The organism is Thalassotalea euphylliae (assembly GCF_003390375.1).
GTDB lineage: Bacteria > Pseudomonadota > Gammaproteobacteria > Enterobacterales > Alteromonadaceae > Thalassotalea_F > Thalassotalea_F euphylliae_A.
In genome coordinates, this window is the sequence record NZ_QUOT01000001.1 from 1,787,815 (window position 1) to 1,845,485 (window position 57,671).

Below are 57,671 nucleotides of genomic sequence, written 5' to 3' on the forward strand. Positions count from 1 at the left end.
AGCACCGGTGATTTGATCCGCCGCGATAATGTCAAAGTTGAATTCACGACCAGCACTGTCGGTCGCGATTTGACGACCATTAACAAGCACGGTATTGAACTGAGGGCCAAAACCACGAACCGTCACTTGCTGGCCTTCACCACCACTGCGATCAATCGATACACCTGTAATACGTTGCAAAGACTCGGCAACGTTTAAATCTGGGAATTTACCCAAATCTTCCGCGGCAATACCGTCTGAAACAACATCAGATTCTTTTTTATCTAACATTGATGATTTTAAGCTACTGAGCATGCCGGTAACTGTAATCACCTCAACGTCACTTTCGGCGCTATCTTGAGCGACAGCTACTTGCGAGTAGCCCCCCAAAGCACCTGAAATTGCAACCGCTAATGCAGTGCGTTTTCCTAGAGTAAACATATATCTCCCCTTTTGTACTTACTTGTTGTTTTCTCTACTTTTTAAGTAGATTTTTACACTTTTTATAAAGCTTATATGTAAAATTTTTACTGGGTTTGTTTTCACTTAGTGCTTACCTTGAAGCTTCAATTGAAAACAAACACGGGCTACTAGGTAGTTTTTACCTAATAGCCGGATTATTAGCTTGCCATCACTCAATCTAAGCTGAGTTTGGCCTTCCTAAACTTTTATCGCTAAGCTATTTGCGACATATACTGATGTATTCTTTGTTTTTGTTGTTCATCAAGTAATAGGCCTAACTTAGTGCGTCGCCAAATCACATCGTTTAATGTTGTTGCCCATTCATTGGCCACCAAATAATCGAGTTCTCTTTGATACAGACCAGCACCAAAATCTTCTCCCATATCGGCCAAAGTCTCACAGCCAGTGAGCAACTGCTTGGCAATTGTGCCGTAAGTTCTAACGTAACGAGCCGTTAGCGCCGCTGGTAGCCAAGCAAAGTCCTTAGCGTACTGCGCCATCAATGTTTCGCGATCAGTAAAATCGCCACCTGGCAGCGCAGCTTGTTTGGTCCATGCAGGTTTCATGGTGGCGAACACTTGGGTGAGCTTATCAACTGCTGCTTCGGCTAAAGTTCGATATGTGGTGATCTTGCCGCCGTAGATATTCACTAGCGGTGCATGACCTTCGGTCACTAATTCGATGGTGTAATCACGTGTTACTGCTTTGGCATCTTCCGCTTCATCATGCAGTAGTGGGCGAATGCCTGAGAAGGTGTGAACTATGCTGTCACGGGTGATTTGACGTTTAAAATAGTTGTTGGTGATGCTAATGATGTAATCAATTTCAGCCGTTTCAATGGCTACATCTTGTGGATCACCTTGGTAATCAACATCTGTGGTACCCACTAGCGAGTAGTCTTGCTCAAATGGTAAAACAAAGACAATACGCTGATCTTCATTCTGTAAAATGTATGCATGTTCGTCGTCATGAATACGCGGCACGACAATGTGGCTGCCCTTCACCAAACGCAAACCGTGAGTGCGCTCTTTCACCACTTTACCGGTGATGTTTTCAACCCAAGGCCCCGCCGCATTCACTAGGCTTTTACTACGCACAGTTAGGGTTTCACCACTGGCTTTATCTAATAACGATAAATGCCAAATGCCATCAACCGTTTCTGCTGCCACTAGTTGCGTGCGAGTTAATATTGTCGCTCCATGCGCTTTGGCGGATAGTGCATTGAGCACAGTTAGACGCGAGTCATCAACCCAAGCGTCTGCGTATTCGAAGCCTTTCTTGATATCTGACTTTAGCGGTGATTGCTGATCAAATTTAAATGAACGAGATTTTGGCAGTGTAATGCGCTTGCTTAAATTGTCATAAAGAAACAAACCTGCTCGGATCATCCAAGCAGGTCGCAAGTGAGGTTGATGAGGTAATCTGAACACTAAGGGCGAAATAATATGAGGTGCATTTTTTAGCAATACTTCTCGCTCTGCTAATGCTTTTTTAACAAGCCCAAACTCGTAGTATTCGAGGTAGCGTAAGCCGCCATGAATTAGCTTACTGCTGGCGCTGGAGGTCGCAGATGCAAGATCATTCATTTCACAAAGCAGGACATTCAATCCACGACCCGCAGCGTCATTGGCTATTCCAACACCGTTAATGCCGCCGCCAACAACCAATACATCGTAAATTGTATCTGTTACATCCATCTAACTTGCCACTCAATTGTTCAAAATAGTTTCAGAACTGTGCAATAAATATAATTTATATGATAAATATAATCAATATGACAAAGCAGCTAGTTTGCGCTAATTTTTGTTTTTATAAAGCCAGCTGATTGCGGTAGCTCTAATACCTTTTAGTTTTCCACTTGTAACTGTTCAACTTGGTACAATTCCTTGATTACAGCCCCTTAATTACTGGCACTTCATTACTGGGTGCTTGGCACACTATCCTTGTTTGATGATTTTAGGTTTTTAAGCCTTAACTGCTCTAGCTGAGCAGTTGCACGCTCTACATTTGGTACTTCAATAAATTCAGCGAATATTGCTAAACTCGCCCCCACCATGCTTTGACTTACGCCACGATCAAAATATTGATCTAAGCCGTCTGCACTAGTTAACACTGGCCTATTCAAACGAGCAAAATGCCCTTTCTCTTTACTTGCTTTAAGATGAGGAGAACTTTGACCAATTGCATTGGCAATTTTGGACTGAATTTCAGGCTGGGCAATAAAGCTTAAAAATTTCATGGCAAGGGACGCGTGTTTGGTTTTACGCGCCACCATAACAACGTCCATCGGCACATTCTCAAACTGCGCGATCTTAGAATTTATAGTTGGGAACGGCATAAAACCAAGATCATTAGCTAGGTTTGTAGGAATGTGGTTATCAAAAAAATTCCCTAGCAATGTCATTGCAGTCATCTGCCGATAAAGTGGTGGCAGCATATCTCGCCATGTCACCAATTGATGATCGCTGTTAAAGCAATTTGCTTCTATTAACTGTTGCCAGTGTGTAAAAACCGATTTGACTCGTGAGTCTGTGTAAGCAATTTCACCCGCTAAAAGCGCTTGATGAAACGCTAAGCCATTAAGTCGCAAGTCTATATAATCAAACCAAGCTGCCGGTAACCAAGGGTCACCACTACCGATCATAATGGGCACTTTGCCAGCCTTACTAATTTTTTCACACATCCCTAGCAATTCCACCCAATTTTTAGGTGGAGCTATTGCTAATTTCTCCAACAAAGGTTTGTTATAAAATAGTCCCCAGGTGTAAAACGAGTATGGTATGGCATAAACGTCTTGGTTAACACTCACCAAATTTTTAACCGTCTCAGGGAAAGCTTGGTCGAATTGTTGGCTTTGCCAAAGCTCGGTAAGTGGTAACAACAAGTCTTGTAGCACTAGGTTTTTTAAACGTTCGCCCGCCTGCCAATACAGAACATCCATCTCACCGCTTTCAAGCCATGGCACAAGCGCTTGCTTGTAACTAGCGTCCACCAAGCCAGTAAAATTCAAGGTAATATCGGGGTGGTGCTGCTCAAATTCTTCCCGTACTCCTTCAAACAAACTACGATGACCAGGAGTGCTGTATAACACTGCAACATTAAGCGTGGCAGGTGCTTTTTCTTTGGATAGAACTTCTTTAGGAAGAGAGCTTTTATCACGAAAACCTTGTTCAACTGCACCACTAGGCTCGTCGCCTGACTTAGCAGGTTGTTTCGACTCGCTTATTACATCACGCGTAGCGTTATTAGAAACAACTGAAGCGTCTGCCGTTATCGGCGATAGGAAAGCCGTTAAGGTAATGATAAATAGCCAAGCGACAAGCCAAATAGTATTGGCAATAGGATGTTGATTATGGGAGTCTGCCACATACTTCACAGCAGTTTGTACATTTTCTTCGTGATGCGTTTTCAAAGTCAAACTTAACTATTTGATTATTATTATATATTAGCAAACTTTTAACAGAACATAGTGATAAATTTCAAGTACATTAATAATCAATAAAATGGAAAAACCTTATCATTTTCAAACAAATACTATGCAATTTGGCGTCATGTATCGCGCTTAACCAAACCACATAGTTACACCGCAAAGTAAAACCATATAGTCAAACCGCTTAACCAAACCCAAACCAGACAATGTATAGTTGACTTAACAAGTGCTAGGCTTAAGATAAATAATCATATTTATCATCTTATACAAGAGGCGGCTATGGAAAAGTACCTACTCTCTATCGACCAAGGTACCACCAGCTCACGAGCGATTTTATTCAACTTACAAGGTGAATTAGTCGACAGTATTCAACAGGAGTTTACTCAACATTATCCAGAAAATGGCTGGGTCGAGCACAATCCTGACGATATTTTATCAACGGTTATTAGCACGACAAAAACCCTGCTCGCCCAAACAAAAATTTCGCCAGAGCAAGTTGCTAGTATTGGTATTTGTAACCAAAGAGAAACCACATTAGTTTGGCACCGAGAAACTGGCAAGCCGATTTACAATGCCATTGTTTGGCAGGATAGACGCACCGCAGACTATTGCACTGAGCTAGTCAACGCAGGTCATGGTGAGTTGATCACCGAAAAAACCGGATTGTTAATCGATCCTTATTTTTCTGCGACAAAAATTAAATGGATTTTAGACAATGTCGAGGGTGCTCGTGACCTAGCGGAGCAAGGACAACTGGCATTTGGGACGGTTGATACCTTTATCCTTTGGCATTTGACACAAGGGAGATCACACCTTACCGATGCCACCAATGCGTCACGTACGATGCTTTACAATATCCACCAAGGCTGTTGGGATGAAGCACTTCTAGCCTTGATGGATATTCCAGTGTCATTATTACCTGAGGTATGTGATAGCGCTTTTGATTTTGGCGAAACGAATGTGTTTGGTGGCTCTATTGCTATTCAAGGCATTGCTGGCGATCAGCAAGCTGCACTTTTTGGTCAAACCTGTTTTAGCCCAGGCACCGCCAAAAGCACTTATGGCACAGGTTGTTTTTTAATGGTGAATACTGGCGAAGAAGCACTTAAATCAAACAATCGCCTACTAACCACCATTGGCTATCAAATTAATGGGCAAGTTCATTATGCGCTCGAAGGCAGCATTTTTGTCGCAGGGGCGGCTATTCAGTGGTTACGTGATGGCGTTAACATGGTTGGTTCAGCCAAAGAAACCGAAGCAATTGCCACAAATACTTCAGTTGATAGCGGTATTTATTTTGTTCCAGCCTTTACCGGCCTTGGTGCACCCTACTGGGATCCAGAGGCACGAGGCGCTATATTTGGCTTAACCCGCGCCACTGGTATTAACGAAATTGTCTCCGCAGGTCTGCAATCGGTGTGCTATCAAACTGACGACTTAACCCAAGCTATTGCCAAAGATGGCATTCAAATTCAGCAAATGCGGGTTGATGGCGGTATGGCAGCAAATAATTGGTTTATTCAGTTCCTTGCCGATATTTTGAATGTACAAATCGACAGACCGAAAACTGTAGAAACCTCAGCGCTAGGAGCCGCTTATTTAGCCGGCTTGCAAGCAGGTGTTTACGACTCACTTGAACATATTCAATCACTGTGGCAATCCGATACTCAGTTAACACCACAAATGTCGCAATCGCAGCGAGAAAAACTGCTCCATGGCTGGCAAGATGCGGTTGCTCGAGTATTAAAGAAATAGTCTTTTAAGAGCTGTTGAGAGCGGTAATTTCAACACCCCCTTAATTTTTTCTATCTGCAGTAGTCAGGGTCAATTAACCACTCTGACTACTATTTCTCAATGCCTTCTTATGCAATTTCAACAAGTTAATACCAATATTAACTTCACTAGAGTCTCATTGGCTTTGGCCTGCCTATCTGCGCCCTATTTTTCTGACTAAAAAATGGCTTGCTAGCGAACTTTCGCAATAGTAGTATTTATACTATAAATACTTTTTGGTCATGATGTTGCGACACTTGCTGCCTCATGAACTCAATCTATTAGCATCAGGAAGATATTGTGAAGGTTCTTGTTACCGGAGGTATGGGCTATATTGGCAGCCATACCTGTATTGCGCTGCACAATGCAGGCTACATTCCTGTTATATACGATAATTTATCGAATGCCAGTATTAAGGTTATCGACCAGTTAGCACAAATTACCGGCCATCACTTTGACTATATTGTTGCCGACATCGGTGATAAAACGGCCTTTGCTAGCGCGATTAAAGAACACGATATTCAAGCGGTTTTCCATTTTGCCGCATTGAAAGCTGTTGGTGAGTCGACTGAGCAACCTGTTCGTTACTACCAAAACAATGTCGCCAATACGTTATCCATGATTGAAGTGATGACGGCGCTTAATGTCAAAAAGTTGATCTTTAGTTCATCCGCCACCGTTTACGGTGATCCGCAATATTTACCGATTGATGAGCAACATCCGATTTCATCCACCAACCCCTATGGCTGGAGCAAGGTCATGGTTGAACAAGTGCTGGCCGATTTAGCACAAAGTGATGATGAATGGCTCACCATTGCGCTGCGCTATTTTAATCCAGTAGGTGCCGATCAAAGCGGCTTAATTGGCGAATCTCCCAAAGGTATTCCAAATAATTTAATGCCGTTTATTGCCCAAACTGCGGTTGGGCGTCGTGAATATATTAGTGTTTTTGGTGATGACTACGACACCTCAGATGGCACAGGCGTGCGTGATTATATTCACATTAGTGACTTGGCTGATGGCCATGTTGATGCATTTACTTATCATCTTAATCATCAGCACGCTATGACAGGTTGTCACGCATACAATTTGGGGACAGGTGAAGGCTATTCAGTACTGGATATGATCAAGGCATTTTCAACTGCTTCGGGAGTTGATATCCCTTACCAAGTCGCACCGCGCCGCAGTGGTGATATTGCCTGTAATTATGCTGATGCTAACCTTGCAAAAGAAACATTTGGCTGGCAAGCAAAACGCGACATTAATGCCATGACCGCAGATACTTGGCGCTGGCAAACAAGCTACCCGAATGGTTTGGAAGATTAGGGCCTTGACCATTATTAACACATCGTTATCTGAACACATTAACAGCAAGGCTAGTGCCACGCTGAAATAGCGCAGGACTAGAGTAGACATGAGTCAATTTGAATACACACACCGCAGAAAAAACCCATTAACTGGCGATTGGGTGTTGGTGTCGCCACATCGAAATAATCGCCCTTGGTTAGGTGCAACCGAGCAAGCTAGCACCGAGAGTCTGCCTAGCTATGTGGATGATTGCCCGCTTTGTCCGGGCAACAACAGAGCCAACGATACGAAAAACCCCGACTATCAAGACACTTTCGTGTTTGTGAATGACTTTGGCGCGCTTAACCAGCAACAACAAACGTCTGATACTAATGTCACTAGCGATGATGAGCTCTTTACTTTTGAAGCGGCAAATGGCGAATGTCGCGTGGTTTGCTTCTCACCAGATCACAGTAAAACCATGCCAGAGTTATCCGTTGATGAACTCACTAAGGTCGTCACCACTTGGCGCGAAAATTACCAAGAACTGGCGAGCAAGTTTGCCAATATTCATATTTTCGAAAATAAAGGCGAGATCATGGGCTGCTCCCAGCCACACCCGCATGGACAAATTTGGGCGCACCAGCATGCGTCTAGTGAAATAGCCAAAGAAAATAGCCAACAAGCGGATTATTACGCTCGCCATCAAACACCCTTGTTAGCCAATTACATCGACAAAGAAGTTGCCGATGGCAGTCGAGTTATTTGCAGCAACGAACATTGGATAGCGGTGGTACCTTTTTGGGCGGCTTGGCCATTTGAAACGCTTGTCGTCGCAAGAGAAGATATTCGCCAGTTTGGTCAAATTAATGATCAACAGGCTCAAACCCTTGCCAGCCTGCTTAAAGAGCTAACCACACGTTACGACAACGTTTTTAATTGCAGTTTTCCGTATTCAATGGGCTGGCATAGTGCGCCAACCAATTTAGCTGACGACAGCCATTGGCGATTACACGCCCACTTTTACCCGCCACTGTTGCGCTCAGCAACGGTGAAAAAGCATATGGTTGGCTATGAGATGATGGCAGAAAGCCAACGAGATTTAAGTGCTGAAACCGCTGCCGCTATTTTGCAAAAAGCCAGCACGACTCACTATAAGCAAGCTCAACAAGGTAATGACTAAGTGCCAAGTAAACAGCCTGCTCAACAGCATCCACAAAGAACATGTAAGGTATTTATTCAAGGTCTTAATTTCAAGAGCTTTATTTTAGGTAAAAACGATGAATAACAATCAATTTACAGCCGATTTTCAGCAACTTTTTGGTCACCCTGCGCAAGGCCTAGCTATAGCGCCCGGCCGTGTTAATTTGATTGGTGAATTCACCGACTACAACTTAGGCTATGTCCTGCCTTGTGCATTGAATTTTAGCACCCAAGTACTGTTTAAAAAACGCGATGACAACCAAGTCATTGTTTACTCGAACAACTATCCCGGTGAGCAAGACAGCTTCGCTGTAGACGACACCATTAGCCAAGGTGATTCACAATGGGGCAACTATATTCGCGCCGTTGTCTACGTGTTGAAAAAGCGTGGCTACCCACTTGGTGGCATTGAGCTGTTAATTAGCAGTGATGTGCCACAAGGGGCTGGTTTATCCTCATCAGCAGCACTTGAAGTTTCGATTGCTGGCGCACTTAACCAAGCATTCGACTTAGGTATCGACACCAAAAGCATTGCCCTAATTGGCCAGCAAGCCGAAAATGAATTTATGCACTGTCAATGTGGCATTATGGACCAGCTAATTTCCGCGCAAGCGGCCCCTGGCCATGCATTGAAAATAGACTGTGACAATCTCAGCACAGAAAAAGTCAGCATTCCAAGCGATTTAAACTTAGTCATTGTGAATTCTAACTATCCACGTAAATTGGTAGAAAGCGAATACAACCAGCGCCGTTTAGACTGTGAAGGAGCAGCTGCAAAAATGCAGGTAAGCTCGTTGCGCCAAGCAGATTTAACAATGCTTGAAAGCACTAAGCCGGTATTAACCGAAAATGAATACAAACGTGCTTTTCATGTCCTCAGTGAAAATCAACGGGTTATTGATACCGTTAATGCGTTAGCAAATAACGATATGAGTGCATTGCGCGATTTACTAGCCGCCTCTCACCAATCGCTCCGTGATAATTTCGAAGTGACAGTCCCAGCAACCGATGGTCTTGTCGATATTATCAGTCGAGCACTCGATGGCAGAGGTGCAGTGCGAATGACTGGCGGTGGCTTTGGCGGTGCGGTTATCTGCTTGTGTCGCGATGAAGAAATCAACACAGTGAAATCCGCAGTTGAACGTGAATATCAGGCTAAGTTTGACTTAACTGCCGATATTTTTGTCTGTCAGGCAGGAACTGGCTTACAAGTGACTGAGATTGCTTAGGCGTAACATAAAGTTAATTTCAGTTTAAAGCGGAGTAAGCTTCACTCCTGTTTGCTTACTTCGCGCCTTTCACATTTCTATCTTTCTGCACCTTTATAAAGAATGCAAATCATGTTGCCTTTAAGCTAGCTAGTTTAGTGAACACCATCAAGTGCAATCCAACTTAATAGGGTATCAACAATTTCCTGAGTTGATGGCAATACATGATAAGCGGCGCTCCCCAATGGAATAAAGCTATCTTGTGCGCAAATGCGCTTGAGCTCAGTATCGCTTGCCTGCTCATTGAGCAAGGTCACTAAGGCTTCACTAATCGAGCCAGTTTCACGGCATTCATCGACAATCAGCACCTTTTTAACATCTCTTACTTGCTCAATAATACCCACTTCATCTAATGGCGCTAGAAAACGCAAATCAACAACACAAATCCTGATACCTTGCTCAGCCAGTAATGCCTGCGCTTGGCGTGACAAATAACAACCATTGCCATAGGTGAGAATACAGACTTGTGCTTTGCTTGCGCTGTCAGTTGCACCATCACTAGAAATATTGCTAGTAATATCCCTAGTTTTAGCTGCTTTTGGATAGACTTTAATTCCCATATCAATAACGTGTTCAGCAAGCGTTTGATATTGATAAGGTGAAGTCCATAAGCCATCAGCTTGAGCTTTTTGACCACGTTTATCACTTTGAGCATTGCTACTAGGAAACAAGTCTTTAGTCATATAAAGCGCTATTGGCTCTAAAAAAACTACCACGCGCTGCTGCTCATAAGCCAACTTAATGCAGGTGCGTAGCATTTCAACACCATCAAAACCGTTAGACGGACAAGCTAAAATCACCCCCGGAATATCGCGAAACACAGCAATCGAATTATCGTTATGAAAATGACCGCCAAAGCCTTTTTGATAAGCAAGCCCAGCAATTCTAATCACCATAGGATTAGTAAACTGCTGATTAGAGAAAAATGACAAGGTTGCTGCTTCACCGCGAATTTGATCCTCTGCGTTATGCACATAGGCTAAAAACTGAATTTCAGGGATAGGTAAAAAGCCGTTGTGCGCTAAACCAATTGCTCCGCCTAATATCGATTGCTCATCCAATAAGGTATTCATCACACGATTGCTACCAAAGCGTTCATTGAGCTTGCTGGTAACGTTATAAACACCGCCTTTTTTTGCGATATCTTCACCTAGCATGACGATATTGGGAAGCTCAGCCAGTGCGTCCATTAGCGTCCAATTAAGCAATTTAGCCAAGTGTTGTGGTTTATCTAAATTATGCCGCTCATGGGCAAATAAGGCATCCCGCTGAGCCTGACTAACGGCTTGATAATTTTCAGCATTCCCAGGTATTGCTTTCGGAATTAGGCTTGCCATCACCTCTTTTGCATTTTCAAGCCTTGGCTGCTCAGCCACTTGCTCTGCTAGTTCGGCGATATGTGCTGCCGTAGCCTGATAAAGCGCAATCATCTTGTCCGCAGTCATTATATTGTGGGTAAGTAACAGCTGGGCAGAATGCAGTAAAGGATCTTGTCGCTCAATGGCTTCAATTTCGCTTAGATCACGATAAGCAAATTCACTATCAGAGCCTGCATGGCCTAACAAACGCACCATTTTGACATGCAAAAACACAGGCTTTTGCTGGGTTCTTGCAATTTTCTCGGCTTTACAAGCAGCCTGGTAAGTGTCTAGTAAATTTAGGCCGTCACAATAAAGGTAAGTGATACCTGCTCGATTGCTAAAATTGGCAGCAATCCAGCCTTGCGGAGTTGAAGTTGAAATACCGATGCCATTGTCTTCACAGATAAAGACAATGGGCATAGGAATCGACTGGTAAGCACACCAAGCGGCACTATTAATCGCCCCGAGCGCTGTTGAGTGATTGGCGGAAGCATCGCCAAAGCTACACAAAATAACGCCGTCTTTGCTCAGCTTTCCGGTGAAATTTAATCGCTGTGCTAAGCCTATCGAAAATGCAGCTCCCATTGCTTTGGGCAAATGCGAGGCAATCGTACTAGTTTGCGGTGGAATATGATGAGCTTTAGAGCCCAACACCTTGTGGCGACCGCCTGAGACAGGATCTTCACTACTGGCAGCAAACGAAAGTAGCATTTCATAAAGCGGTGCATGGCCTGTTGCCTCTTTTGCTCTTTGCAAACAAAAAGCACCACTGCGGTAATGTAAAAACGCCATATCATCAATGCGAAATGCTCTGGCATAGGCTGCATTGCCCTCATGGCCTGCACTGCCTATGGTGTAAAAGCTTTGCCCTTGTTTTTGCATCACGCGCGATTGCAGGTCTAAATGTCGGCTCATCATCTGCGTCGTTAACATATCAATCAAGTCTGACGCATTAAGGCCAACCGTATCAGGGGTATACGATACACTTAGTTCCGGTAAACTGCCGACGCTGATAAACTTAGCAAAATTATCTTTGACTAGCTTATTTCTATCACTCATATTTCAAGTACTTAGTCCATTATTTCCCCTTCTAACGCTAGTAACCAAAAGCCCAGAGCGCAAACTCATTTGTGATAAAAACGTGATTCTTTTGTGACCACTTTGCAATGGCGACGCAATATCTATCAATCATGCTGTAATGGTCCAAGGTGCTAGCTAGGTGCTTGCTGTTTGAGCAAACGTAACTGCCTGGCCGCTAATTCGTTTGTTTCATTTAGCTTTATTTAATCGACTAGCTAGGCCTTGTTTTAACCTTTAAATTGTAGAAATACAGAAGTGCTCGCGCTGTGGTGATCGGTATGGCGATCACACATTGCAATTAGTGCGCTTTTGCCTATCTTTTAATTTATTTAAAAACAATTAAATAAGACTGAATAAAAATGTGATGTTATCCGGTCATGAATTATTAGCTCTATCATCGATAGTGACAGAAAGCTTTGTTTTTGGTCTTTTCCGTCACTGCCACTTAGGTGTTGTAAGTGCTGATGATAGTTAAAAAAATTGACGCTAATTCAGGTTATTTATGAAGTTTTCTGAGCTTTTTCTGAATTAGGGTCGAATGTTAGTTTTCTTATAACACAAACAGAATAGGCAGTTGGCAATAGCCAACTGGTGGCCAGGGATTATGACTGACAAAATTTTGATCATTGAAGACGAACAAGATATTGCTGAGCTAGTTGCTGTTCATATGCATGAACTTGGTTTAACACCTGACAAATGTCACACCGGAAAACTAGGTTTAGCAGAAGCACTAAGTCAGGACTATCAATTAGTTATTGTTGACGTGATGTTGCCCGATATGAGCGGTTTGGATATTTGCCGACAACTACGCGAAGCCAAGCCATTGCAGGCCATCATGATGCTTACGTCGCGCAGTTCGGAAACAGATCGGGTGCTGGGCTTAGAGCTTGGTGCTGACGACTATATGGCAAAGCCTTTTAGCGTACGAGAACTGCAAGCGCGAGTCAGAGCACAATTAAGGCGTGTGCATAGCCTGCAGAGTATAGCCATTCCAACTCAAGCCAAGGCAGTCACATGTATTGGCAATCTAACGGTAGATCACCAGTGTCACAAAGTGACTTACCAAGACACAGCTATCGACTTAACTTCCACTGAATTCGAATTGTTGAGCTTTCTAGGCAAGCATCCTGATCAAGTGTTTTCACGTAGCCAATTACTTGATTCAGTGTGGGGTTATCACCACAGTGGCTACGAGCATACCGTGAATTCCCACATTAACCGCTTACGCAACAAGCTGGAAAAAGATGTTACCCAGCCACAAATTATTCAAACCGTTTGGGGCGTAGGCTATAAACTCAACTCAGCAGGAGTGCATTGATGAAGGTTATCGCCAACTCTCTTTACCAACGGCTGGCGATTTCTGTCACCTTAACGTTTGCTTTATTGGGGTATTTGTTTTTTTGGTGGAGTAGTTCACTTGCCCAGCAATCTCAATTTCAAGCTGAGCAGAAGCTTCACATTGAGCTCGCGGAGCACTTAGCGCAAGACAACCCTCTGCTACAAGACGGCGTTTACGACAAACCAGCCCTGGAAAACCTGTTTCACACCTTAATGCTGCTTGGCCCAGCATTTGAATTTTATTTTCTCGATCCGAGCGGTAAAATTCTAACCTACTCGGCTAAGCCCGACAAAATTAAACGCAAATCAGTTGACCTAACACCAATCTCGCAGCTTATTGATGCCCCTCACCAAGTACCGATTTTTGGCGATGATCCACGGCACTTGTCGAGGAAAAAAATATTCTCGGCAGCGCCAGTATACAAGGGGGAAAAGCTTCAAGGCTATTTATACGTGATCATTGGCGGCGAAATTTATGATTCAACCTATGCGAAAGTAAAGTCTGATCAGCAATTGTTAGAGCACTTGTCGCTACTCGGCGGCAGTTTACTGCTGTTGTTGATTTTATTACTTATGCTTTTTCGCAGTTTCACTAGCCCTATTCGCCGGTTGGTACGCGATATCAATAACATTCGTGATGCCAACTTTGATCAGGAAAAAATTAGTTTAAATCACTGGCGTGCAAACTCGGCGATAACAGTTGACCAAGCCGTAACTGAAGCTGCTTACGACGAGTTCAAAGAGAGCACTAAGCAAAATGAAGTTGAGCAGCTCGGTGCTAATTTCGTCGCTATGGTGGAACAAATCAATAGCCAATTTCAACAGCTCAAGCACAATGACAAAATTCGTCGCGAACTGCTGGCGCATCTGTCTCACGACTTACGCACACCATTGGCGGCGATGAAAGGTTATGTAGAAACCTTATCGCTTAAAAATGAAGAGCTGAACAGTGAGCAACGTCAGCAGTATATCAATACAGCACTGCGAAATGTTGAACAGCTCAAACTGCTCATCGACCAAATATTTGAGCTAGCTCACTTAGAAGATGGGCAAGTATCAGTAAACAACGAAGCTTTCGCTGTTGGCGAGTTACTGCATGACATCATTGCGAAATTTGCACTAAAAGCACAGCAAAAGCATATCAATTTATCGCTATTGCCTGATCACTGCGAGCGTGTTGTTTATTCTGACATAGCTAAACTTGAGCGTATTTTAACTAACCTTATTGAAAATGCGCTGCGTCATACGCCAGAAAACGGCAACATCAATGTTCAAATCACACCAGTGAACGATAAGTTGAGAATTAGTGTGGTGGATACTGGCACAGGTATTCATCAAAAAGATTTAGCTTACATATTTGATGCACGCTATCGCGCCAGTAACGCACAAGGTGAAAAAAACCGACATGCTGGTCTAGGCTTAGCCATTAGTAAACGATTGAGTCAGCTACTTAATAGTGACTTAAGCGTGACCAGTGAATTAGGTAAAGGCAGTGCTTTCTCACTGACGCTTGCACAAGCTAGTTAGCATTAATATGGGTAAGCGCGATATATAATTTTTGTAACAGTAAGCCTGTATCAACTAGATACAGGCTTATCGCGCAAGCTTTAATATTTGTATCAGCCTGTTACCGAGTCTCTTTGGAGAGCAACGCGATACACTCATCAATTGGCACCGCAGGGCTAAAATAGTAGCCTTGAATTTGATTACAGCCGTAGTCTCGCAGGCAATTGAGTTGCTCTATGGTTTCCACGCCTTCGGCAATAACTTGCATATCTAATTTACCTGCAAGATCAATCAAGGTTTGTGTCAGTAAACTTTGATTGCGCTCTATCAAAATGTTGTCCACGAACGACTTATCAATTTTCAAAATATCGACTGGATATTCAATCAAGTTACTAATGGATGAAAAGCCAGTACAGAAGTCATCAAGCGCAATTTTAACACCTGTATCTTTAAGCTTAGCCAATGCGTCATTAACGTAATGATTCGATGACATTGCCACTGACTCGGTAATTTCAATAACAACTTTGTCAGCCGGAATAGCATACTTGGCTATGGCTTGCGTCACTAACGCCACTTGGTCATTGTCGGTACGAAATTCATTGATTGAGCGGTTAATGCTAAAACTAATGTGCTCATAACCGAGTTGGTGTAAGCGGCCTAAATCTTGGCAAGCACGCTCAAGTACAAATTGGCCCAACTTTGAAATTAGCCCAAACTCTTCTGCGATGGGAATAAACTCTGCCGGGGAAACAAAACCAAATTGATCATCATGCCATCGCACTAAGGCTTCAAACTTTTCTATTTGCTGGGTTTTAGCGCAAATAATGGGTTGGTAATTAACCGTTAAAGCATGTGCTGATAGCGCAAGTTTTAGTTTATCTCTTAATGCCAAGCGACGCAGGTACTGTTGCTGTAATTGCTGATCGTGAACGCCTATCGCGTGTTCATTTGAGCTTTCACCGCTACTGTTCGCTTTTGCCCGCTGCATTGCATGACTGGCATTTTTTAAAAGCTCAGTTGCGGTGGCATTGTTTTCACAACAAAGGCCTTGAGAAAACTCAGCTAAGCCAATGCTCACGTGTATCGAAAGAGCAAGTTGTTCAAACTCAAAAGGCGCTGACAATAGCTGTTGTATTTGCTCAGCTTTCATCTTTGCTTGTTTGAGATCACTATTGGGCAACAACAAGGTAAATTCATCGCCACTATAACGACAAATGAGGTCGTTATTGTCGTAGGCCTCTTGCAATCGCTTACCAACAGCGACCAACAAAAAGTCCCCCATGACATGGCCGTAAATATCATTGATCTCTTTAAAGCGATTGATATCAAGGTACATGACAACAAACGGTTGGTGGGATGCTTTACTGCGTTTGACCTGCAAATCGACATTTTCAATAAAAGCTCGACGATTAGCTAGTCCAGTTAATGGCTCTTTATCAGCATAAAAACGCAAACGGCGCTCAGTTTCTTTCCATTCGCTAATATCACTAAATATGGCGACGTAGTTAGTAATCTCTCCGTGCTCGTCTTTTACAGCATTGAGCAATAATTCTTCTGGAAAAATTTCACCATTTTTTCGTTGGTTATAAATTTCTCCGCGCCAAACTCCCTTTTCAACCAAGGTTTCCCACATATCTCGGTAAAAATCTGCGTCTTGTTTACCTGAGCTAAAAATAGCGGGATCTTGGCCTATTAACTCAGCTTCATCATAGCCAGTTAAATTTTCTAACGCTTTATTAACCCATACAATTTTGTTTTTACTATCCGAAATCATTACCGCTTCAGAAGCATTTTCTAGCACGGTATCAGCCAAACCCAGTCGCTTAATCAGTTGCTGCTGTTCAGTAATATCCTGAATACTCAATTGCACAACGAGTTCATCGGTAAGGCTATCAGTTTTGGTTTCACCCAATACTTTCAGATGTTTACTCTCGCCAGCAGGTGTCGTAATTTCAACTTCAATAGCAAAGCATTCAACAGTACCTTGTTCGATAGCCGCTAACTGTTCAGTTATTTTTTGATGATCTCGCGGCACAATTAATGCTGCTAATTGTTTACGTGTAAGTTGCTGCTTCTCTGACAAACCAAAAAGTTGGTAAGCATAATCACTAGCAAATACGGTATCAGCGCTTAAGTGCCACTCAAGCGTACAAAGTTTTGCGAGCGACTCGCCCAGTGACATATGTGAGATTAGCTGCTCATTTTCTACAGAATTTAATTCATATTTAAATTCGGTACCAATTAGGTAGCCAACTTCACGAAACCAAGCGCAATCACTCGTTGCCACATCAGTTGGACAATCAAACAGACAAACTAAAATACCAACGGGTTTATCGTTAAATGAGCGAATCGTAACGGCAATATAGCTTTCAATTTGCCAGTCCTTTAGCGCATCATCATAGGGGAATATTTCCTGCACACCACTTGAGAACTTGCATGTGCCAAGCGACTTTTTGGCTTTAGCACAAGGAGTACCAGCAAGCTGATAAACGAAGTTTTCCGCTTCTTTGCCATCGGCTAAGTGCAATACGGTTCTTACTTGATCGTCATCGACAAATTTACCAATAAAGCAATGGCTAGGTTGTAGCTTTTCTTGAATACTGTGCAACGCATGACGATACCGTCCTTGACTGGACTGGATGCCAAAAAACTGCGCTAGATCATTAGTCATATATTTAAACCGGATAACAAAGGCCACTTAAAGTCGTAATGTGAATGCAACCTAACCCTATTATGTGAAGTTGCGACATATTACTTAAACAGCCCTGTTGTTTATTGATTATAGGTCAATGAATTAATTAAACGTTGTTGTCAGCTCTTCAATATCTTCAACATTGCTGAAAACATCAATACTGTTTTGTTCAACTTGTCGCACTATTTCATTACTGCGATGCGAGCTATCAGTAATAGTCTGAACACTTTCACGCAGTTGCTCCGTAACGACACTTTGCTCTTCTGTCGAAGCCGCAATTTGAGAAGTAACATCGTCCAGTTCATGCATCATGCTTATCACGTTATCCATTGCCTGTTTCGCTTGAACAGACTCCGAATTACATTGCTCAGCATTATCTTTGCTGACCAACATTAAATTACTCCATGAGGTTAACGTCGCTTGTAACTCTTTCACTGAACCACGAATTTGCTCTGTCGCTCCTTGGGTACGACTTGCTAAGGTACGGACTTCGTCAGCAACAACAGCAAAGCCACGCCCCTGCTCGCCTGCTCGCGCAGCTTCAATCGCAGCATTCAAGGCTAATAAATTTGTTTGGTCGGCAATACCTTCAATTTCCGCCATGACGGTTGATATCTCATCGGCATCGTTCACTAATTTGTGTGCCGTACTTGCGGCATTATCAACTTCACCCGCCAATGTACTGATTTTTGTTTGACTGGAGTTAACAATTTCAATGGCATCATCACATGTCGCTTGTACTTCACGGACTTTTTCGTAGGCATTAGCGGTATTCTGATTCACCTCTTCAAAGCTACCGCTCATTTGCGTGATTGCCGCAGCTAATTGATCAAAGTGGCCGCTTTGTTCCATGATGCGAGCAAAAGCTTCACCGGTTGATGTTTGTAACTGCTCAGCAACACGCTTTAGCTTACGGCCTGAATCATTACCACGCCCTAATACAGTGCGAATTTTGGCTGACAATATTTGACGAGGGTAGTCGATAATACCCAGACTTCCTTTACCGCTAATAATTAAACGCGTTGGACTATCGTATAAGGCCTTTGATTCGGCCACATACCTAGGGAGGCTAATAAATTCTTCGGAAAAAATAACGACCAGTATTGCTACTAGCAAAAAGGGTAAAAACGCCAGGCTCAAAGCGCCCGTCTGCCAATAAAGTAGAACAGCAGTGAATAGAGTTGCCACACCAGCTAAGCTAAGTTTCAGTGGGCGATTTGCATGAAAGTCAGTCAGTGACTTTTCTTGATTAACAGCATCATAAAGTGCTTGAGCCTGATCTTTTCGTGCTTGGCTCGGTTTACAACGCACAGATTGATAACCAGTAACGACTCCACCTTCATAGAGTGGTGTGACAAAGGCATCTACCCAGTAATAATCACCATTTTTACAGCGGTTTTTCACTAAACCACGCCAAGAGTCGCCGCGTTTTAGCTTTTCCCATAAGTCGCCAAAAGCCACTTTAGGCATATCTGGGTGACGAACAATATTGTGCGGCTGGCCAATTAACTCGTCTTCACTATAGCCAGCAATTTTACAGAACTCTTCATTGGCATATGTGATCACACCACGGGTATCCGTGATTGAAACCAGTTGCTCCGATTCTGGAAATAAAACTTCTACACCGCTCATAATATTTACCCCAATGATTACGCCTGAATTTTATATAAAATTTTTAATTTATTTGTTTTTTATCAATAAACTCATCCATGAATCCGATCAAAATTTGATCATTATCAATAACTATAGAAATAGATGCAAGGCCACTCAAATTCATAACTTTATTTGAGATATGACTATCTTAAGCCGCTATAGCAGTGGCTTAATGGCAAATTATTCCAAGCTAAGTAATTGCATGTATATGTAACAAGGTGTTACTGCACGCAATTTAGATAAATCAGAAAAGCAAAAGAGTTGACCAAGCAGTCAAAATAATAACTTAGTCAAAATTAAATCAACGTAACTAATTGTAATCGTTGGTTTAAGTATAGAGGGGGCAATAATCACCAAGTTTGCATAATTATCGAACAGGTAACGTACTGCTACGAGCACTCTAAAATAGGCGTAATAAAAGCTGGCCACAGCGTTTGTGCATGCTTAGATCGAAAGAAACCAAAGTGACCAATCTGTTCAAGGTTTTGCTCTTTCGGTGAAATATATTGATGATTTTTTTCAGCTGTTTGATAAAAGCTATGCAGCTTATCAACGCTGGCATAGTTAATCAGTTCGTCGTCTTGAAAAGCTAAGGCAGTAATCGGCAATGTTAACGCATGGTATTGTTCGCGCACTTGGTTACCTTCACAACCAACTAAGTAGTCTGGATTTAGACACCATTGCCGCCACTGGCGCATCACACCATAAGGTAAATCACCGATAATACCGAGCCTTTTGCCAGGAAAATATCCAACAAGGCGGGTTGCAATCGGCACCACTAAAAACCACAACATTAACGAAACAGATTTAATTTTAATGTCTGATGTTTTCCAATAACCTGAACCTGAGGCTACCGTAATTATTTGCGTTACCTTGTGTCGATTCGGGATCATCGCAAAGACTTGGCCTCCTAAGCTGTGGCCTAGCCAATAGATAGGTTTTCCTTGCGCCAGCAATTCAGCTTTGTCGATCATGTAAACACAATCTTGCTGCACCCAATCAGAAATAGTTATCGAGACTTGTGCAAGCGGCTGTCGCAATGACTGCCCCATGCCTCGGTAATCAAAAGTCAGTACCTCGAATCCTTGCTCTGCCAGCCACTGAGCAAAGTCAAAATAAAACTTTTGCTCCACGCCCATCGCAGCGGCAATGACCACCACACCGCGATCGGCTTTGCTGCTTTGAAAATGGTATCCAACCAACGGGTTATGACAACAAATTTCTGCACTAAATCTTTGCTGCACAAGCTATTCCTCGCTTACTTTTTGCTCTAGCATATAAAACTGTACCTGCTTAAGCAATCTGCTTGTTTATGCAATTTTACGGGCAGCTTTACCTATTTTTTCGACTACTTCTTGTTGGTTCGGTAACTGCGGTTCTGCGCCAAGGCGCAGCTCTTTTACCTCTAACATCTGACAAAATTGTTGGAAGGTGGCAATATCTTGCGCGGAAAAACCTTCTTCACCAGCGTGTAAACTACCGTCTAAAAACGCAAAGTCACCATTAACGTTTAGTTGGGCAATTGCCCTATATGGCTGTCCATAGCTATCAACTTTTAGGGCGCGTACTAACTTGATTTCAAAAATCCAGTCATCCATGCGCACACATCGTGAAATAGCTTCAGTCATCGTGCTACCTTATTGTCCTATGTTACTTATTTTAAAAACTTATGTGTTGTAAAAAAGCCGATTGCAGGTTGGGGGTACAATCGGCAAAATGGGAGAAAATACTCTTTATAAGTTATGCGGAAACGTTTAATACCAAACGGCTATAAACTGCCTAGAAGTTCTTTTTGACATCAACCTTGGCAAGAAAGCTTTTCAACTCTTCTTCGCTGATACCTTTATCTTCGTTTCGATCAATTTTTTTGAACTGCTCTTTGAGTAGTTTATTTTTACTCATGCTCAGCTCTTGTTCGCTGATCACGCCATTGCTGTCAATATCAAGCGGGGCAAACAGCTTGTCATGCGCCACCATATGGCCAACTTTTACAGATTTTTCTTCCATTTTAGCCTTGGCCTTTTCAAGCGCTGCTTTTTCTTTTGGATCTTCGTTAGCTTGTACCGTAATTGAACAAACAGCTACGGCAAATACCAATGCAGATACTTCAAGTAAGCTTATGTTTTTCATGATGTAATATCCTTGTTTCTATAATATTGCTAGTTTGAGGAGTCAGACGTTTCGCATGCAATAACAAATGTCTATGCTCCTTTAATAACCAGAATGCATTTATCGCACTTACCCTTTTGCACTTGCCGTACCAACACTTTAAACCATTGAATAATATAGGTATTTATATTTTTCAATGGTTAAGATTGTTGTTTATCAACGACAGATATAAACAAGGAGTCAACTGAATTTTGCGAACTCTTTTACTCTATAGATTTTTATTTATATTTATCAATATTTTAAATATGTAAAGTGAATATCTTTGGCACTGTTGCCAAAAAGCAACACGCTTGTGTTTAGCAATTAAACACCTTTAAAGTGATAACAATCATATTCAATCTTTTAGAGCGAAAATCAGCATGACCAGCGATCTACCGCTGCTAGCACGAGTGCAACGAACGGTTCGACAGTTGTCAATTAAGCACTTGGCAGTATTAGGTTTTTTTAGTGTTATTGGGCCTTTGTTTGCGGCTTTACTGTTTATTGCAGAGCAAACTAAGGCTGCATCAACCTTAGGTGTGAAATCGATCTTGGCAGTGTCTACTTTGGTGGAGGCGAACCAAGATCTCAGTCAAACACTCACTAAAGCTGAGCGCTTTGCCAGCCAATACATAGTACTTAAAGAAATTGAACTATTAGACAGATTCACGGTTGAACACTTTAAAGCGGTCAATATTTTGGATAGCCAGCTGTCTAAAATTAAGGATCCTAAACTCGACAGCAATATTGACGCACTTAATCAGCAATTAAGTTGGATCGCTGAACGTTTACCCAGAGAGCTAAATAACCTTGAAGAGGTCGGCCAGGCATTTCGCGATATAGCCCCCTTGAGCCAAGCACTAAGAGAACGCAGTGATCAGCTTATTCAGTTAAAAGCCCATGCCATTCGTGGGCAAACAGAAAAAGTTGATAGCGTTATTTATCAAAGCCTACTTATCGTGCCTATCAGTTTGCTGATCGCTGCCATTTTTGTTTATTTGATCAATCGACCACTGCGCCGATTAACTCAGCAAATTGCGCACCTGACGCAAGATAATTTTGAGCATGCCTTTGCCTTAGGCGGTCCAAAAGAAATTAATAATATCGCCCGAGCATTAGAGACTATGCGGGTTCGCTTGCGTGCATTAGAACTGCAAAAATCATCGTTTATCCGCCATATTTCTCATGAATTAAAAACACCGCTAGCTGCAATTCGTGAAGGGAGTGCCTTGTTAAACGACAGCAGCTTAGGAGCATTAAATGCAGGCCAGCAAGAAGTCAGTGGTATTATCGTTAATAGCGTTATGCGCTTACAGCAGCTTATTGAAGACTTGTTAGCGTTTAACATTGTGCTTGATTCCACGAGTTTGCAAGACCGTCAGCTAACCAAAGTATCAAATGTTATAGAAGAGGTTGTCAGCCAACATAAACTCGCGCTGCAACGTAAAGCGTTAACAGTTGATTTAACGTTAGTTGATGTTCAACTCATGACTAATCAGAAACAGCTTACCGTGGTAGTTGAGAACCTCTTATCCAACGCAATCAAATACACACATCATGGCGATACCATCACAGTAGCGACTAAGCTAGATAAAGAGCAGCTAATACTCTCAATTAGTGACAATGGGCCGGGTATGTCAGCACAAGAGATGGAACAAATTTTTGATGCCTTTTATCAGGGCAAGTTAGCGAATACCAGTGAGATAGACAGCAGCGGACTTGGTCTCACCATAGTACAAGAGTTAGTGATGCGCTTGAATGGCAAAATTTCCGTAAATTCTAGCCAAAGTGAGCACACTCACGGCAGCCAATTTGTCGTAAACTTACCGCGCCCTAGTGGGCAGGAACCGTAACATGAAGCGCATCAAACTTTTTACTAGTCTATTTGCTATAAACTTATTAATAGGCTGCAGCCATTTAATCTTGCCCTCCTCGCCTACTGCTTCTCAACCGCAGGAATCACATTCAGTAGATGCAAATGCTCGGGTAAATACTATCGGTCAACTTAACTTGAGTGGCTATTATCAGTGGCTAAAAGGTTTAGAGCCTGAACAACTGGCTAGCGAAGTGGCATTGCAACAGTCGCGCAAAACACAAGATAACCCAGATGCTGATTTATTCTTACTGTTACTGAGAAGTTTACCTAGCACCTCCATTCACAACCCATACACAGCGAAAGCTATGCTTAATCAAGGGGAGTTCAACCAGTACATTTATGCCAATGTCAGCCCCGCCGATTTAGCCTTTGTCACTATGTTGCGCGATCAACTCAACCAACAACTTTTACTCATACAAGCGAATGAAAAAACGATGGAGCAAAGCCAACAAGAAATCGCCAAACTGACAGTTAAGCTTGCCATGTATCAGCAAGCAAATACCTCGCTCAATGAAAAACTTGAACAACTTAAAGCTATTGAAGCTCAGCTCAACGCAAGAGAACACCAGTAATGTCTAGTCCCCTATTCCCCAAAGAAAACATCACAAAGAACACTGCAGATAGCGCCACCGAGCATGCCCGAATTCTTGTTGTAGACGACGATCCTAGCTTGCTTAGATTGCTCAGTATTCGCTTAGCCAGCGCTGGCTATCAAATTGAAACCGCTGAGAACGCAAAAGTTGCACTTGGTGTAATGACAAGCTTTCAGCCAGATATGGTGATTAGCGATTTAAAAATGGAAGGAATGGACGGTTTTGCGCTATTTGAGCAAATTCGAGCCCGTCATCCCCACTTACCCGTTGTCATCATGACCGCACACGGCACAATTCCCGATGCTATTAATGCGACGAAACAAGGGGTGTTTAGCTTTCTAACCAAACCCTTTGAGAGTAAACAATTATTAGATACGGTTGAACAAGCACTCAAATTGCAGCCTTTGCACGCCAATGACACAGCTGACGAAAACTGGCGTAAACGTATAATTTGCCGAAGCTCAAAAATGGCTCAACTACTGGTGCAATCGAAACAGGTTGCACAAAGCAATTTTAGTTTACTAATACACGGTCAAAGCGGTACAGGCAAGGAATTGCTCGCCAATGCCATTCATCAAGCCAGTAAGCGATCAAGCCAGCCATTTACCGCAATCAACTGCGCAGCAATCCCTGAAGCATTACTAGAGTCAGAACTCTTCGGCCATGTCAAAGGTGCATTTACAGGGGCAGATAAGCGCCACATTGGCCTGTTTGAAGCGTGCGATGGTGGCACTTTATTTCTCGATGAAATTGGCGATATGCCAATGAATTTTCAAGTGAAGTTGCTACGTGCGTTGCAAGAAAAAGAGATTCGCCCGGTCGGTAGCACGCAGTCAATTGCAGTTGATGTGAGGGTTATTTCAGCGACCCATAAAAATCTGCGCAAAGCGATACTCGAAGGTAAGTTTAGAGAAGATCTTTATTATCGGCTTAATGTCGTCGAGCTCGAAATCCCGTCGTTAGCAGAGCGCCGTGAAGATATTCCGTTGCTCGCACAGCACTTTCTTCACAAGAGCAAAAACCAAACCGACAGTGTTAATGTCACTGGGTTTACCCAAGAAGCGATGGAGCTCTTAATCACAGCCCCTTGGCCCGGCAATATTCGTCAATTGGAAAATGTTGTGGAACAAAGTATTGCACTTGCAACTGAGCCACTCATTAGCGAACAATTAATTAGCAATGCACTGCGCAACAAACCCGGTGTACTCCCTTCTTTTGCCCAGGCGAGAGAGCAATTCGAGCGCGACTACCTAGCCAAGTTACTGCGACTAACTAATGGCAATGTAACGCAAGCTGCTAGAATTGCTCAGCGCAATCGTAGCGAATTTTACAAGCTGTTAAATCGCCATCATTTAACACCTGAAGCTTTTCGTGATGCTAGTGACTTACACGAATGAGAATTGCACGAATGAGAATTACGATAATAAGCTAACTCACCGTAGCAAGGTAACGGTTAAGCGTTTCAGATAGCGCGTCTTTATTAATTGGCTTGCTCAAATAATCATTCATGCCTGCCGCTAAACACTTTTCTCTGTCTCCTGCCATGGCATTCGCTGTCATGGCAATAATCACCATTTCTTGATGCCGCTTACCACCATCGCCAGCACGAATCGCACGTGTTGCTTGATAGCCATCCATTTTAGGCATCTGAATATCCATTAAAGCCACATCATAGTGTGCATTACTCGCACTTAACATAGCTATCGCCTCAATACCATTAGCCGCAATATCACAGCTGTAGCCCAATTTATTGAGTACCCCTTTAGCAACCATTTGATTAACACGATTATCTTCAACTAACAGAATCTTATGTGACGTCGCTGGGTTTTCTTCTAGTTGCGAACTGGTGCCTGTTGGCGTCACACGCTCAGTGTCGACTGCCGATATAGGGCTGTTGTTATTCTCAGCGAGCTGTTCTAACGTGCTTGGCTGGGCATTTGCGCTGTATTGGCTGCCCTGTTCATTTTGGCTGTCCTGTTCGTTTTGATTGCCCTGCTCACCTTGGCTGCCTAGTTCACTAATGTAATGTCTTGTCACAAGCGGTTTAGCAAAACGCAGCGCCTCGCCATCGTCTGCAATAATATTAACTGCGGCACGCAAATCGTTAATCGTTGCAGGTTTTGGGAAGTAACCACGAAAGCCCATTTGCGCAAAATGTTTTGCATCACCCGGCGTTTGCATCGATGTCATCACAATCAGTCTCATCTGCTGTTCAGGATCAAGCTTAACTAACTCACGCGCCAGCATTTCACCATCCATGGTTGGCATTTGCATATCTAAAATACCAATATCGAATAGCGGCTGCTCAGTTTCAATGCGTTGCTGGCAAACCAGTAGTGCATGGTCACCACTACTGCAACTCGTCACACTTGCTCCCCATTGTGTGAGCTGGCGGTTTAAGACTTCGCGATTGGTGTCATTATCATCCACTAAAAGAATAGTAAGTTCACTGATATCAACTTCCGGCATACTGGCAACGATTTGCGGTGTTTTTCCAACCCGAATATCACAAGTAAATTCGCTACCTTTATCTTGCACTGTGCTGACCGATACATTGCCATTCATGCGCTGACAAAGCTTCTTAACAATCGCTAAACCAAGACCTGTGCCACCGTAATGGCGAGTTGTTGATGAGTCAACTTGACGGAATTTTTCAAATAATAAATGCAGTTTATCTTGTGGTATGCCAATGCCAGTATCTTTGACAACCAGCCTCAAACGCCAATAAGTTTCATCTTCTTCCGTCAGGCTTGCTGAAATAACCACTTCACCACTGTGGGTAAACTTAATCGCATTACTAATTAAATTAGTCAGTACTTGCCTGATACGACTTGGATCACCGATGACTTGTCGATCACTTAACCCAACCGTATCAAGGATCAGTTCAATGCCTTTACGCTGAGCCTGCGGTGCCATTGCCTCACTGAGTTCGCCCATCATATGCGCTAGATCAAACACTATTGCTTCAAGATCTAGTTTATCTGCATCAATTTTAGAGAAATCTAAAATATCATTAATCAACTGTAACAATGAGTTTGCGCTACTTTGTGCAAGTTGCACTTTGTGCTGTTGATCGCGATCTAATTCACTGTCTTGCAGCAACTCTAGCATACCTATAACACCATTCATCGGTGTACGAATTTCATGACTCATGCTAGCAAGGAATTCATTCTTAGCTTTAACTGCCGACTCAGCCTGCGTTTTCGCTGCTTTCAGCGCCAGTTCGTCACGCACGCGATCGGTTACATCATAATTTACACCAATTAGATTAGTAACTTGCCCGGTTTCATTTAAGGTATTAATCGCCGAGGCTTTGATATAACGCACCTCACCTGATGGACGGATAATTCGAAATTGCGCATCAAACTTATTGGCAGTACTAATAGCCTCTTGTAATTGAGCACTGATTTGCTTCCTATCATCAGGATGCAAACCTTGTCGCCACGCCGAAAGCGCCCCAGAAAAGTTATCACGCTCAAGACCATAGAGTTTGAGCATCCACTCGTCCCATTGGAGCTCATTGGTCAACACGTTAAAGTCCCAAACACCAATTCCCGCAGAATCAGCGGCTAAGCTCATACGTTGGTTACTTTCCGTGATTTCACGAGCAGCCGCTTTTTGTTCGCTGATATCGAGATGCGTTCCTATCATTCGCTTAGGTCGACCGTCTTCGTGCCACTCGACAACCTTGCCTGTGTCTAACACCCAAAGCCAATGTCCGTTTTTGTGGCGTAAACGGGTTTCGCAATTGTAACGCTCGGTTTCACCGCGCCAATGACGTTCAAGTTCAAGTTGAGATTTTGGTAGGTCATCAGGATGAACCCTTAACGACCAAGACTTGGCGCTGACTGGCGCTAATTCTTCTAAGGTATAGCCAATAATATTCGCCCATCGCTCATTGAGTACAGCTTCGTCGGTGTCAATCTCCCAATCCCAGATACCCACGGCGGTAGCATGTATTACCGAAGCTAATCGCTCATTACTGTCAGACAATGCCTGCTGCGCTTTAACTCGTTCGGTAATGTCTTGAAATGAACCATACAAACGCACGCACTCACCGTCTTCAAATTCTGCTTCGCCCTTGGCAATGACCCATATTTCACGGCCTGTTGCGGTGACTAACTCTAGCTCTTGCTCATAAGATTCACCATAAGCGATAGAACGTTCAACCAACTGAGTAATAAGATCGCGGCTACGGCCTTCTTTATAAAAGTTTATCGCTGTAGCCAATTCAGGCACGTAATCCGCCGGCACTTCATGAATTTGCTTGGTCATAGACGACCAATAGATGTGATTCGTTTTTAAATCAACTTCCCATGCACCTAGACGCGCCAACTGACTCATATGTTCCATCAACTGCTGCTGACCAGACAACTGTTCACGTTGGCGATTGCGTGTTAGCTCATAACCAACCCAATGCGCCATAAGTTGTAATAACTCGATGTCAGAGTCTTTAAATGTTTGGGCTGATGGAGTATCACTGGAGAAATTCAAAGTACCGAAGCGTTTTCCGTCAACCCAAAGCGGAGTACCTAAATACGTTTCTAATGCAAACTCTTGATAACAAGGATGGCCGATAAGCTCGCTATTGGCGACGTGCTCTATTGCTAACGGCTTATTCGCACGTAACGTATGAAAACAATAGGTTTTGGCGAGTGCAAACGTATCTCCTGGCTGCAAAACATCATCGGGACTACGAGCACTCAGAATCGTGTAATCATCATCTTCAATTTGACTAATAATACCATTAGGCAAATGAAACAACTCACAGCCTAACGCCAAGATTTTCTGCACTTTTCCTTCAAGGTCGGCGTTGCTGTCAGTGGTTATTTCATGAATACGTTTTAAAGCAAGTTCCGTTCGTCGTTGCTCAGTAATATCGTTTTGAATAAGAATGAATTTGTTGCGTTTGGTATCTGCCTTTAATGGCACTATGGTAGTCGTGAACCAAAGTTTGCGGCCGTAACTTGAGAGCGTACAAAGCTCGCCTCGCCATACATTACCAGTGCGTAATGTCTGATAAATTTGCTCTATAAAGCTATCACTGTGATGATCGCTACGCAGCTTTTCAACTGGCTGAAACAAAAGCGCATCTGGCTGGTAACCATAAACTTTACTAAAACGTTTGTTATAAAACGTGATAGTGCCTTGTTGATCAAACTGCAGTACCAATGAGTGTTTATTAATGGCAAATTGAAAGTCTGAAGCACGATTGCGTTCATTACTTAACTTTGAGTATGTGTCGCGCAATAAGTTACGCATCACATAATAGGCATAATAAGCAACAAACAAAAAGACCAAAATAGTGACTGACCAAATCACATAACCTTTGCGCTCACTCGCATGATATCGCTCACTTGCTTCTTGCTGAAAAACATCTAAAGCATGCTCAAATAAAAAGACAAAATCATCACTTGCCAGCTCATTAATTTGCGCTTGTTGCTCAGCAGAAATAGTAGAATCTAGCCCCAATGCTTTAGCGCTATCTAAATAGGAAGCAAGGCGTTGACTCAAGTCATAATAAGCTTGGTAATTTCTTGAGAAGTCTGACGATTTATTTTCCATTAACAAGCCAACATGTTGCACTAAGACACTGAGGTTGTCTCGCATTCTGGTTGCTGTGGAAATTACTTTGGTCGCTAACTTGGTATCACTATCAGTTTCATTACCTTGCTGATAACTATGCAGCAACAGGGTTATTTGTTGAAGCAAATTGCGTTGTTCGTTAGCCGTTATCGACACTTGCTGAAAGATTTGCTGCTCTTGATAATGAACGCGTAATTGATAAAAAGCAGCGATCACCAAAACAACATTCAACGCAAATAATAAAACATAACGTCGAGTAAAATTGGCGAGTACTGAGTGCATTTTTTGCATTGAGCAACCCTAGTAGATTAGGTTAAAAAAGACTTATTAACCTCAGCTCGGGATAAGAAATAGTGAAAAACAAATTTAATCCCAAAGTTACAATTAAAACCTTCTTCTAGCATGATATTTTTGCTGATATCAAGGCGAATTTACGCGTCAATAGCTAGTCTATTGCAAGTGAATTCAACACAGATAGCAGTGTAAATAGCTGCTAGAAGTACATTAATTATCCTGAGCTGAGGTTTCTTAATAATTTGTAAAGTATTGCACGCCTTCAAGGCAAATCAATGCCAATGTTTATAGGTAGCACCATACAGGCGGACATTTGTTGCTGGCAAACATAAACAGCGAGCAGCCATACACGTTGTGAGTATTACTGTTCCATTAACAATCGACTAAGCGACTGCTGATATTTCACTTTTTTCTCTTCGGTAAAGCCTACATGGGTTTCTACTAGTTCACCGGCGCGATTAAATATCATGCTGCTTGGCATGCCCGGCAACTTAAAATGGCGAGCAATTTTGCCATTTGGGTCGTAAATAACATCAAAATCCGCCGGATGCTCCTGCAAAAATGCCAAGGCATGTGCTTTGTCGGCATCTAAATTGACGGTAATGATTTTTAATCCCTGAGACTGATATTTTTGCTGCATCTCATTCATCCAAGGGAAAGACGCTTTACAAGGGATGCACCACGACGCCCAAAAATCCAAATAAATCACCTGCCCTTTATGATTGGCAAGTGACTTTTCCAACTCTACAAGTTTGGCGTGTTTGGCTAACACTTGGCTAGAAAATACAAGCATCAGCGCGATGCTTAGTATGGTGAGTAGTCGATGAGTCAGAGGAGCAAATATCTTTTTCATAGTCATAAAATCACTGAGTAAATTAACATTATACCTATTGAAATAAAGCATTAATCAAAACGGTATCTAAGTGAGACAAAGAGCGAACGCGGCTCACCAACAAAGTAGCGGTATTGACCAAAGCCAAAGTCAGCGCGTTCAGCATAATCTTGATCCGTTATATTAAGCCATTGTGCTGCTAAGGTTAAATTCGTTGCAACTGGCGCACTGGCACGAAGGTTAATCAAGTTGTGGCCTTCATAGTCTGCCGTGTTTTCAGGATTAACAAAATAATTCCCCATATGTTGCCACTCAAGCACCACTTGTTTGTCGTCAGGTGATTGCCAGCCCAATTGAACACTGCCCATGTGTTGCGGTGCTGTATCTATTTCATTTCCTTTAATGTTCACCCGACTTAACGTCAGGTCAGCCTCATACGTATGGTTGGCTAAGGTGCCATTGGCTTGCACAAAAAAGTTTTTAGGCAATTGGTAACGCAACAAGAACTCTAAACCACGATGGCTCGTTTCACCGTTATTAACGTTTTGGCGATTAGCATCTTGAAAAATGACCTGCTCTTTCTCCATCGCAAATAACGACACATCATAAAACAGCCCACTTGTTTGGCCACGCATGCCAAGCTCAATGCCATCTGATGTTTCTGGCGCTAAATTCGCAACGGTTTGTCCCGCTTGCAGGCGAAAAAGCTCCGTTGCTTGTGGTGCACGGTAACCTTGTGAATACTGGCTGTAAACTCGATGGTTGGGTGCTAACTGATAACTTGCTCCCACTTCAAAAGAAGTTTCATTAAAGCTAACTTGCTGTGAACTTGGGCGCGTATACCGACAATTCGTCACCTCTGGTGCGCAAGCGCTGCCATCACTCAAGTTATTTTGGTAGTCATAATCTGTGTATTCGTAGCGCACACCAGCCGATAGCTCTAATCGGTCTGCCACTTGCCAAAATGCTTTCGCATAAGGGGCAATTACCGTGGCATCGACTTCATAATCATAGTGAAAACCAGCGGGTAAGTGCGGTGCAAAGGGCTCTGCTTGAAACTCGGTAAGTTCACCCTGAGTATGGTCGATATCTACCCCAGCTATCCAACTAAACGTTTGCTGTACTTGTTGATAACTGAGCTTTACACCTGCCCCATTTTGGCTATTTTCTTCAACAGGCTGCCACGGCAGAAAATGTTGCAAAAATTCCATATCAGTCCAACGAATATAAGGGGTGATGTTAACCACTTCATGCTCACTTGGTCGATAGTCGATAAGCGAGTAGGCTCGCATACTTTGACTGTCGCGATAAGCTTCAGGATTTGGGTTTTCACGTTTGCGAGATTGTTCTTTGTACGCTTCAAAGCCCCGAATAAAACCAGCGGTGTCTTGCGCTAAGTTAGCACCTGATATGACATTTTTTATCGACCAATTTTCACCTTGAAATTGATGAATAAGCGTTAGCTTTTGCTGTTCAAAGCCGCTGTCATCCTTGTAACCACCGTCATGGCTGGCATTGCCATAAGCCATTACACCATGTTCACCTTGTTGATGGCTGACACTGAACTTAGCTTGTTGGTAATCGTGAGGACCTAACGTAAGGCCAAGCTCACCAGCCTGGTTCGACAAAGGATCTGGGGTAATAACATTAATTACACCATGTACCGCATTTGAGCCATAAAGCGTGCTGGCTGGCCCACGCAGTACCTCAACACGCTGTGCTTGCAACGCATTGGTATCGAACAATTGGTTGATATTGCAAAACCCCAAACCGCGCAACGAAATACCATCTTGCGCCATAAAAAATGCGCCACAACCACCACCGCCGGTAAGCACAGGAGAGCGCAATGCGGTTAAATGCTCTTGCCCATTTCCTCGACTCACCCAAGCGCCAGGCACGCGAGACATCACTTGGTTAATGTGTTGGTGATTCACCTCTCGCAAGACATCTTGACCAAGCACCGTTAAATTACTGCTCAATTTTGCCAGCTGTCGTTCAATGCCAGACGCCGTTACGGTAATGGTTTCAAGTGTTTGGTCTTGTTGGGCATAGGCCTGCGAAGAAAGACCAATCATAAAAGTATAGAAAGGTGTGCAAAACAATAAGCGAGAAAAATTCAAAATTTGTCCTTAGTAAGGCAGCAAGCTCAGGTAGAAAGTTCAAGCAGAAAGCACCGGCTAAAAAGGGCTGCTACTTATGAAATTTCGCTATGACTTTCTAGCCAATATTTTTATTTGTTTTATCAGTATTTTTACAAGTATTCGTGAGCACTAAGCAATCGATTTAGTTAGCCGTCAGATAGGCAAAGAACGCAGCTCAGTTACTTACATCAGCTACTTAAATTAGTTGCCACTAACCGCTGCAATACATTCCACTTCAACTAAAGAGCCAAGCGCTAATTCGCTTACTGCAAACGCGCTACGTGCAGGATATGGTGCACTGAAATACTGTGTGTAAACTTGGTTAAATGATTTGAATTGTTTGATGTCAGTCAGCATGACTAAACACTTTACAACGTCCGACATTTGGTAGCCGTGTTTAGTTAATGTCGTTTGAATGTTTTTCATTACCTGATGTGCTTCGCCCTCAAAGCCACCCGTTGCTAACTTTCCGCTAGCTGCATTCCAGCCAATTTGCCCAGAAAGATAGAGTGTGTTGCCAACTTTCACTGCTTCCGAAAATGGTAGGGCTTTATTACTTGGTTTGCTGTTTAAGAACTGAATGTCGTTTGCTTGTGATGCAAAAGAAGGTATTGCGACTAACATACTCATCGCAGTCACTAGTGCAGTGATCGTTTTTTTCATGTTCCAACCTAATCTAATTGTTTTTATTGATGTGGTTTGCTAACTCAGTAATAGTGATGTCAGCTACCAAGTCTTTCTTGTGCTTGCTTACGACATAGTAAGACCTGCGGATTAAAAAATACATTCAAAAACGACTCATGTAAATTCACATTCACATAAATAATAAATTGATATGCATGACATTCACCAAGCCTTCCCTGTGAAAAATTGTCAAAAAAACATTTGGTTATTGGCATCAAAATTAGGCCGTGCTACTCATCACCCCATCATTGATGTATTGACCTATTCAAAGCGAACAACGGATGCAAATAGCAAATACAAATAACGTGCATGCATTTAATTTGTGTGAACGAAGAAGAATTTCACTTTCAACTTAATAAACGACAGGCTATGGTAATAAGTATTGGTAAATTCGTGACTGCAATAATCATCATAGCTATAAAGGCAGCGGCCTTTATTGGATATTGCGCGACAAATGATCTTATCGTTTATTGATTTGCAAATAATGAGTCGCAATCACTTAGTTACAAGTAATAGAGCTAATGAAGCATTTATTTTTCATCTTACTAATCATTACCAGTACCTGTGGACTCGCAACTGCTAACCAAGTAGAAGTAGTTTCTGAACATTGGCCACCATTTATTGTTCATCAGAAAGGTCTTGCGCACCAGTCAACGCATAAAGTCACAGGCCAAGTAACCCGCAATGTCCGTGAAATTTTACATCTGGCGGAACTTGATTATTCTTTAACCATTTACCCATGGGCACGAAGCTTTCATTTGGCAACCAATAAACCAAATGTACTGATTTATTCAATTTTTAAAAATGAACAAAGAGCACCTAAGTTTCATTGGTTCTGTCCTATTTACCCATCCACACCAATTAAAGCCTACAAATTAGCCAATAACGACGCTGACGTTCACTCACTTGAGGCATTGAAGTCTGCCGTTGTTGGTGTGATGCGCGGTGACAATAGCTACAAGTATCTACTCGACAAGGGATTTGAAGAAGATACGCATTTGGATGTTTCTGCCAATGAAGAGATTAATTTGTTAAAGCTTATTACTGGCAAAATTGATGTAGTAATACAGTCAGAGCAAGCATTGCGTTATCGATTGAAACAGCTTAACGCCAGCCACCTAACGATTGTTGAAGGACTTACTCTGCACCCCATAAAACAAACAGAGCATTGTATGGCGCTGAGCCAAGGCACAGATGAAAAGATTATTGATAAAATCGATAAAGCTTTTAAGCAATGGTTAGTTGCACAGAACTCCTAAGCAACTTACGGGAAATAAGTTGCAGCCAGCACTCCCTAGCTACTATTTTTATTGTGCCAATATCACTTTAATAATACTGCCAACTAGTTAGTTAAAGTACTTATACTCTGTTTAATTCTTCTAAATAAGCTCTAGTTTTTACCCTTCATAGGGCTGCCTGTTCCCAAGCTTCAGTATCGTAAGAGTAATTGCTCAAATATCGAGCAAAACAATTAATCTGCTGCACCAATTGATAGCAAAACATTTCCACTACTTTTCACTAAAAGTTATAACCCATTGAAATTATAGGGTTATTATTAATTGGTTTGAAATATGCAAAGTATTGATTGCTAAGCATTTAATAGTTCAATGATGAATTAAAGAGTTACCAGATATTAGCAAGCTAGTCGGCACTATCGACTAACGATTATCAACACAACACATAACCGAGCAACGGCGCTCTCACTTACTTGTGCATAACACAAGGAAAGTGTGAGCGCTTTTTTATTGCTTAAAAACCCGCTCAATCGTTGGAAATTAATAATAACAACCAGAGGAAAATTATGGCTTATTTAGAACCCAAAGAGTTCGCGACCAAAATGGTCGACGCTGGCGAACAAAAAATATTTATGTCCACTAAAGACACCTTTATCCGTGCATTTATGGCGGGAGCAATCTTAGCGCTGGCTGCCTTTTTTGCGATCACAGTGATCAGTAAAACCGGTAACCCGCTACTTGGTGCTGTGCTATTCCCTGTCGGCTTTATTATGTTGTATTTAATGAAGTTTGATCTACTTACAGGGGTATTTACTTTAGTGCCATTGGCAATTATTGATAAGCGACCTGGCTGTACTATGAAAGAGTTGTGGCGTAACTGGGGTTTAGTATTTTGCGGTAACTTTGCTGGCGCATTAATGGTTGCCTTCTTTGCTTCCTTTATCCTCACTTATGGCTATCAAATAGATGGTGGCGCTGTTGCAGAAAAGGTTAGCACCATCGGTGAATCGCGAACCTTAGGCTACAAAGAGCAAGGAATTTTAGGTTGGTTCACTATTTTCATTCGCGGCATGCTATGTAACTGGATGGTTTCGATGGGTGTTGTTGGCGCAATGATTTCAACATCAGCAGGCAGTAAAATGGCGGCGATGTGGATGCCAATTATGCTGTTCTTCTACATGGCGTTCGAACATTCAATTGTCAACATGTTCCTATTCCCATTCTCAATGATCATGGGTGGTGAATTCACGGTTGTTGATTACTTGGTATGGAATGAAATTCCAACTGCGCTAGGTAACTTAGCTGGTGGTTTCTTACTTGTGGGCTTACCGCTTTACTTAACTCATGTGAAAACCAGTAAAGAAAGAAAAGCCTCAGCAGTAGCAGAAAAGCCTAGTATGGCAGCGTTGTAACACAAGTTCGCAACGACAATGAATACTGAAGCGGTGAACGAGTGTATTGGCACTTATTCACTGCTTCAGATATCACTTAGCCCCCAAACTGTCTAAGGTTTTGCTGTGAATACTTTTGAGCAATCAAGTCCTCGATTAGATAGTCATTTAAAAGTGCGGTTAGAAAACCAGTCAAACGTTAGTCTTCGCCTAGCCATAGGGGAGTTTAGCGATAGTGGCTCTAAACCCATAAACCAAGATTTTCACGGTGCTATTCAATCACCAGAGCCACAGCTAAGTTTGAAGGGCAATGCCGTTGCACTTGCTGACGGTATTAGCTCTAGCGATGTTAGCCAAATTGCCAGTGAAACAGCGGTAAAAACCTTTCTTCATGACTACTTTTGTACGTCTGACGCGTGGTCGGTGAAAACTGCTGGTCTTAAAGTACTTGCCTCAATTAACGGCTGGCTTCACGCACAAAATCAGCAAAGAGAATATCGATTAAATCCCGATAAAGGATTGGTTTGTACCTTCAGTGGCATTGTATTTAAAGCCTCAACCGCGCACATATTTCACATTGGCGATAGCAGAATTTACCGCATTAGAGGCCAAGCATTAGAGCAGTTGACCAAAGCTCACCGTGGCTGGCTCTCTAGCGAACAAAGCTATTTAAGCAAAGCGTTAGGTATTAACCACTCATTAGCGCTAGATTACCAAGCACTTGAATTAGCCGTTGACGATATATTTTTGCTCTGTACTGATGGCATATTTGAGTATTGCAATACCGGGTCGATTCTCTGCCAGCTTGCTGAGCATAAAAACGATTTACCACAAGCGGCTAAGGCTATCGGCCAGCACGCACTTGCCAATGGCAGCGACGACAACCTTACGGTACAGATTGTCAAAGTAGAACAACTGCCACAAAAACTTACCTCAATGATGCAGGCTCAGCTTGATGAACTGCAACTTCCTCCTTTGCTATCACCAAGACAAGAGTTTGATGGCTATTTGATTATGCGAGAAATCTACGCCAGCAGCCGCAGCCACGTTTATTTGGCCAAAGACATTGCGACAGGCCAACAATGCACAATTAAAATTCCCTCGTTCGAGCTTAGAGAAAACGCTGAATATCTTGAGCGATTTTTAATGGAAGAATGGGTTGCTCGGCGCATCAACAGTGCTTATGTCATGAAAGCACAATTGCAACAACGTTCACGCAACTACCTTTATACCGTATCTGAGTACATTGAAGGTGTGACATTGAGCCAATGGCTGATTGACCACCCAACTCCAAACTTAGCGAATGTACGCGAGATTATTGAGCAAATTGCTAAGGGTTTAATGGCATTACATCGCCTTGAAATTCTGCACCAAGACCTTCGCCCTGAAAACATTATGATAGATCACACAGGGACGGTGAAAATCATCGACTTTGGTGGCGTTAGGGTCGCTGGCATTGTTGAAGCAAAATCAGCAAGGCAAAAAGATGATATGCAAGGTACCGCTTTGTATATGGCACCAGAATATTTTGTAGGCGAGCCAGTCAGTGCACTTAGCGATCAATTTTCGTTAGCCATGATTGCTTATCACATGCTAAGTAACCGCTTTGCCTATGGCACACAAGTTGCCAAACTCGACACGCACGCCGCGCAGCGGCGTTTAGTTTACCAAAGCGTACTTGACGACAAGCGTGCTATTCCAGCTTGGGTTGATTACGCTTTGCGCAAAGCACTGCAACCGACGCCAGAAAAGCGCTACGAGCAGCTCTCAGAATTTATCCATGACCTGAGTAACCCTAACCCTCAATTTATGCGTCAAGCGCGTGCACCGCTGATAGAGCGCAATCCGCTGAAATTTTGGAAAGGGTTGTCATTTATTTTGGCAACAAGTGTCTTTGGCTTGCTTATCTATATTGAGCACGTCACCCGTTGACCTTGCCCGCTAATGTTATCAGCCAGTTTCACATTAAATATTAATAAAAATGAGGAAAGTAAAATGATCACAAGTAGAGAAGAAGTTACCGCAATGATAGTCGCGCACAAAGTGCAAACTAACATCAAATGGAGTGATGTAGCGGCTGCGATAGGCCTTTCGAAAGAATGGACAACCGCAGCATGCTTAGGACAAATGACCTTTACCAAAGCGCAAGCAGAGCAAGTAGGTGAGATATTCGGGCTAAGTGACGAAGCCATTGCTTGGCTGCAAATTGTTCCATACAAAGGTTCTTTACCAACCGCTGTGCCAACAGATCCTTTAATCTATCGCTGGTATGAGGTTGTTAATGTTTATGGCAGTACCATTAAAGAGCTAATTCATGAAGAGTTTGGCGACGGTATTATGAGCGCGATTGACTTTTCGATGGATATTCAACGGGAAGAAAACCCTGCTGGCGATCGTGTCAATGTTGTTTTATCGGGCAAATTCCTGCCGTATAAAACCTATTAAACAACTAGGGCGTGTTGATCTTTCGAGATTGAATTTTGTTCAATCTAAACGCTTTCTGATCGCGGCGCTCGCTTTGTCGCATAGTCGTTCTACGCAAGAAGCGAGCAACAATGAGCAGGAAGCGTTTAGATGAACCCGCAGGGCAGCGTCTGTTTGAATTTTCTACTGTGTTGGCACTTATTTATGGAGAATGACTACACTGCACAAGTGCCGCCTTGTATAAAACCCAAACAGACTGCTGCAAAAACAACCCTGAAAGATCAACACGCCCTAGCCACTCACCATCAACAAGTTGAATCATATAAGAATGCGGCCTTTAGGCAATTCTTTACAAGACCTCAAAGCCGCATTTTATAGGGTTTTTGATAAGCCCGAACCTTATACCAAGCTCATCAAAAAGTGTTCTTCATCGAATATGAGTTTGTTAGACTAAAGGTTAAGTTCTCGTTTTGTTGAAACTTTTCAATACATCACAATCATTTAACCAGTCTATTACTATGCCGTACCAAGCCTTGAAACAACTGCTTAGCCCTATTGTCACTATGGATGACAGTTTATGGGATGCGTGGTACGCAATCACCAAGCCGGTGACCATAGCAGCGGGTGAACAAGTACTTTCGGCTGGTGAAAAGCAGACCCACTTTTATATTATCAAACAAGGTGTGGTGCGCTTTTTCTATATTTCTCCCGACGGCAAAGAGTGGAATAAAGCGTTTTTTAAAGAAGGCGACCCGATTGGCTCGTTGTCGGCCTATTTAACTGACTCACGCAGTCAATTTACCGTTGAAGCAATAGAGCCTTGCACGCTATATAAAATTGCGATTGATGACTTTAATCGCCTGATCAAAGCACACCCCAAAATTATGGGATTTCTAAACAATCTCACGATTAAGTTATTTACCAGAAATGAGCAACGTGAAGGAATTTTGCTAACGGGCAATGCGGAAGAGCGTTATCAATGGCTGATGGCAAATGAAGCTTGGCTAATTGACAGGCAAATTCCGCAATATCACATTGCCTCATACCTGAGTATGGATGCGGTTTCCCTATCACGCCTTAAGCGTAAAAATAGCGCAAATTAATGCGCTATTTTTATGCCTTTAACGTTTAGCCTTTGGGTTTTAAGCCTTAAGTCTTAACTTAGAAGTTAATTTCAAGGTTTAAGCTTTCCGCTAAATGATGGCATGTTTGGGCTAAAGACTCGCTAGACTCAGATGTTGAAACATCTAACGACACTTTACCGCAGCTCAGCATTTTCGCCGTAATATCAACAGCAACACTCGGCTCATGCTCTGCCAACTGTTCTTTTACCGCTGATGCAGCAGCCAATGCGCGCAATTCCGTTTTTTGAATTTTACCCACTGCCGTTAGTGGTAATGCATCAAGCAAAGTAATCGCCTTTGGCTGTGCCGGTGGCTCATCAATATGTTGTTTAGCATGTGCCATTAATTCCTCAATACTGACATCTGCTCCCTCATGCAATTGCACGTATACCACAGGCAATTCACCAGCATAGGCATCTGGTTTACTTACGGCTGCTGCCAGTGATACCGCTGGGTGTTCCTCTAAACAACTTTCAATCACCACAGGGTCAATATTGTGGCCACTGCGAATAATCAAATCTTTAGAACGGCCAGTAATAAATAAACTACCTTCGTCGTCTAAATACCCCAAATCACCGGTTCTAAACCAACCGTCAGTGAGCGGAGATTCGGAAACGCCAAGGTAGTTTTCAAAAACCATAGGGCCACGTACACATATCTCGCCGACACCATCCGAATCAGGCGCTAGCTCATCAATGGCAATTTCCATTCCAGCGGCTTTGTAGCCTGCGCTCAACAACTTAGAGGGTGCATCTAAATGCGGCATGGCAATTACGCCTGAAGTTTCGGTCATGCCATAGATTTGATACAACTCAAGGCCAGTCAGTTTAGTGATGTCTTGACCAACACTCTCTGGCAGTGAAGCGCCGCCTGAAAGTAAGTAGCGCAATGAGCTAATATCGCTGTCGATTGGCACGCTAGTTAGCGCTGCAACAGAAGTTGGAATTGCCCCACCTAGCGTTGCTTGATAACGCTCAACCAACTGCCAGTACTGTTTGATAACTTGCGGATCTCTAAATCCAGCCATGGTCGGAAATACAGTATGAATACCGGCCGCCAAACCGCCGAGGCCAAGCACAAGCGCGCCAGCAACATGAAACACAGGTAAACCATTAATTAACGTGTCTTTTTCACTTGCCTGCATCGCTTCAACAAAAGCATTGGCTGTGGCTAAATGGTTTGCTTGGCTTTGCACTACTAACTTAGGCGAGCCGGTTGTTCCGCCAGTATGAAAATAGGCCGCAACATCAGTTTGTATTGGCAGCCACTGCTGAGGTAACGGAGCCGCGTCAAAATCGCTTAGCTGAGCACTAAATGCAGGGGCTTCGTCAGCAGGAAATACTACGGGGACGAGTTTAATATCGCGAGCAGATTTTGCGGCGGCAGCTTGTGCCTTTTGCCAAAAATCCGTTCGAGGATTTGGCCCTAATGCAAAAATAATATCGGTTTCTGCTTTGTCCATTAACACGGTGAGTGCATCAACACTTAGCAGTGGGTTTAGTGGGTTAGCAATGCCACAACTTTCCGCTGCCCATAGAATATATTGAGCTTCGGAAATATTCGGCAATAAGAAAGAAACCACAGGGCGCTGGCTGCTGTCTTCAGAGAGGCCAACATGATGGCGAATTAATCTGATGGTGCGATGTAGATTATCAAAAAATGTTTGATAACTAACGGTTTCGTCGACTAGCTCTGGCGCTAACTGTTTAATTAAGGTGAATGCTTTAGCGCTAGGCTGTTGCTGACAGACGTGTTGCAATAAATGATAAACGCTTGGCATATCAATCGGTGCTGGTGATGCGGAATGTGACATGAACTCTCCCCGTTTCTTTTTAATATTTTGAGAAACATACTGAGTGTTATTGAAACTAGGGTCATTAACAAATGTTAATGCAATTGTTAGCAAGACACTGCAAGCGTTTGGTTTGATCGAGCTGTAATCGCTATCAGCTAATACTTTCTAACGAGGAAATAAATGGTGGAGAAAAGAAAGAAGAATATTGGTAGACAGCCTTGGTTTTACACATAAAAGCCAAGTAACTTAAATTGTTAATTCTAGTACTGAGTGGTTTATTGATTAAGTAGTGACAGCGCTAATTCTGGCTGGATATTAGCTTGCGACAAAATGGATTGTGATGCTTGTTGCAAAACTTGTTCTCTGGCTAATTTTGCCGTTTCGCTAGCATAGTCTGTATCTTGAATACGAGAAGTGGCGGCAACAATATTCTCATGTGAATTCATTGAGGTTCGAGCAGCACTCGACAACACGTTTATCGACGCACCATATTCACTGCGATAGCCAGCAATCGTGTTTAACGCATTTTGAAGCGCGCTAATTGCTGTTTGAGCGCCCGATGCACTGGCAATGGTTAAGGGGGCTATGCCCAAATCAACCGATGAACTGGCAGTTTTGTCGATATCAATAAAATCATCATTGTTTCCATCAGGTGTGGTCGCGACAAATACTTTAAACGGCTCATCGTTATTAACCGTGTTCCCTAGATTGCTATAATTCACGGTTAGATCAAAACTACCACTGCCGACTACCGCAACGTAGAGCGGCTCTGTCGTGGTATCAATATGAACCGCTTCAATAAATGTTCCTCCGGTATTAACACCATCATTATTTCCATCAGCGGGAGAAGTACGATCACCGTCTCCGCCAAAGCTTATCGTCATGCCATTATAGCTAGTACTGTTCGCCGCGCTAGGCGAGTAAACCGGTCCACCAGAGTTTAAATTACTAGCGTCATAACTCGCGCCAGAGGGGAAACCGTTTTGCGGGGTAAATAAATTATTTTCGACATCTTGCGGTGTACTAATCGGGATATTGTCAGCGTTATTTTGCCAGCTATTATCATTTAAATCCGTACCCACCAAATGCCTACCATCCTGTGTAAATATTTGGATGTCATCATCTAAACCAAGTGAATCAAGTGTTAAGCTGATATTGTTAGAGCCGGCAGGGATTGCAGCAAACGAACGGATACCGGAGCTAAACGTACCACTTCCCCCACTAATTGGAAAAATATCCCCAAGCGAAGGTACGTTGTCACCACCAAGTAGCGGGAATCTGCCAAAAATTTCAGTTTCGTTAGCGATGCGATTTATTTCTTGCTTTAACCCTTGAAATTCAACATCTAGCGCTTGCTTATCTGTTGTCGTAAGCGAGCCATTTGCCGCTTGAATTGCCAATTGGTACATACGTTGTGCCATATCTGACACCTCAGCCAACGCCCCTTCAGCCACCTGCGCATAACTAATACCATCGTTAATATTTTGCTCAATGCGTGTTAATGCATTCGACTGGGCGGTCAGCCTAACAGAAATCTGCAAACCAGCAGCATCGTCGGCGGCAGAGTTTATTCTCTTCCCCGATGAAAGCGCTTCATAGCTTTTTTCTAGCCGATTAGCATTAGTGTTAAGCTGATTAATAGCGTTGAGTGCTGACGTATTGGTATTAACAAACATCAGTCACTAAACCCTATGCCGAGTTCAAGTTGCATTACCTTTTCAAAACGATTCAAAAAATTGACAGAAATCTAAGTAATGCTGGTAAAGCACGAGCTATACCAATGTAGAATTAACCGATAAAGAAACCCTTTACGTGTGATTCATCATTAAAAAAACCAATAAAGACAAAAATTTAAGTGGAGGGTGAACTTTGTTACATTTCACCTTGAAGATATGGGTTAGCGCGCAATTGCTCGGCCGCTAAGTCAATAAAAGTCCGAATTTTGGCGTTTGCTCGACGCCCTTCAACATGGACAATCGATACGGGTAAATCATCTTCCTCAAAGTCAGTTAATATTCGCTTAAGCTGGCCTGTTGCTAATGTTTCGCCTGCCCGATACCACATAAGTCGAATGAGCTAAGTGGCCAAAGATGAGGTATTGCTCTGCTGCGCGCAGCCTGCTGCAGGCACCAAAACACTCACGCTTGCTTTATAGGTAGTTACCGCTATTAATACTCGTGAGCTCGATTAACTGGCTGGCTTGGCGCTTGTTCGTTAATGTTCGCAGGTGTTAGCAAATAGTAGCTAACAGTCACTAATATTCGCTAACATTCGAGAATAACGAGCGGCTATTAATCATGCGATTGGTGCATGAACCTTTAAATTCAACGAATTTTCGATTATCGCGAGGTGCTAGCGCGTGAATTTCATCAACCGTTGAAGTGCCATCTACCTGACTGTAAAACACCGCAAGTTGACCAGCAAAATTATCTATTGCTCGTGTCACTGAAAGCGCCTTCAAACGCACTCTGTCGTTGATGAACACCTCTTTTTCCATGCGTGCAAGCAACATACTCGGTAGGCGGTTTTCACGAATAAACTGCTGTAACCTTTGGTAGAAATCAAGCACTGGCGAAACCAAGGTTAATTTGCCTTGATAGCGGGAAAACCACATGCTGTTACCAACAATCGAGGTACCAACTCCTTGGGTAATCACATGTGATGGTGCTGGCAAATAACGTGATGCAATATCAAGCGCATTACTCCAATTGGGTAGAGAAACAAATTGCTCACTTCGGCTTTGATTCTGGTGATAATTATGTCCGGTTTTGCTATGACCACCTCGCTCTGGTAAAAATTCAATGGCGACACAAGTATAGCCATGCTTAACCAAGCGTTTGATAAGCGGAGTAAACTGATGAGCGTTCCCCCAACCGTGCACTAACCATATATACCGACTTTCTGTTTCGTCATGCCTTTCGCCTCTACTGTTGTTTTCGCTGGTAGTGTAAGTGCGAATACAACCATATTTAGTGCGATATAATTTTCGTTTACTCTCCTTAGCCCAGCGCCCGCTTGAAGAACTTGGGGTGAGCAATTTGTGCTTAACTAGCCTGTAAGCATATTCGGGAAACCATTTGCTCAACAACTTAATCCCCAAAATAAATAGTCTTTCCTCGCTCATCACTTATCCTACTACACTTTTGATCGAGTTTTTGTAGCGGATGAGTCGAGTTCAAGCGAGCGGTCCACGTATGGGCAAAACTCGCTCTCGGTAAAAATATGTTCAAGTAACTCAAACTTAGCGCGGCAACTACAACAAGTAGTCACTACTTTCACTAGGCCTTCGTCAAACAAATGATTATTCGAACCGTACACGTTAAACAAAAGCTTTAACTTTTTTAAATGCTCTGGCGCAATCTTGCCAGCCAACTGCTCCAACATCATCAGCACTTCAAGGCAATTGTTGGTATCGGGGCGAGCAATAGTGAAAATACGACTTAAAATTTCATCAGCATCAAGCTCATCGGCGTTAATATAGCTTTTTCTAGTACTGTTTTTAGCAATTGTGTGTTTTTTCTTCGACGCACTTTTCAACGGTTGCGAACTAATGTTCTCCACGTTTTGAGTATCTGTTTGGTCAGCTAGGGCATTTCTATATTGATAGACTTCCTTGGCTTGGCTAGCTTGGTCAACTATTGAAGAGTTAAGAGCTATATCGTGGTTTAGCTTATAACGACTTTGTCTCATCAGATATAAATCAATCAAAACGGCAATTATTATTAAGATGATTATGCTGAACAAAAGCCAGTCCATAACGTTAACTCCAAAGTTACACTCGTATTTTTCCTAGGACTATAAGCTGCAAATAGGGAGGAAATATGGATAGGCTTTTCGTTTGTTTTTCTAAAGAAAAGAAAACGCCAATAAAAATAGCGCGGTCATCTATGACGCAAGAATAAGCAGTACAGCTATAAGTGGCAAAAGCACAGCTTTGTTCTTAAAGGATTATTCGCTGAAGGTTATCAAAGAACAAACAAGCCGTTTGCTAGGGCGTGGCAAAGTGTTCAACGAGTGGCATAGTGATCAAAATAGCGATACCGCCCAATGCGCTTTGTTTTGCTTCAATAGTACCTTGGTGTGCATGGATAACATTTTGGCATATAGCAAGCCCTAAACCAGAGCCACCAGTCGCCCGATTTCGCGATTTTTCAAGCCGATACAAACGCTCGAAAATCTTACCAAACTCACTTTCTTTAACTGAAGGCGAAGTGTCTTGTACGCGCAAATGCAACAGCCCATGTGCTTGCCAAACTTTTAATTCAACTCGACCAGGTTTATCGGTGTAGTTAACACTGTTGTTAATCAGGTTCGCCAATACTTGTTTAATGCGATCTTGATCAACGCCTACCCAAGTAGGCTCTGAAGTGATATCGTCATGCCATTGCAACTCATGTCCTGTTACATATTGCTGAAACTCGCTGCTCCACTGCTTGAGTACAGGAGAAATATCAAGCTGCTGTGTATTGATAGACAAACCATACACATCTGAAACCGCTAACTCATAAATATCGCGAATCAAATGACTTAGATCGGTTATTTTGCTACTGAGTTTTTGATAACTCAGCTCCACATCATCCACCAAGTTGTAGCGCAGCGCATCTACTTGCAGTTTCAAGGCAGTTAACGGTGTGCGCAGTTCGTGTGATACATCGGCAAGTAGCTGATTTTTCTGTTGTAGTGCATCTTCATACAAGCTGGCAGAAATCATCGCAAGTTTGCGCCGCTGATGTAGCACATAGAAAATTAGCAGAAATAGCACCACCAAGCCCAAAGTGAGCAAAGTCACTTTTTCCGTGACTTTTTTCTGTGCAACCACTTCTAGTTCCGATTGCTTACTGGCCTCTTCCAATTTCGCGACTTTCACTTGCTGTTTCAGCAAGTTAATATCACGCTTGTGCTTTTCTAGTTCTTTAATACGCAGCTCTGAATCTATTTTTTGCTTGAGCTCATACGCAGCCTTTAAATGAGTGAGGGCGAGGGAGTCTTGGCCTAGTTGATGATGAATTTCACTGAGTAGCCTGTTGTCATCGAGCTGGTCTTTAAAAAGCTCAAGTTTTTTTGATATTGCTAAGGATTTGCTGACGTAGTGCTCTGCCTCTGTTAATGCTTGTTGATCAAAATGGTAAACCCCAAGGTTGTGCCATACTGATCTCATTTGGAAATCAGCGTTAGAGGCTTGTCCTGTTTTTTCAGCCAATAACAAGCTGGCTAAACGGGCCTCTTGATTATTGAGCTTGTCCAAAATTTGCGCCCGCTGAACATACGAGCGAGACAGCACCTGATGGAAAGCCCCTTCAGCAAAGATATCGATCGCTTTTTGGGTAACATCCAGCGCTTCATCGAGCTTTTGCTGCGCCATGTAAATAGAGCCAATTCGATGATAGTCGTAACCAATGTATTCTGCGTCGCTGAGCTTTTTATCGAGTTCTAGCGCCTGCTGATAAAAAGATAATGACTTATCGTAATCTTCTGAGCGGTAGAACAGTTCACCTAAATTGAAATAACTACTGGCTTGGTCTTGCGCATTACCGATTCGCTCAAATAGCTTCATGGCTTTGATTTGATACTCAGCAGCGAGCACCAAGTCATCTTGCGATTCATACAACACCCCTAAAGAGCCATACATGCGTGCAATTTCTAGTTCATCACCTAGCACTTGATAATTTTCCAATGCCAACAAGTAATACTTTTCAGCTTCAGCATGTTGTTTGTCCAGACGGTAAAACCTTCCTGTATGTTGATAAATACGCGCTAGCAAAGCTGTATTTTGACCAGCGAGCGGTATCCCTTTAGTTTCAAGCATCTTCGCGGCAATCACGTAGTTATTTTTCTTGCGTTCAAGTTGCGCTCCGCTGATCACAACTTCCAACTGCAATTCATCGCTAAAGTGTGCCGCGGCCTTGTTTAACTCAAGTAACAAGGCTCTGGCTTTTTCAACTTGTGCACTACGACGATAAATACCGACCAGTTTTAGCTGGGCATAGACTCTTTCTTCGCCACTTAGTTCTGCAATTAGCGCCATCACAGCTTGCTCGGCGCTCAAGTCTGCTCCTTCAATTTTCGCCAACTGCGCTTTAATGGCTGATGATGCTGGAACAGCACTATTGGTGTTTGTGTTTACGCTTATGTTTGCAGACATAGCCGCAGATTCACTGGCGAGTGCCTTGGTAGATAGCACGATGGTGAATATCATGGTGCTGCATAGGAACGAATAGACAAGCCAAAAGACAAGAAAAAAGAGACGTGAAGAGCGACCATAAATACTCAATATGCGCTGCGTTAACTGTATGAAATACAAATTGATGCCTTTAGTTGATAATACGTGATGACTCGTAAATATTCGTTTGGTTCCTTCGCTCGCTTCCACTCGCAGGAATTACATAACGAAGCCGATGCGATAAGAAAGAGCGATTAATAAAATAGCGGCAAAATGTGCAAGAAATATGGATACCAATTTTTAGCACTTAATCTATTGAAAAATATATCTTTACTAAATATTGTTGAGTATTTAAGAGCCAATAAAAAGTAAAATTACGCGTTTTGGGGTCGCTACTTAACGCAAATATCTGTTACCTAAACGCTTCTGCGCTTGAACAGAGATTCATTTCAAACTAGTGTTACTTTGTAACAAAAAATAACGATAAACTCGGTGAAACATGAAAAACCTACTCAAAGCAGCGATAGCTGCCTCTTTGATGGTGTCTGCCGCTGGCGTCTCAGCCAAGTCGGACGACGCCGAAAACAAATCGCTGTTTACCAGTAAAACCTTTGATGCGATGGAAATGCGCAATATCGGCCCTGCTTATATGTCGGGTCGTATTGCTGACATTGCCGTTGACCAAAACAACCCGTCTACCTGGTATACCGCGGTAGGCTCAGGAGGTATTTGGAAAACAGTTAATGCTGGTACAACTTGGACACCTATTTTCGACAAGCAAGCGGTTTACTCAACCGGTGATGTTACTATCGATCCAAGTAACTCAGACATTATTTGGGTAGGTACCGGTGAGAACAACGGTGGCCGCCATATCAGCTTCGGCGATGGTATTTACAAGTCACTCGATGGCGGTAAAACATGGAAGAACATGGGCTTAAAAAAATCTGAGCGCATTTCCGATATTATTGTTCATCCGACCAATTCAAATATTGTTTGGGCGGCAGTGCAAGGCCCATTGTGGACGGGCGGCGGCGAACGCGGCCTATACAAAACCACTGACGGTGGTGAAACATGGAAACAAGTATTAACACCTGAAGACGAATGGACCGGTGTTACCTCACTTTTGATCGACCCTCGTAACCCTGACAAGCTATACGCTGCCACTTGGTCGCGCCAGCGTAAAGTCGCAATTTACGTAGGTACAGGGCCAGCCTCTGGTATTCATACATCAGACGATGGCGGCGAAACATGGACTGAGCTAAAAACTGGCCTGCCAAAAGGCAACATGGGTAAAATTGGTATGGCAATCTCGCCAACAAACCCTGATGTGGTTTACGCAACGATCGAAACCGACAACCGCAAAGGCGGTTTTTATCGCTCAGCCAATCGCGGCGCTAGCTGGGAGAAAATGTCTGACGAAGTCGGTGGCGGCACAGGCCCACACTACTACCAAGAAATTTTTGCCGATCAGCATCAATTTGATCGCGTTTACATCGCCAGTAACTATTCAAAAGTGTCAGATGATGGCGGTAAAACTTGGACACCCATTAGCACCAAACGCAAGCACGTTGACGATCACGCATTTGCCTTCCACCCAACCGATCCTGATTTTGTCTTAATTGGTTCAGACGGCGGCATTTACATGTCACACGACCGCATGGAGCACTGGCGCTTTATCGCCAACTTGCCATTAACCCAGTTCTACAAAGTCGCTCCTGACGATGCCGAACCTTTTTACAATGTTTATGCCGGCGCACAAGATAACTCAACACAAGGTGGCCCATCGCGCACTGCACGTGCAGAAGGCATTAAAAACAAAGATTGGTTCCTCACACTTGGCGGCGACGGCCACCAACCAGCAACAGAGCCGGGCAACCCTGATATTATGTACTCGCAGTGGCAACAAGGTAACCTGAACCGCCGCGACATGAAAACAGGTGAGAATGTTTACATTAAGCCACAGCCTCGCCCGGATGAGCCAGCAGAGCGCTACAACTGGGATGCGCCAATCAATGTTTCTACGCATGATCCAAAGCGTTTATATTTTGCTTCACAGCGCGTTTGGCGCTCAGATGATCGCGGCGACAGTTGGACACCAGTTTCGGGTGATTTAACTAAAAACGGTAATCGTATGCACATCCCGATGATGGGACGTACTTGGTCGGTAGAAGCTGGCTGGGATATTTATGCGATGTCGGAATATCACACCATTGCGAATTTCTCAGAAAGCCCAGTGGACGAGAACATTTTATGGGTCGGTACAGACGACGGTTTAATTCAAGTCACCACTGACGGTGGTAAAACGTGGAAAAAAATTGACTTAGGCAAAGTACGCGGCGTACCTGCGACTGCCTATGTAAACGATATCCGCGCCGACCTTTACGACCCAAATACGGTTTATGTGGCGCTTGATAACCATAAATACGGTGATTTTAAGCCTTACTTAATCAAATCTACTAACTTAGGTAAGAAATGGACATCACTGGCCAAAGACCTACCAGAGAAACACTTAGTGTGGCGCATTGTGCAAGATCACGTGAATAAAGACCTGATGTTTATCGGTACTGAATTCGGTGTTTTCTTTACGGTTGACGGTGGTAAGAAGTGGTTAGAGCTAAACGGCGGCATACCAACTATTTCAACTCGCGATGTAAAAATTCAACGTCGTGAAAACGATTTAGTGGCGGGTACTTTTGGCCGTGGTATCTACATTTTAGATGACTATGCACCACTGCGTAATCTCACCGAAAAAGCGTTGGAGCAAGACGCACTATTATTTGCGCCAAGCCGCCCAGTCAAATGGTTCTCGTTAGATACGAATCATGCAAGATCTGACGGAGACGATCGTTACGCAGCGAAAAACCCAGCACATGGTGCGACCCTAACCTATTTCTTAAAAGACAGCTTATTGACCGCAAAAGAAAAGCGCCAAGCAGCTGAAAAGAAAATGGTGAAAGATAAGAAATACCCTAAATACCCGAGCTGGGAAGAGATTGAAAAAGAAAATCAAGAAGCCAAACCGGCGGTTTACCTTGAAATTACCGACGCAAACGGCCAATTTGTCAACCGCGTTACTGGTAAAACAACAAAAGGTTTACACCGTATCACTTGGGATATGACCTACGCGAAGAGCACTGCGGTTACAGGCGAGAAACAGTCGCCTTGGCACCCACTTGTTAAAGGTTTAATGGCATCGCCAGGCAAATATACAGCGACTTTATATCAGCGCGTTGGCAGTGAAATTAGTCAACTTGCTAGCCCTGTAGCGTTTGATCTTAAACCTATTTTTGACGCAGCTATTAGCGGTAATTCTCAAGATGAAATCGTTAAGTTCGGCCAAGATGTGGTTGCCGCAGAGCGTCAATCTTCAGCCGCAAGTGCCGTACTTAAAGGCATTACCAAGAAGATGGAAGCTATTCGCACAGCCATTGATCGCACGCCGAACAACATTGCAGCGTTAGAGCAACAATATGCTGACATTCAGGCAGAAATTAACGCCATCAACCTTGAGCTAACTGGCCTGAAATCACGTGATCGCAAAGGCGCGAAATCGGCAAATATCGCTAGCCGCTTAGGTTATGCTATGTCGGCAGTACGCTCGTCTTATGGCCCTACTAAGCAACATCGCGAGCAATTTGGTTATGCACTTGAAGGCCTGAATTCGGTAACCAAGCGCTTGAATTTGCTGGAAGTCACGACAATTCCAGCATTACAGAAAACAATGAGTGAGGCAGGTGCCCCTTGGACGGTTGGCTCTGCACTTATCACACATTAGTTCGGTTAAGCTGAAGGCTTTTTACTGCTTAACCTCCTCTAACAAATTTGAGACAGGTGAGTAACCAAAAATGGCGTCTACATTAGACGCCATTTTTATGCCTATACGATTATCAACAAATATCAACAAAGCTTGCCCCAGTGTTCACCTTTCAAATTGATATAGAAAATAACAGCTTACTCATGTTAATTTTCATCAGCTTGAGTAAGATAAGAGCTCAGCAGACGCTTAATCGAATAAGGGATGCCTTAGCTAATGAAAAAAATCAACCAAGTTGCCGTAGTCGGTGGTACGCACGGTAACGAATTCAGTGGAATTTACCTGTTAAGAAAATGGCAAAAATCCCCCGATTTACTGGCCCGAGAAGGCTTAAATGTCGAAACCTTGTTTGCCAACCCCAAGGGCTTTGAAGAAAACAAACGCTACCTAGACTGTGACCTTAACCGACAGTTCACGCTTGAAGATCTCGCCAACCCAGCCTTAGCTAACTACGAACAAAGCCGCGCTAAAGTTATTAATGCTCAGCTTGGTCCGAAAGGGAATGCCAAGTCTGACTTTATTATCGACTTGCACAATACCACCAGCAACATGGGGCCAACCTTGATCCTATTAAAATCGGATGATTTTAATAAAAAAATGGGCGCTTACGTGCTCGCAAAAATGCCAGAAGCTATTGTGGTTTATGAAGATCAAGTGTCGATGGAAGAGCATTACTTCTTGGCATCAATTGCACCACAGGGTGTGATTGTTGAAATTGGTCCTCAGCCGCAATCGGTGATACGCCAAGATGTGCTCGACTGGATGGAAACCATGACCCAAACCATCTTAGATTTTGTCGCACTCTACAATAACAACCAGTTGCCCGAACTGCCTGCTAGCTATGATGCTTACAAATACACTGAAAGCCTCACACTGCCGCAAGATGAAGACGGCGAGCGTATCGGTATGGTGCACAAAAACGTGCAAGACAATGACTTTAAGCCACTGAGCAAAGGCGCCCCAATTTTCACCCTGTTTGATGGCGGCGAAATTACTTACCAAGGTGAATATGAAGCCTACCCGCACTTTATTAATGAAGCAGCGTATTACGACAACAACCTAGCGATGTCACTGGCTGAGAAAATTACCATCACGCTCGACTAAAGCGTGATGGCTTACTTGCTCGACAACAAAATTTTATTAGACTTTTCGGGAAGAAGTAGGACGTTTATAATTGCCACATCTAGAATTTGATAGTTTTGTTAATCGGCTCAAGACCAAAGGCAATAATCAATTTTTCATCATTTAAGCAAATTTGTATCAGCCAAGCATAAAGTAGAGAAAGGTATTATGGGTTCAGGATTTTGGAAGTTATATTCGTTTATTGAAACGAGTTTTTTTTATACCTTGTCGCGAAAAATCATCGGCAACATAGGTTTTCTACTCTTATTTCAAATCGCTGCGTTTGTCTTATTTCTACAATTAGATGGCGCTTCTGCCGAGCAAACAGAAACTATTTTAACTTGGGGTAAAACGCTGTTTGCCCTTAGCTTTTTAGCCTTCGGTTTTACCCTATTCTATCTGCACTACTTATTTGTCAGACCAATTAAAGCGATTTTAGCCAGCTTACAAAACATTAATTCCCATGATGGTGACTTAACCACTCAGCTACCGGCATTCACTCACGATGAATTTCGCCAACTTTCTGAGCAATACAACATCTTTGTTGCCAACTTATCTGAGCTACTTAACACCATTCACAGCAACTCTGAGCAAGCCAATAGCGCTACCGACAGCGTTGTTCACGCGGTCGCTTTTGCTAATGACAAAGCGAATTCTCAAAAGCAGCTCAGTGAGCAAATTTTTGAATCCAGTAGCCATATCAACGACAGTATCAGCCACATTGTTGGCGCGTCAGAAACTGTCGCAACCAGCAACAAGTCGAACTTAGACAAGGCGATGTCAGCAAACCATCAGCTTACTCAAATACAAGAGCAAACCGCACAAATCGGTGCCTTGCTAGGCCAGTTCGCAACAACGGTTGACGGCCTGCAGCAAAATGCAGGTAATATCCGTAACATCCTTAAAATGGTGGAAGAATTTGCTGACCAAACCAACTTATTGGCATTAAACGCAGCAATTGAAGCAGCAAGAGCTGGTGATGCAGGTAGAGGTTTTGCTGTAGTAGCGGATGAAGTACGTTCACTTTCCTCTAAAGTTGCTGACGCAACCCAGCAGATTACTTCATTTATTAACGATATGGACAGTTTAGTCACTGACACAAAAACGGAATCTGACAAGCTAGTCGATCAATCGCAGCAAACCCACAATACCATTGAGGAAACCAACTCAACGTTTGCCCAAATGATGACTGACTTTAATGCCAACACCAAAGAGTTTGATGCCATCAGTGATGCCATTCACGAGCTCAACGCACAGTACCTTCAAACCCATAGCAACGTCGAAAACATCTCAAGCCTAAGCGAAACCTTACAAGGGCAAATGCAACAAGCCAATAACGAAGCACAAGTGGCACAAACGCAAGCAGAGCAAACCCAGAGCCGCTTATCTCGCTTTGCTAGGTAATCCAGCTTAAGAAAAATTATATGCCGCTTGATAGCTAGAGCGGCACATCAGATGTTAATGCTAGCTGAAAAATTCGCTTTTTAGACGGATTGACTAATCGTTTTAATTAGCACTAGTACAAAAAACAACTCCCCCTCTTCTTCACTAACCTAAGCCATAACAACCTAAGCCATAACAACCTAATCCATAACAACCTTAACCATTGCTCATTTTTGTTTCCATAAATCGACGTAAACCAACGCCAGCGATGGAAACTAATCACTCCAAAAGTTTGAAACAAAAGTACACTTCACAATAATTTCAATATCCACATTTTGCTCACAATTGATTGTTACTATCGCAATACAGGATGTATTACCGATGAGTGAAGAGTCTAATACAGGTGAGAAAATTACCTAAAGCAGTGTAATACTGGCCTCTGATAGTGTTACAAAAGTGATTTGACTATGTTTGATCACAACGACATCTACTCCTTCAAAGGTAATACCAGTTGAAACATATATGCTAGCGATGTATTTGTCATAATTGCCTTGACAATAAACGAGTCTAGTTCAATATAATTGATTAAAAAATATAAGAAGAATATACGAAAACGCAATGTTGTTATTCTCTGATGGGGACACGTTAACGTCCGGAGACTATCTAAAAGCAGATCGTTCGAAGTACCGCGAGTTACGCAACTTGCTTAACGTCGCTCAAGCGAGTCTGCGTAAATTGGTAGAGACGACCGAGTCACTCAGTGATAAAGCGCTTCAGCAAACAAATGCCGCAAGTTGGGAAGACTTGCAGGTAGCTTGTCAATCTGCCCTACAAAATCAATCTCGCGATATTGAAATATTTTGCTGGTGGTTAGCAGCCCTTGCCTATAAACGCAGCGATATGTCGTTGTTGGAGCAAGGCTTAGAGGACTTTGTTTTTGCTGTCACTAGTCTAGGTGACACAATTCACCCTCAACTCCCGGAAAAGAAACTTACTGGCTATGATGAAAACCAAGCCAAACTCAAGCAGTGTGAGAACCAAACACGCCCACTAGAGCAGCTTATTGGTGACAACCCAAATAGCGGATTACTCAGCATCCCGTTAATGGCATTTCCATTTTTAGATGATTACGCACTACGCAATTATCTCTCCGATAAAAAATCGGGTAACACTGAGTCGGTAAAAGCAGAATTTACCGCCAGCGCATTGAGCCGCTACGACGAGTTAAAAGCGCGTTATGAACGTATTCTGTCCATTGACAGTAAAATTGCGGTTATTCAACAATGCATTAATGATTATCGATTCGAGGTCAGTAAAGAAGCCGCTATCGGTGACAAACTGCAACCGCTGGGCTTTAGCTTTGTGCGCGATAATTTAAAGCAGCTCAAAAGTATGTATTTATACTTTTGCCCAAAACTGGAAACATTAGAAGAACCTGATTCACAGGAGTCTCTCGAGCCTGCAACTCAAAATGTAGCTGATGACCAAACTAGTCTAGAACAGCATCAGCCAACGAGAACCTCATCATCTAGTGTTACAACGCAACAAGCCGCAGCAGTTGAGACAAGCTCAAGAGCTTACACGAGAGAAGATGCACTAGCAGACTTAAATCGCATTGCAGTTTTCTTCAAAAAAACAGAACCACACAACCCTATCCCCTACTTGCTAGCACGTGCGATTAAGTGGGGCAATATGTCATTTTCTGAATTGATGACTGAATTAGTCAGTAAAGATTCACCTGTGCTAGCTGAAATCAGTAAGCTCACAGGGGTAGACAGTGATATTAATACATTATTAAACAACGATGTTGCTTTGCCGACAGCAGAAGTAGAGCAACCCAAACCAGCAGCGCAAACGCAAGCGCCCGTTGAAGCAATAGCAGCTTCTACGCCGCAAGTTAGCCCTGTTGAACCAACGCAAACATCGCAACCGACTTCTGAAAGTCAGTCCGGTAGTTTGTGGTAATAAACCGATAACAAACAACGTAGATATAAGAATTTCACAACAAGGAGATTAAAATGGCTTCAATCTTTATGAGAATTGACGGCAATGAATCCATCAAAGGTGCAGCGACTGTAGTAGACCTAAACAGTAAAAAAGGTTGGTTTGCCATTGACAGTTTATCATGGGGTGCAATGCGAGGCGTGTCAGTTGATATTGGCAATGCCAACAACCAAGATAACGGTATGGTCGCGTTAGGCGAAATCAGCATTGCTAAAGGCTACGACGGAGCAACACCTTACCTACTAACATACCTTTTCCAACCTGGTGCGGAAGGTAAAACAGTCGAACTTGTGATGACGAAACCATCACGCGACGGCAAAGGTATCGTCCCTTATTTCGTCATTTCTTTAGAAGAAGCACGTATGGCTAACTTCAGTATTTCAGGTAGCGACGGCGGCCAGCCATCAGAGTCTTTTTCATTGACTTACACTAAGATTGAACAAATGTTCTTCGTTGAAGACGAAGGCGGTAAATTAGAGAAAGCGGCATCCGTTAAGTATGACGCTACCAATAACCAGTTAACGTCAGCTGCTGACTTGAAATAAACAGGTGTAAATCATGGCCTTAAATTCACAACACAAGCGGGTGAGTAAAAACCGCGTAAGTATTACGTACGACGTTGAAACTAACGGCGCATCAGAGAAAAAAGAACTGCCATTCGTGTCAGCGGTTATGGGTAACTTTTCCGGTGGGAAAGAAGATCCTAAAGACGTCGAAGATCGCGAATTTATCCAAGTGGACCAAGACAACTTTAACGATGTATTGAGTCGCATTGGACCAGAGTTATCACTCAAAGTTGATAACGTGATCGAAGAAGACGATAGCCAGTTTGAAGTTAACTTAGCGTTCAATTCGATGAAAGACTTTGAGCCTGACGCCCTTGTTGAACGAATTGAGCCACTTAAAAAGCTGCTAGAAACGCGTAATCAATTAAATGAACTGCTCAGTAAAGCAGATCGTTCACGCGACTTTGAAAAATTACTAAAAGACATCTTACAAAGCGCCGACTCGTTAAGTGCGCTGTCAGATGAACTTGGCGTCAAGGGAGAAGAGTAATGTCTGAAGAATTAGAACAAGGCGGCAGTGCTAGTGGCGAAAGTTTATCGTTTTTAGATCAAGCCATTAATGCAACCAGCCAAACGGCACCGGATCGCACCAAAGAACTGTTAACTTCGCTAACACAAGAAGCGATGTCAGGAACAGTAACATGGGATAAAAACTTAACTGATACCATTGCTAACGCAGTAGCCGCGATTGACAAAAAAATGTCTGCTCAACTTTCTGCCATCATGCAGCAAGATGAATTCAAGCAATTAGAAGGCTCTTGGTTAGGTTTACAAAAACTTATTCGCAACAGCGCATTAGGCACATCGCAGAAAGTAAAACTGCTTAACATCTCAAAAGACGAGTTATTAGAGCAATTTGAAGATGCGCCAGCAGTCGATCGCAGCCCAATTTTTAACTCGCTTTATCAACACGAATACGGCACAGCTGGTGGTGAGCCATATGGTTTATTACTGGGCGACTACGAATTCTCACAAAGCGATGAAGATGTCGCGTTATTGCGCTATATGGGTGAAGTTGGCGCAGCAAGTCACGCACCATTTATCGCCGCAGCATCTCCTGAAATGTTTGAATTGAACAGTTTCAAAACTTTCGACGAAGGTAAGCCAATTGCGCCAGCTTTTGACTCGCCTAGTTACGCTTCTTGGAACTCGTTCCGCGAAAGTGACGATGCGCGTTACGTTACTTTGACGATGCCACGTACCATGGCGCGCATGCCATACGGCGCCAAAGGCAAGTCAATAAAGTCGTTCAACTTTGAAGAATTAGGGGTAGACAGCGCAGGTAACCCTAAACCGCAAAGCAACGACGAAATCGTTTGGTCTAATGCAGCTTACGATCTAGGCCTTAATATGAACAAAGCCTTTGAAGCTTACGGCTGGTGTACAGCTATTCGCGGCATGGACAATGGCGGTAAAGTTGAGGCACTGCCTAACCTGACCTACCTAACAGACGCCGGAGACATTACC

General features: G+C 43.0%; 40 protein-coding genes (2 of these 40 only partly in view). 21 read left to right on the forward strand and 19 right to left on the reverse strand.

What is annotated here, in order from left to right; all coding sequences use genetic code 11:
- From DXX94_RS08050 to DXX94_RS08060, 3 genes are all read right to left on the reverse strand, one after another.
- Positions 1-420: the start of a TonB-dependent receptor gene (locus DXX94_RS08050; protein ID WP_116015051.1), read on the reverse strand. It extends 2,298 nt beyond the left edge of the window; 420 of the gene's 2,718 nt are visible here — the first part of the coding sequence; its start codon is at positions 418-420; its stop codon lies beyond the left edge, outside the window.
- A gap of 233 nt (positions 421-653) precedes the next feature.
- Positions 654-2,138 (reverse strand): glycerol-3-phosphate dehydrogenase, encoded by a 1,485-nt coding sequence (gene glpD, locus DXX94_RS08055; protein WP_116015053.1) that lies wholly within the window; start codon positions 2,136-2,138, stop codon positions 654-656.
- Between the two features lie 221 nt (positions 2,139-2,359).
- Complete coding sequence (locus DXX94_RS08060) at positions 2,360-3,853, reverse strand: ABC transporter substrate-binding protein (protein WP_181901512.1); 1,494 nt, start codon at positions 3,851-3,853, stop codon at positions 2,360-2,362.
- A gap of 297 nt (positions 3,854-4,150) precedes the next feature.
- Here DXX94_RS08060 and glpK point away from each other — a divergent pair, with 297 nt between their 5' ends.
- From glpK to galK, 4 genes are all read left to right on the forward strand, one after another.
- Positions 4,151-5,626, forward strand: coding sequence for a glycerol kinase GlpK (glpK, locus tag DXX94_RS08065; RefSeq protein WP_116015056.1), 1,476 nt, complete (start codon positions 4,151-4,153; stop codon positions 5,624-5,626).
- Between the two features lie 318 nt (positions 5,627-5,944).
- Positions 5,945-6,970, forward strand: a complete 1,026-nt coding sequence (gene galE / locus DXX94_RS08070; RefSeq protein WP_116015057.1) for a UDP-glucose 4-epimerase GalE — start codon at positions 5,945-5,947, stop codon at positions 6,968-6,970.
- 88 nt (positions 6,971-7,058) lie between these two features.
- A complete protein-coding gene (locus DXX94_RS08075) occupies positions 7,059-8,114 on the forward strand; it encodes a UDP-glucose--hexose-1-phosphate uridylyltransferase (protein ID WP_116015059.1) in 1,056 nt (351 codons plus the stop codon).
- A 97-nt stretch (positions 8,115-8,211) separates the two neighbouring features.
- Positions 8,212-9,363: a galactokinase gene (gene galK, locus DXX94_RS08080; RefSeq protein WP_116015060.1), complete on the forward strand. Its 1,152-nt coding sequence runs from the start codon at positions 8,212-8,214 to the stop codon at positions 9,361-9,363.
- A 134-nt stretch (positions 9,364-9,497) separates the two neighbouring features.
- On the opposite strand, the gene DXX94_RS08085 is transcribed toward galK, so the two are convergent.
- Complete coding sequence (locus tag DXX94_RS08085) at positions 9,498-11,822, reverse strand: dehydrogenase E1 component subunit alpha/beta (protein WP_116015062.1); 2,325 nt, start codon at positions 11,820-11,822, stop codon at positions 9,498-9,500.
- 625 nt (positions 11,823-12,447) lie between these two features.
- On the opposite strand from DXX94_RS08085, the gene DXX94_RS08090 reads away from it, so the two are divergent.
- Both DXX94_RS08090 and DXX94_RS08095 read left to right on the forward strand, forming a co-directional pair.
- Positions 12,448-13,161: a response regulator transcription factor gene (locus tag DXX94_RS08090; protein WP_116015064.1), complete on the forward strand. Its 714-nt coding sequence runs from the start codon at positions 12,448-12,450 to the stop codon at positions 13,159-13,161.
- 8 nt (positions 13,162-13,169) lie between these two features.
- Entirely contained in the window at positions 13,170-14,708 is a 1,539-nt protein-coding gene (locus DXX94_RS08095; protein WP_441351112.1) for a sensor histidine kinase, read from the forward strand.
- 100 nt (positions 14,709-14,808) lie between these two features.
- On the opposite strand, the gene DXX94_RS08100 is transcribed toward DXX94_RS08095, so the two are convergent.
- From DXX94_RS08100 to DXX94_RS08120, 5 genes are all read right to left on the reverse strand, one after another.
- Positions 14,809-17,358: a bifunctional diguanylate cyclase/phosphodiesterase gene (locus DXX94_RS08100; protein WP_116015067.1), complete on the reverse strand. Its 2,550-nt coding sequence runs from the start codon at positions 17,356-17,358 to the stop codon at positions 14,809-14,811.
- 123 nt (positions 17,359-17,481) lie between these two features.
- A complete protein-coding gene (locus tag DXX94_RS08105) occupies positions 17,482-19,011 on the reverse strand; it encodes a methyl-accepting chemotaxis protein (RefSeq protein WP_116015068.1) in 1,530 nt (509 codons plus the stop codon).
- 410 nt (positions 19,012-19,421) lie between these two features.
- Complete coding sequence (locus DXX94_RS08110) at positions 19,422-20,276, reverse strand: alpha/beta hydrolase family protein (protein WP_116015070.1); 855 nt, start codon at positions 20,274-20,276, stop codon at positions 19,422-19,424.
- A 66-nt stretch (positions 20,277-20,342) separates the two neighbouring features.
- Complete coding sequence (locus DXX94_RS08115; protein WP_116015072.1) at positions 20,343-20,660, reverse strand: hypothetical protein; 318 nt, start codon at positions 20,658-20,660, stop codon at positions 20,343-20,345.
- A 151-nt stretch (positions 20,661-20,811) separates the two neighbouring features.
- Positions 20,812-21,162 carry a hypothetical protein gene (locus DXX94_RS08120; RefSeq protein ID WP_116015073.1) on the reverse strand — a complete coding sequence of 117 codons (351 nt, stop codon included), beginning with the start codon at positions 21,160-21,162 and terminating at the stop codon, positions 20,812-20,814.
- Between the two features lie 398 nt (positions 21,163-21,560).
- Here DXX94_RS08120 and DXX94_RS08125 point away from each other — a divergent pair, with 398 nt between their 5' ends.
- The 3 genes from DXX94_RS08125 (at position 21,561) to DXX94_RS08135 (ending at position 25,046) form a co-directional block, all read left to right on the forward strand.
- A complete protein-coding gene (locus tag DXX94_RS08125; RefSeq protein ID WP_116015075.1) occupies positions 21,561-23,033 on the forward strand; it encodes a sensor histidine kinase in 1,473 nt (490 codons plus the stop codon).
- A gap of 70 nt (positions 23,034-23,103) precedes the next feature.
- Positions 23,104-23,628, forward strand: a complete 525-nt coding sequence (locus tag DXX94_RS08130) for a hypothetical protein (protein ID WP_147302256.1) — start codon at positions 23,104-23,106, stop codon at positions 23,626-23,628.
- The gene (locus tag DXX94_RS08135; protein ID WP_116015078.1) at positions 23,628-25,046 is read left to right on the forward strand and encodes a sigma 54-interacting transcriptional regulator; all 1,419 of its coding nucleotides are present in this window, start codon (positions 23,628-23,630) and stop codon (positions 25,044-25,046) included. The genes DXX94_RS08130 and DXX94_RS08135 overlap by 1 nt, the downstream gene beginning before the upstream one ends.
- Before the next feature lie 31 nt (positions 25,047-25,077).
- On the opposite strand, the gene DXX94_RS08140 is transcribed toward DXX94_RS08135, so the two are convergent.
- The 4 genes from DXX94_RS08140 to DXX94_RS08155 all read right to left on the reverse strand — a co-directional run bounded on the left by DXX94_RS08140 (position 25,078) and on the right by DXX94_RS08155 (position 33,165).
- A complete protein-coding gene (locus tag DXX94_RS08140) occupies positions 25,078-29,526 on the reverse strand; it encodes a PAS domain-containing protein (protein ID WP_116015079.1) in 4,449 nt (1,482 codons plus the stop codon).
- Between the two features lie 364 nt (positions 29,527-29,890).
- Positions 29,891-30,388 (reverse strand): TlpA disulfide reductase family protein, encoded by a 498-nt coding sequence (locus tag DXX94_RS08145; protein WP_258872125.1) that lies wholly within the window; start codon positions 30,386-30,388, stop codon positions 29,891-29,893.
- A 44-nt stretch (positions 30,389-30,432) separates the two neighbouring features.
- A complete protein-coding gene (locus DXX94_RS08150) occupies positions 30,433-32,481 on the reverse strand; it encodes a TonB-dependent receptor (RefSeq protein WP_258872126.1) in 2,049 nt (682 codons plus the stop codon).
- A gap of 222 nt (positions 32,482-32,703) precedes the next feature.
- Positions 32,704-33,165, reverse strand: coding sequence for a RidA family protein (locus tag DXX94_RS08155; protein ID WP_116015084.1), 462 nt, complete (start codon positions 33,163-33,165; stop codon positions 32,704-32,706).
- A gap of 542 nt (positions 33,166-33,707) precedes the next feature.
- Here DXX94_RS08155 and DXX94_RS08160 point away from each other — a divergent pair.
- The 5 genes from DXX94_RS08160 to DXX94_RS08180 all read left to right on the forward strand — a co-directional run bounded on the left by DXX94_RS08160 (position 33,708) and on the right by DXX94_RS08180 (position 39,339).
- Complete coding sequence (locus DXX94_RS08160; protein WP_116015085.1) at positions 33,708-34,445, forward strand: substrate-binding periplasmic protein; 738 nt, start codon at positions 33,708-33,710, stop codon at positions 34,443-34,445.
- Positions 34,446-34,987: 542 nt separating this feature from the next.
- Positions 34,988-35,833 (forward strand): formate/nitrite transporter family protein, encoded by an 846-nt coding sequence (locus DXX94_RS08165; protein WP_115999057.1) that lies wholly within the window; start codon positions 34,988-34,990, stop codon positions 35,831-35,833.
- 105 nt (positions 35,834-35,938) lie between these two features.
- Complete coding sequence (locus DXX94_RS08170; protein WP_116015087.1) at positions 35,939-37,744, forward strand: bifunctional protein-serine/threonine kinase/phosphatase; 1,806 nt, start codon at positions 35,939-35,941, stop codon at positions 37,742-37,744.
- A gap of 63 nt (positions 37,745-37,807) precedes the next feature.
- On the forward strand, positions 37,808-38,257 hold the full coding sequence (gene cynS / locus DXX94_RS08175) for a cyanase (RefSeq protein WP_116018393.1): 450 nt from the start codon (positions 37,808-37,810) through the stop codon (positions 38,255-38,257).
- A 497-nt stretch (positions 38,258-38,754) separates the two neighbouring features.
- Entirely contained in the window at positions 38,755-39,339 is a 585-nt protein-coding gene (locus DXX94_RS08180; RefSeq protein ID WP_116015089.1) for a Crp/Fnr family transcriptional regulator, read from the forward strand.
- Positions 39,340-39,397: 58 nt separating this feature from the next.
- Here the strand turns inward: DXX94_RS08180 and DXX94_RS08185 are convergent, their stop codons facing one another.
- The 6 genes from DXX94_RS08185 to DXX94_RS08215 all read right to left on the reverse strand — a co-directional run bounded on the left by DXX94_RS08185 (position 39,398) and on the right by DXX94_RS08215 (position 47,351).
- Positions 39,398-41,173, reverse strand: a complete 1,776-nt coding sequence (locus DXX94_RS08185) for an AMP-binding protein (RefSeq protein ID WP_116015091.1) — start codon at positions 41,171-41,173, stop codon at positions 39,398-39,400.
- Positions 41,174-41,430: 257 nt separating this feature from the next.
- A complete protein-coding gene (locus tag DXX94_RS08190; protein WP_116015093.1) occupies positions 41,431-42,831 on the reverse strand; it encodes a flagellin N-terminal helical domain-containing protein in 1,401 nt (466 codons plus the stop codon).
- A 196-nt stretch (positions 42,832-43,027) separates the two neighbouring features.
- Entirely contained in the window at positions 43,028-43,219 is a 192-nt protein-coding gene (locus DXX94_RS08195; RefSeq protein ID WP_116015094.1) for a hypothetical protein, read from the reverse strand.
- A gap of 190 nt (positions 43,220-43,409) precedes the next feature.
- Positions 43,410-44,279, reverse strand: a complete 870-nt coding sequence (locus DXX94_RS19515) for a hypothetical protein (protein WP_258872127.1) — start codon at positions 44,277-44,279, stop codon at positions 43,410-43,412.
- An 11-nt stretch (positions 44,280-44,290) separates the two neighbouring features.
- Complete coding sequence (locus DXX94_RS08210; protein ID WP_147302258.1) at positions 44,291-44,845, reverse strand: hypothetical protein; 555 nt, start codon at positions 44,843-44,845, stop codon at positions 44,291-44,293.
- A gap of 298 nt (positions 44,846-45,143) precedes the next feature.
- Positions 45,144-47,351 (reverse strand): tetratricopeptide repeat protein, encoded by a 2,208-nt coding sequence (locus DXX94_RS08215; protein WP_116015101.1) that lies wholly within the window; start codon positions 47,349-47,351, stop codon positions 45,144-45,146.
- Positions 47,352-47,853: 502 nt separating this feature from the next.
- Between DXX94_RS08215 and DXX94_RS08220 the strand changes: the two genes are divergently transcribed.
- The 7 genes from DXX94_RS08220 to tssC all read left to right on the forward strand — a co-directional run.
- On the forward strand, positions 47,854-51,090 hold the full coding sequence (locus DXX94_RS08220) for a VPS10 domain-containing protein (RefSeq protein ID WP_374188846.1): 3,237 nt from the start codon (positions 47,854-47,856) through the stop codon (positions 51,088-51,090).
- A 255-nt stretch (positions 51,091-51,345) separates the two neighbouring features.
- Positions 51,346-52,233: an aspartoacylase gene (locus tag DXX94_RS08225; protein WP_116015104.1), complete on the forward strand. Its 888-nt coding sequence runs from the start codon at positions 51,346-51,348 to the stop codon at positions 52,231-52,233.
- 186 nt (positions 52,234-52,419) lie between these two features.
- The gene (locus DXX94_RS08230; RefSeq protein ID WP_116015106.1) at positions 52,420-53,655 is read left to right on the forward strand and encodes a methyl-accepting chemotaxis protein; all 1,236 of its coding nucleotides are present in this window, start codon (positions 52,420-52,422) and stop codon (positions 53,653-53,655) included.
- A gap of 597 nt (positions 53,656-54,252) precedes the next feature.
- Positions 54,253-55,599, forward strand: coding sequence for an ImpA family type VI secretion system protein (locus tag DXX94_RS08235; RefSeq protein WP_116015108.1), 1,347 nt, complete (start codon positions 54,253-54,255; stop codon positions 55,597-55,599).
- A gap of 53 nt (positions 55,600-55,652) precedes the next feature.
- Entirely contained in the window at positions 55,653-56,183 is a 531-nt protein-coding gene (locus DXX94_RS08240) for an Hcp family type VI secretion system effector (RefSeq protein ID WP_116015109.1), read from the forward strand.
- A gap of 13 nt (positions 56,184-56,196) precedes the next feature.
- Positions 56,197-56,694, forward strand: a complete 498-nt coding sequence (tssB, locus tag DXX94_RS08245) for a type VI secretion system contractile sheath small subunit (protein WP_116015111.1) — start codon at positions 56,197-56,199, stop codon at positions 56,692-56,694.
- Positions 56,694-57,671: the 5' portion of a type VI secretion system contractile sheath large subunit gene (gene tssC, locus DXX94_RS08250; RefSeq protein ID WP_116015112.1), read on the forward strand. It continues 495 nt past the right edge of the window; 978 of the gene's 1,473 nt are visible here — the first part of the coding sequence; it begins with the start codon at positions 56,694-56,696; its stop codon lies beyond the right edge, outside the window. The genes tssB and tssC overlap by 1 nt, the downstream gene beginning before the upstream one ends.

Excerpts from the sequence above, each read along its gene's own strand:
- glpD (WP_116015053.1), bottom strand. The coding sequence starts at position 2,138 with ATGGATGTAACAGATACAATTTACGATGTATTGGTTGTTGGCGGCGGC.
- glpK (WP_116015056.1), top strand. The coding sequence starts at position 4,151 with ATGGAAAAGTACCTACTCTCTATCGACCAAGGTACCACCAGCTCACGA.
- DXX94_RS08075 (WP_116015059.1), top strand. The coding sequence starts at position 7,059 with ATGAGTCAATTTGAATACACACACCGCAGAAAAAACCCATTAACTGGC.
- galK (WP_116015060.1), top strand. The coding sequence starts at position 8,212 with ATGAATAACAATCAATTTACAGCCGATTTTCAGCAACTTTTTGGTCAC.
- DXX94_RS08085 (WP_116015062.1), bottom strand. The coding sequence starts at position 11,822 with ATGAGTGATAGAAATAAGCTAGTCAAAGATAATTTTGCTAAGTTTATC.
- DXX94_RS08090 (WP_116015064.1), top strand. The coding sequence starts at position 12,448 with ATGACTGACAAAATTTTGATCATTGAAGACGAACAAGATATTGCTGAG.
- DXX94_RS08100 (WP_116015067.1), bottom strand. The coding sequence starts at position 17,358 with ATGACTAATGATCTAGCGCAGTTTTTTGGCATCCAGTCCAGTCAAGGA.
- DXX94_RS08105 (WP_116015068.1), bottom strand. The coding sequence starts at position 19,011 with ATGAGCGGTGTAGAAGTTTTATTTCCAGAATCGGAGCAACTGGTTTCA.
- DXX94_RS08115 (WP_116015072.1), bottom strand. The coding sequence starts at position 20,660 with ATGACTGAAGCTATTTCACGATGTGTGCGCATGGATGACTGGATTTTT.
- DXX94_RS08120 (WP_116015073.1), bottom strand. The coding sequence starts at position 21,162 with ATGAAAAACATAAGCTTACTTGAAGTATCTGCATTGGTATTTGCCGTA.
- DXX94_RS08125 (WP_116015075.1), top strand. The coding sequence starts at position 21,561 with ATGACCAGCGATCTACCGCTGCTAGCACGAGTGCAACGAACGGTTCGA.
- DXX94_RS08135 (WP_116015078.1), top strand. The coding sequence starts at position 23,628 with ATGTCTAGTCCCCTATTCCCCAAAGAAAACATCACAAAGAACACTGCA.
- DXX94_RS08140 (WP_116015079.1), bottom strand. The coding sequence starts at position 29,526 with ATGCAAAAAATGCACTCAGTACTCGCCAATTTTACTCGACGTTATGTT.
- DXX94_RS08145 (WP_258872125.1), bottom strand. The coding sequence starts at position 30,388 with ATGACTATGAAAAAGATATTTGCTCCTCTGACTCATCGACTACTCACC.
- DXX94_RS08155 (WP_116015084.1), bottom strand. The coding sequence starts at position 33,165 with ATGAAAAAAACGATCACTGCACTAGTGACTGCGATGAGTATGTTAGTC.
- DXX94_RS08160 (WP_116015085.1), top strand. The coding sequence starts at position 33,708 with ATGAAGCATTTATTTTTCATCTTACTAATCATTACCAGTACCTGTGGA.
- DXX94_RS08165 (WP_115999057.1), top strand. The coding sequence starts at position 34,988 with ATGGCTTATTTAGAACCCAAAGAGTTCGCGACCAAAATGGTCGACGCT.
- cynS (WP_116018393.1), top strand. The coding sequence starts at position 37,808 with ATGATCACAAGTAGAGAAGAAGTTACCGCAATGATAGTCGCGCACAAA.
- DXX94_RS08180 (WP_116015089.1), top strand. The coding sequence starts at position 38,755 with ATGCCGTACCAAGCCTTGAAACAACTGCTTAGCCCTATTGTCACTATG.
- DXX94_RS08185 (WP_116015091.1), bottom strand. The coding sequence starts at position 41,173 with ATGTCACATTCCGCATCACCAGCACCGATTGATATGCCAAGCGTTTAT.
- DXX94_RS08190 (WP_116015093.1), bottom strand. The coding sequence starts at position 42,831 with ATGTTTGTTAATACCAATACGTCAGCACTCAACGCTATTAATCAGCTT.
- DXX94_RS08195 (WP_116015094.1), bottom strand. The coding sequence starts at position 43,219 with ATGTGGTATCGGGCAGGCGAAACATTAGCAACAGGCCAGCTTAAGCGA.
- DXX94_RS19515 (WP_258872127.1), bottom strand. The coding sequence starts at position 44,279 with ATGAGCGAGGAAAGACTATTTATTTTGGGGATTAAGTTGTTGAGCAAA.
- DXX94_RS08210 (WP_147302258.1), bottom strand. The coding sequence starts at position 44,845 with ATGAGACAAAGTCGTTATAAGCTAAACCACGATATAGCTCTTAACTCT.
- DXX94_RS08215 (WP_116015101.1), bottom strand. The coding sequence starts at position 47,351 with ATGATATTCACCATCGTGCTATCTACCAAGGCACTCGCCAGTGAATCT.
- DXX94_RS08220 (WP_374188846.1), top strand. The coding sequence starts at position 47,854 with ATGGTGTCTGCCGCTGGCGTCTCAGCCAAGTCGGACGACGCCGAAAAC.
- DXX94_RS08225 (WP_116015104.1), top strand. The coding sequence starts at position 51,346 with ATGAAAAAAATCAACCAAGTTGCCGTAGTCGGTGGTACGCACGGTAAC.
- DXX94_RS08230 (WP_116015106.1), top strand. The coding sequence starts at position 52,420 with ATGGGTTCAGGATTTTGGAAGTTATATTCGTTTATTGAAACGAGTTTT.
- DXX94_RS08235 (WP_116015108.1), top strand. The coding sequence starts at position 54,253 with ATGTTGTTATTCTCTGATGGGGACACGTTAACGTCCGGAGACTATCTA.
- DXX94_RS08240 (WP_116015109.1), top strand. The coding sequence starts at position 55,653 with ATGGCTTCAATCTTTATGAGAATTGACGGCAATGAATCCATCAAAGGT.
- tssB (WP_116015111.1), top strand. The coding sequence starts at position 56,197 with ATGGCCTTAAATTCACAACACAAGCGGGTGAGTAAAAACCGCGTAAGT.